Origin of the sequence: Corynebacterium sp. LaCa78 (assembly GCF_046717505.1) — a bacterium.
Classification (GTDB): domain Bacteria; phylum Actinomycetota; class Actinomycetes; order Mycobacteriales; family Mycobacteriaceae; genus Corynebacterium.
The window spans coordinates 1082707-1140377 of the sequence record NZ_CP177112.1 but is presented as its reverse complement, the minus strand read 5'-3'; the positions used below and the strand labels follow the sequence as shown (position 1 = coordinate 1140377).

Below are 57671 nucleotides of genomic sequence, written 5' to 3'. Positions count from 1 at the left end.
GGACTTGGCCAAGGCCTCAGCCGCTGCCCTCCAGCACCTCATCGATACCGGTGAGTACGCGGAGATCTTGGCCCGCTGGGGAATTGAAGATGGATTAGTAGACCAGGCGATGATTAATGAAAGGCCCATCAATGGTTAACGAGCACAAAGAGGCAGCCGGCCCCACGGCACAGCAGGAGGCACCCGCTAAGATCGAAGCCCGGCCACTGCGCCACCCCTGGCGGTGGCTCTGCGCGGTCGTGTTGCTCATTCTTGGTCTGTGGTTTGTCATTGCCTCCGCGCGCAATGAGGCCTTCGGGTGGGATACGTACTTCCAGTATCTCTTTGATCAGCGCATCGCTATCGCCTCCCTGCACACGATTGCGATCACCATCTTGTCCATGATCATTGGCGTGGTAGGCGGCGCCATCCTCGCCGTGATGCGCATGTCGCCCAATCCCATCCTGCGCGCCATTTCCTGGATCTTCCTGTGGATTTTTCGCGGCACCCCGATTTATGTCCAGCTTGTCTTCTGGGGCTTGCTATCTGCGATTTATCAATCCATCAACTTGGGCTTTGCAGAGGTCTCCTTGCAAAGTGTGTTGACCAATGCCTTCTTCTTGGCGGTCATGGGCTTGGGGCTCAATGAGGCCGCCTATATGGCCGAAATCGTGCGCTCGGGCATTTCCTCGGTTCCGGAAGGTCAAAAGGAAGCCTCCAAGGCCCTCGGCATGTCTTGGTGGATGACCATGCGGCGCACCGTATTGCCGCAGGCGATGCGCATTATCATCCCGCCAACAGGCAATGAGTTCATTTCCCTGCTCAAGACCTCGTCACTGGTGGTCGCCATCCCCTATACCCACGAGATCTTCGGCCGCGCCACGGACATTTCCGCAGCCCTCTTCCAGCCCATTCCGCTCTTGATGGTCGCCGCCTCGTGGTACTTGGTCATTACTTCCCTGCTCATGGTGGGCCAGTACTTCCTCGAGCGCCACTTTGAGCGCGGCGCCACCCGCGAGCTCACCGGGCGCCAGCTGGCCGCGCTTGCCGATGCCGAAGGTACTATCCCCCGCAACGTCTCCGTAATCCAGGAGGGTAAAAACTAATGAACACTCCCATGATCTCCGCACAGAATGTGCACAAATCCTTCGGCCAATTCGAGGTGCTCAAGGGCATCGACTTAGAGGTCCAACCCGGCGAGGTTGCCTGCCTATTGGGCCCTTCCGGATCCGGTAAATCAACCTTCCTGCGCTGCGTCAACCACCTGGATAAGGCCACGGCGGGCCGCCTTTATGTCGATGGTGAGCTCATTGGCTACCGCGAAAAGAACGGAATCCTGTACGAAATCAGCGAGAAGCAAGCTGCACAGCAGCGCTCCGATATCGGCATGGTATTCCAATCTTTCAATCTCTTTCCCCACCGCACGGTGATTGAAAACATCATTGAAGCACCAATGCAGGTCAAGAAGGTGCCGGAGGATAAGGCGCGGAAGCGTGCCATGGAGCTTTTAGAGGAGGTGGGACTTGCTTCCAAGGCCGATAACTTCCCGGTTCAGTTATCCGGCGGCCAGCAGCAGCGCGTTGCCATCGCCCGCGCCGTGGCGATGGATCCCAAGCTCATGCTTTTCGATGAACCCACTTCCGCCCTCGATCCCGAGCTCGTTGGCGAGGTCCTTCGCGTCATGAAGGATCTCGCGGCCCAGGGCATGACCATGCTCGTGGTTACCCACGAGATGGGTTTTGCGCGCGAGGTGGCCGATAAAATCTTCTTCATGGACGGCGGCGTAGTCCTAGAATCCGGTACCCCGGCTGAAGTGCTCGAAAACCCCCAACAGCCGCGCACCAAGGAGTTCTTATCCTCCCTGCTTTAAGCGGGTATAGCGCGGTGCCAGTCGCCGCCTAGGCACCGTAGGTGACGACGCCACGAATCAGCGCACTGAGAGCGCCGAGGCTAGCTACCGATAGCGACAATGCTCGCGCAATATCCCTGGAGACTACATGCGCGATGCGCGAGCCCAGCCAGATGCCGATAAACATGCCGGCAATGCCTGCGGGCCAAATGATCCAGGGCAAGCCATCAAATGTCGCTGCACCGAGCGCCGTCTTGGTGATAACGGAAAAGAGCCCGCCCACCACAAAAATCGGCTGCAAGGTCGCTGTATACATGGCTTGCGGCCATTTGGCTGCCTGGGCGTAGACGGTAATGACCGGGCCTGCCACTCCCGCCAAAGTATTGGTAAATCCGCCAAGAATGCCCGCAGAAATGGCCGGGCCCTTGCCCTCCATCGGCGGGACGAACCTAGCGCCGTAGGTCACCACCGCCAAGGCGATAAGAAGCGCTGCACCCACCACTATCAATAGCCCTGCGGTATCGATCTTGCTAATCAACGCTGCGGCCGCCAGAGAACCGATAATCATGACGGGCGCGATGAGCCCAAACATTCTCCAGCTGACATTGCGGCGAACAGTCACCGTGGTCAGCAGCGCATTGACCGCCGCCAAGACGTTGATCACGAGGATGCCTTCTACCGGGCCCATGACCAGCATCAGAATTGGCCCGCCAATAAGGCCAAGCCCCATGCCAGAGACGCGTTGCAGGGTGGATCCCGCGACAACGACGGCAAAAATAATCAGCGCCAATATCATCGGCGGTATTTTTCTTTCACCGCTTGTACTACCGGATCAGGAAGCATGCCGGTGACCTCACCGCCGAATTGCGCGACCTGCTTGCACAGCGAGGAGCTGATGTAGCCGTACTTTTCATCGGTAAGCAAAAAGACCGTATCGATGCCGGACAAGCGCCGGTTCATCTGCGCCATCGGCAGTTCGTATTCATAGTCCAAGGAAGAACGCAGTCCCTTGACCAAAACGTCAACGCCGTGCTGCGAGGTATAGTCCACGAGCAGGCCGGACCAATAGTCCACGTTAATGCGCGAATCCACGCTCTGGCAGATGAGGTCCATGCGCTCGTGCACACTAAATAAACCGGAAGGCTTTTCTGGGTTGCCAGTAACAAGCACCGTAACCTCATCAAACATCTGGCTGGCGCGCTCAAAAATATTGACGTGGCCAAGAGTGATGGGATCAAAAGACCCGGGGCACACGGCTGTGGTCATAAAATATCGCTTTCTCTAGTTATCTAAGGTGTCCCCGGCATCGTCGGTACCGGGACGGGTATAGACTGCCATATCCATACGCGCGATGCCGAAGGTACGCTTCTTTAATTTCTGCCCCGTCGGCACAAACCCTTCTGGCCAGTCGGTCTCGGGCGATTCGACGTGGCGTTCGATGACCACCATCGCGCTATCTGTCAGCACTGGCTCTATTGCGGCGATGAGCCCCGCGACATCGTCAAACGCATAAGGCGGATCCGCTAAAACCATGTCGAAGTAGCCGCGCGGGGCGCTGGCCAGGTATGTAGATACTTTCTTTTCCTCCACGCGAGCACCGGGATGTTTCACCACGCCTATGTTGTGCTTGATGATGGACACCGCCGCAGGGTTGGACTCCACCAGCACTGCCTCGTCTGCCCCACGGCTTAATGCTTCCAACCCCAAGGCGCCGGATCCAGCGAATAGGTCAAGCACCTTGGAGCCTGGGAATCCCCAACGGGCATTCAACGAAGAAAACAGGCCTTCCCTTGCGCGATCGGCGGTCGGGCGCGTTCCCTCCGCTGGAACTTTGATAGTCCGCCCCCGCGCTTCGCCTGCAATAATCCGCGTCATTTACGCTTCTCCAATCTCCATAATTAAGTCCCCGCCAATAACATCGCTAAAGTCTGCCACCGCTATGCGAGAAATCGTCCCCGGGCCTGGGGACACGACGGGCGATTCCAGCTTCGTCGCCTCAACGGTAGCTAGCTCTTGACCAGTGTTAATTTTCTCGCCTACGTCGACATGGCAGCGAACGATGCCCGCGAAGGGGGCGTAGATTTTCATACCTATAGCCTATCCCCTCTTAGTTTTTCTCCAAGTATTCCTGCTCGCTTTGGCTCAAATTGCGCGTCAGCTCTTCGGCCAACTGGGGATTGCGCTGGACCATGGCATACGCATCCGCGTGAGTGCGCTCGACAATATCTTGGTCATCTGCAAGGTTGAGCAACCGCAGCGTCCGGTGCGTGCCAGATTGCACCGCACCCAGGATATCGCCCTCGTGGCGTTGCCGAAGGTCTAATTCCGCAAGGTCAAACCCAGATGAAGTCTGGGCAATCTGGGTTATGCGCCGATACGAGGCCGAATTATCCTCCGCTTTCGTATGCATCAGGCAAATCGATGCGTTCCCACCGCGCCCTACGCGCCCGCGCAATTGGTGTAGCTGGGAGACACCGAAATTCTCTGCCTCTCGGATGAGCATGACCGTGGCGTTGGGAACATCGACGCCCACCTCGATGACCGTGGTCGATACCAAGATATCGATCTCACCCCGGGCAAATGAGGTCATCACCTCATCCTTATTCGGCATCTTGCCGTGCAAGATATCTACCCGCAGTCCCTTAAACGGGCCGGCGGCAAGCTGTTCTGCCAATTCAAGCACGCCGCCCTCGCCTTCTATGCGCGGGCAGACGATATAGGCCTGGTGGCCATGCGCCACTTCCTCGCGGATGCGCTCGAGCGCCCGCGCCACCCATATGGGCCGCCATTCCGCCACCACTGCGGACTGGATCGGCTTTCTCCCGCCGGGCAGCTCAGCGAGCGTCGATACCGCGAGATCACCGAAAATCGTCATGGCGATGGTACGCGGGATGGGGGTTGCCGTCATGACCAAGACGTGGGGACTTATCCCCTCGCGCGTCTTAGAGCGCAGGCTATCGCGTTGCTCGACGCCAAAGCGGTGCTGCTCGTCCACGATCACCAACCCCAAATCGAAGAACTCAACCGATTCTTGAATGATGGCATGCGTGCCGATGACGATATTCGCCTCACCCGAGACGATATCCAGGAGGGCCTGGCGCTTCTCGGCGGTCCGCATGGAGCCGGTTAAGAGCACAACCTTGACACCTTCTGGAACCGACGTGCCAATAGAGGCCGCGTGCTGGGAAGCCAAAACCTCGGTGGGAGCAAGCAGCGCCGCTTGGTTCCCGGCATCGATGGCCTGCAGCATGGCGCAGGTGGCGACCATCGTTTTTCCCGAGCCCACCTCGCCCTGCAACAGGCGCATCATGGGTAAGGAGCCAGACAGGTCATCGTCGATCTCAGTGATGACCCTGCGCTGGCCTTGCGTGAGCTCAAAGGGCAGGTGGGTCAATAACTCTTCGCGGAAGCCGCCCAAAATAGCGGGCATCGTCGGCGCCGTGTGCGCGTGCGCATCGCGTTGGCGCAGCGCCATGACCAAGCCAATGGAGAGCGCCTCGTTGTACTTGAGGCGCTGGATCGCGCGCTGTGGGCCAGCCGCGCCGGGCTCATGGATTTCGCGCACCGCTTGGTCCAGGCTGATAATCATCTGCTGATCTAAAGGTTCCCGGATGGTTGGGGTGTGCGAGAGCACGTAGTGGATGGCCCCCATGAGGTACCACGAGGTGATCTTTGCCGTGGCGGGGTATACCGGTATCCATTCCCTCTCGAGCAATAATTTATCGAGTCGGCCGAATTGGGATAGGTTGCGCAGGGATCCGGTTGCCTTCTGCGGCTTTTTCTTTCCCGTCGCTGGCGCCTGTTCGCGGTAGGCGGCGAGTTCCCCGTCTGGGCGCCCGAAGGCATCGATTTCTACGAAATCCGGCTGCTGTAGCTGGGGCTGTTGACGGAAGTATTTTAATTTCCCGCTCATCATCACCCGCTGCCCGCGGTGGAGCATGCGCAAGACGTACATGGCGTTAAAGAACGTGGCGATGATATGGCCATCGAGTTGGACGTTGATGATAGTCGTCTTGCCCGTATCGCGGGTTGTTATTCCCGTTACGGTTCCGGTGACGGTGACGATATCGCCCTCGGCGGCATCGCCAAGCCCCACGTCTTGATTATGGCGAATGTAATCGCGCGGATAGTGCGCTAAGAGTTCCCCGCAGGTCTTATATCCCAACGCTTTGGTGATCTTCGTGGCGTCTTTTTTATCCAGTACCTCGGTCAGAGGGCGGTCATCCTGCCAGCCAAGCATCGCTATTCCACCCCAATCTCGGTGGGAATATCCGGCACCTGCAAGGCCACCACATCGACGCCGAGCTCTGCCGCCAATTCTTCTTGCGAGATGTTAAGCGGGCTAATGACCGTGACCTGTTCCCCGCCCGCAGCAAGCAGCTGGCGGCACATCTGCGCGATGGCTAATTCAGATTCTTCTGCTGGGTGCGCCACCCGCATCGACTGCGCCGCATCACGCATGGATTCTACGACCGCGGCGGTATCCGCATTATCCGGCTCATAGACGGAGATGGCGGCTAGCCCCGCCGCAAGGGAAGAAATCTCCACGGTATGCGCTGCAGTTGCGTGTTCTTCTAGCCCGCTGGATAAAACGATGTCCTCGCCCGCCGCGTGGATGGTTTCTCCTGGTTCGACCACCGTAACCCCGGCGGACTGCACAAGCTCGGCCATGGGGCCGGCGGGCGCCGCAGCGTAGACGGTGCGCGTATGACCTTCGTCAGTGTTTTCTCGCTGAGCAGGGGCTTCCGGAAGGGCCTCTAGGCGCAGGTTGCTGACCGATCCAGCGGCAAAGGCGGTTTCGATGACCGCACCGGCCTGGGTGGAATGGATGTGGATGGAGGCGCTATCTTCGCCTGCCTGCGCGATGACCAAGCTCGTGCCCAAGGGAGCAATCTTCTCCTTCAGTACCGCGCTATCGCCTTCGAAAAAGAAGACCACCTCAAGTTCGGTGACTGTCTCCGGCATGGATTCGGGCGAGTGGCTGGTCGTGCCCTCGATTTCTGCAAGGAGGGTTTCTAAAAGGATGACCAGGCCGGCACCGCCAGCATCTACCACCCCAGCCGCGCGCAACTCTGGCAGCTGCGAGGGTGTTTCCGCTAGCGCTGTGCGGGCGGCGGAAATAGTATCCGCTACGACGCCGTGAAAACTGGAATTAGGTTGCCGCGCGGTGCTTTCCGCTGTTTCTGCGGCGCATCGCAGTACGGTAATAACCGTTCCTTCCACCGGTTCCGCAATCGCGCGGTCCACGAGCTCTACCGCATGCATAAGCGAAGCTGCAAAGATGGCGCCATCGATGGTGGAATCCACGGTGGCCTCCGCTACTCCGCGCAGGACCTGCGAGAGCACCATCCCGGAATTTCCCCGTGCCCCGCGCACGGCCCCCATGGCTAGCGCAGCCGCAATGTCGCCGTCGGCCTTTTCCACCTCGGCGACGGCGGCTTCCATGGTGTGCGCCATATTCGAGCCGGTATCTGAATCCGGCACTGGGAAGACGTTGAGCGCGTTAATTTCGGCGCGCCGATGGGAAAGCTCGCCTACAGCGCGGTGCGCCCAATTGCGCAATCCGTGAGCGTCCAGCGTGCTGGGATATGACATGCGCAATAGTTTACAAGTCCCACGCTATCTCCCGCGCGCCTTGGTCCCGCAAATGGGCGTTTGCCCGGGAAAATGGGCGGGAGCCAAAGAACCCGCGGCTGGCTGAAAGCGGCGAAGGGTGCGGGGAGGTAATGCAGGGAACATCGGGAAGGAAGCGCTCGCAGGATTGGGCATCGCGGCCCCATAAAATCGCGACCATCGGGGTGCGGTTGAGGGCGCGGATGGCGGCCTCGGTCACCTCTTCCCAGCCAATACGCCGGTGCGAACCCGCCTGGCCCGGTGCCACGGTCAGCACCCTGTTAAGGAGCAAGACTCCCTGGTCGGCCCAGGCGCTTAGATCGCCGTCCTCACGCCCGCGAACGCCCACATCGTCATACAGCTCGCGGTAAATATTGACCAGGGACCGCGGGGGTTTAACCCCCTGCTTGGTGGAAAAGGCCATCCCCATCGCGTGGCCCGGGGTGGGATAGGGGTCTTGGCCAACGATGAGCACGCGGACATCGTCAAGCGGCATCTGCAATGCCCTGCACACGTCTTCTGCCGGCGGCAGGTAATCCTGATTGTCCAGCGCCTGAGATATCCGTGGCCACTGCTGCTCCAGCACCGGCGCGAGGACCGGTTCCCACGAGGGATGGTAAGTCGGGTGCATATCTAAAATCCTGCCCACCCTTCTGCATAACGGGGTTGTTTACCATCCACTGTAACGCCGCTGCCGCGCGAGACGGTGCCAATTTCCCGGAACCCCGAAGGCGCCTGCTTTGCGGTGGTTCCAATTAAGGTATGGTCCTCGCCGCCGGCCAGGACCCACTGCCAAGGATCGCAATCGAGGACGGTGGCCGCGGCGTGCAGGAGTGGATCGGGCTGGATGGCATCGGCCTCCAAATCGATGTGGACCCCAGAGCGCTCCGCCATGGTTCCGCAGTCTTGAATCAGTCCATCGGAATTATCGGTCATGGCGGTGACCTCGGCGGCGCGGGCGATAACGCCGCGGCCGGGGCTGAGCCAGGGGGCGCAGTGGGCATCAATAAGTGGGTACAAATCCGCATGCTCTGCCGGCAGGTCGCGGCCAAAGCGCTGCAGCAAAGATAAGCCTGCCGCCGCGTGGCCAATCGCGCCATGGGCTACGACCTTCTGGCCCGCGCGCGCCGCATCAAGGGTCAACGCTGCCCGGCTACCGCCCAAAAAGCCGACGGCGGTGATGTTGATAACCAGCAGGTCCGATTTCGTAATATCTCCGCCCACCAGCTCGGCGTTGTAAAAAGAGCAATGCTCGGCGATGCCCTTAGCCACGCCCCTGACAAAACTCACCGGCGTATCACCCGGTGCGGCGATGGCTAAAAGGGCCGCCACTGGGCGCGCTCCCATGGCCTCGATATCGGCGAAGTTGCGCAGGATGGCCTTTTTGCCTATTTCGCGCGGGGTGGACCATTCCCGCAGGAAGTGCCGGCCATCTACCATCAGATCGGTAGACGCTACCGTGCGCGAATTGGGCGGTGCCGCGAAAAGTACCGCGGCATCATCCCCATTCAAGCTGCTGGGAGCGGCCGCTGTGATTTCTTGAATCACCGCCTGCTCCCCCACGTCCGCGAGAGTCTGACTTAAGTTCACCGGCATCCTTTCGATAAAATGAACCCCTATGACATCCCAATTTAACCGCACCGCGATCCTCATTTCACTTGGGTTGTCCATAGTGATGGTTCTAGCGGTCCTTTTCGGCGCGAAATACGTATTCACAAACACAGCCAAGGCCCCCGTGGCGGTTTCCCCGGTGGATTCCCAGGAGGCCGATTCGCAGGCGTGCACGGACTTTGTGCAGGCGCTTCCCGATGAAGCCATGGGTCAACCGCGCGCCGATATTGCAGAACCCGTCCCCGCCGGCGTTGCCGCTTGGGCCGCTAATTCCCAGGAAAAGGTGACGGCGCGCTGCGGTGTTGCCATGCCCGTCCAGTACACCGATTACTCCACGACGCAAGACGTCGACGGTGAGCAGTGGTTCAAGGTCAAGGATGCGACATCTGGTTCTAGCCTCTCTACCTGGTATTCGACCCAGCGCTTTCCCGTCGTGGCGGTAACGACCTTTAATGATGAAAAGCCGCAGGACCTCAATGAGGCCGTTGCCACCCTGGAGAAAAAGCCAGCCGAGACCCATCCAGCCCCGTTGCGCGATCTTAAGGCGGCAAAAAATGACCGCTGCGCCGCGGTAGAAAAGGCGCTACCGGATGAGATTGCGGATGGCTACCACCGCCGTGAGGTTGACGATAAAGACACCTACGTGTGGAGCTCTGAAGGGCACGAGGACATCGTCGCGCGCTGTGGCGTCGCCCAGCCGGAAAATTACGAGGCTGGCGTGCAGCTCCAGCAGGTCAACGATATTGCCTGGTTTGAGGATACGACCTTGGCCCAAGGCACGACCGCAGGAACCTGGTTTGCGCTCGGCCGCGAGAACTACTTGGCGCTGCACGCCCCGCAGGATTCCGCACAGGCAGCACTGGTAGCCCTAAGCGATATCACCGCGAAGCACGTCCCAGAAAGGTAAAGGAAGCCGCAGACCTACGCGGTCCGGGCCTCTGCGCGTGCGATGAGTACCTCAAGCAGCGTGGGGTACTCCACGCCAGAGGCCGCCAGCACCTGGGGGTACATGGAAATCGGGGTAAATCCCGGCAGGGTATTGACCTCATTGATGTACAGGCCTTCTTCAGTGACGAAGAAATCCACGCGGGAAAGGCCTGCGCAGTTGAGCGCTTTGAAGGCCCGAATCGCCATATCGCGCAATTGCGCCGTGAGTTCTTCTGGGAAAGGCGCGGGAATCTGGGCCGTGACCACGTTATCTAGGTATTTGGTCTCAAAGCCATAGAAGCCCTCATCGGAGTCATCGATGCCCTTGAGCAGCGCCGGCACCGAGGCAATAAGCTCGCCATCCGGGTATTGCAGGACGCCGACCTCTACCTCGCGGCCGACGATTTCTGGCTCGACCAAAATCTTGTCATCGTCTTCCAAGGCAATGCGCACTGCTTCTGGGAAATCCGCCCAGTCGCTTACCTTGGAGACTCCAATCGAGGAGCCCCCGCGGGCAGGCTTGACGAAGACCGGCAGGCCAAGGCGGTCTTTTTCTTCCGCGGTTAATTCCGTGCGGCCCTGCACAATGACCTCTGGTGCCACCGGCAGGCCCGCGGCGGATAAAATCTTTTTGGTAAATTCCTTGTCCATTCCCACCGAGGACGCTAATACGCCTGGGCCCACATAAGGGATTCCGGAGAGCTCGAAAAGCCCCTGCATGGTGCCGTCTTCACCATAAGACCCATGGAGAATGGGAAAGATAACGTCAACGTGGGCATACAGCGAACCGTCACTAATCGTGCGGATTTCACCCTTACGCGATGGATCCGCAGAAAGCGCCAATTCCGTGCCGCGCTTGACCTCAGGCATGACGCCATCGACGATTTCTAAGCCCTCGGTATCGCCCGGCGTCCACGTACCCTCGCGCGTAATGCCGATGGGCACCACCTCGAATTTTTCCGGATCAAGGTGCTTCATGATTGCGCCTGCGGATACGCAGGACACGGAGTGCTCGGTACTGCGGCCACCGTAAAGGACGGCCACGCGGGTCTTTTCAGTCATGGGCGATGATTTTACCTTTCTGCTACTCCGACTTCTTGGAGCGACCCATAAGGGCGATAATCATATCGTCTACAGCCATGCCCTGATGGCACACTCCGTAGACGGCTTCCGTTATTGGCATCTCTACCCCAGCCTGCTGGGCTAGGCGGAAGATGGAATCAGAGGAAAACACGCCCTCTGCTACCTGGCCATTGGTGGCCGCCTTCGCTTCTTCTAGGCTGCCGCCTTGACCGAGGCGGTAACCGAAGGTCCTATTACGCGAGAGCGTGGAGTTACACGTAGCCACCAAATCGCCCAACCCCGCCAAGCCGGAAAAGGTAAACGGCTCCGCGCCCAAGGCCGTGCCCAGGCGGGTAATCTCCGCTAAGCCGCGGGTAATCATCGTGGCCATAGTGTTATTGCCCAAGCCCTTGCCCGAGGCCATGCCGCAGGCCAAGGCGATGACGTTTTTGCAAGCACCACCGATCTCCGCGCCGATAACATCGGTATTTGTATAGGGCCGCAAGTAGGGCGCGGCGATGGCCGCCTGCACCGCCTTGGCACGCTCTTTGTCAGTGCAGGCGATGACCGTGGCCGTAACCTGCCCCTGCGCCACTTCTTTGGCTAGGTTGGGTCCAGATAGCACCGCCACGCGCTGCGGATCTACGTCGGCGGCATCCACGATGACTTCGCTCATGCGCTTGAGCGTGCTGGTTTCTACGCCCTTGGAAATGGAGACCAGCGTGGAATCCTCGGGCAATACGGGCGCCCAGCGCTCCACGTTGGCGCGCAAGGACTGGGATGGCACGCCGAAGACCACGATATCCGCGCCGGAAAGCACCTCTTCCTCATCGTGCGTGGCGCGCAGTGCCTCCGGAAGGTGGATATCCGGCAGGTAATCAGGGTTTGTATGCGTTTCGTTGATCGCTTCCGCCAATTCGGCCCGTCGCGCCCACAGGGTGACATCGTTTCCTGCGTCCGCAAATACCTTGGCCAAGGTGGTGCCCCAGGAACCGGCACCCATTACCGCTACTTTTACCATGGCTTCCTCCAAACGTTTTCCTATTAGTTCCACCTTAAGGCATTTATCGCTCTGGGCGTGGCAAGGATGCGGCAGGGATCTCCCCCGTGGAACAATGATTATGAGGTTAACGCCAATTTTTCAGTCACCGAAGAAAGGCACGAAAAGCTATGCCGAGCGCGAAGAAGATGCACGAGACCGATAAAGATAAAAAGTCCGAAAAATTCATTTCCGGCCGGCATCAAGAAATTCCGGTGGATCCTGCCAAAGAATTTCCCCGCACTACCCTTGCCGCCGGCGCTGTAGTCTGGCGCGGCGACCCCGCGAACCCTGAAATCGCGCTCATTCACCGCCCGCATTACGACGATTGGTCCCTGCCCAAGGGAAAGGTGGATCCAGGCGAATCCCTGCCCACCACCGCGGCGCGCGAAATTGAGGAAGAAACCGGCTTCCAAGTGCGCTTGGGCAAGTTGATTGGCAAGGTCACCTACCCCGTACAGGGGCGCACCAAGGTGGTCTATTACTGGGCGGCGTTCTACCTCAGCGGCACCTATACCCCTAATGATGAGACCGATGAGCTGCGTTGGGTGCCCATTGACCAAGCACAGCAGCTCTTGTCCTATGACGTGGACAACGACGTCGTCGCCAAGGCACAAAAGCGTCTGCAGCTCGCCCCCACAACGCGCGTCTTGTACGTCCGCCACGCCCACGCCCACGACCGCAAGAAGTGGGAGGGCGATGACAACCTGCGGCCTCTGGATAAGAAGGGGCGCCGCCAAGCAGAAATGCTCGTGCCCATGCTGGCGGCCTACCACCCCACCGCGATCTATTCCGCTCGCCCGCATCGGTGCCAGCAAACTGCTGCGCCGCTTGCCGATGAGCTGGGTAAAGACATTGCCATTAATAAGGACTTTGGCGACGAGGTGTGGGAAAAGAATCCGGCGGCTGCCAAGAAGGCTTTCCGTCGCGTCGTAAACGACGGCGGGGTGCCGGTCATTATTAGCCAGGGACAGACCATCCCCGGCATCATCGAGGACTTAGCCCCGCAATTCCTCAAGAAGCCACAGGAGGAATTGAAGTTTAAAAAGGCCTCGGTGTGGGTTTTGTCCTTCAACAATGGTGAATTAACCGGTGCTGATTGCCTTCCCAGCCCCCTGCCTGTGCGCTAAATAGCTCGGGCCGCGCGAGCCCCTAGCCCTTAGCCGCGCATGCCAAGGTTGCGGCGCACGAAGAGGGTGGGGGCTAAGGCCATGAGCCCCGGCAGCACGACAACACCCACCACGGTTGAGCCCAGCGCCATGTAGAGGATGATGAGCGCGATACCGACCAGCAAGGTGGTACCGATGTTCCTCTTTGCGATATCCGCGGAAAGCTTAAAGCAGTCACCCAAGCCTAGGTCTGGGCGCGCTGCCTTGACGGCTGGGACCCACCACCAGAAGAACAGGGCGAAAAGTCCGGGGATTATGAGCAAGACAAAGCCGATGCCGATGACCACGCTAGTGACGAGGTAGGCCAACATGATGCCGCCCATGCCTTTGAACGTGAAGAAATCCCCGAACATCAAATCCTGGCCATTGACCTGCTTATTAGCGGCTTGGTACCAGATTGCATTTGCCCACAGATAGACAATTAACAGGGCTATTACCGCGATGGCGAGTAATAGCACGCCCAGTACGCCGAGGGAACCGTCCAAGGCGGTTCCCTCGGTCGACGCCTCGATGGAAAGGGAGCCGCCGCCGGCGGCAAAGACTACGGCGATGATGAGGTATGCGACGAAAAGGACGACCATTTGCACTAGTGGGGCAAAAAGCCACTGCACCCAATTGCGACCGAAATAGCGGAAACTATCGCCAATAATGTTGACGGCATCGATGTCGCCTGGAGCGGTCGACTCACGAAAATATCCCGGCTGCCCACCTGAGTAGGGCTGTTGGGAGCGGTGATTGTATCCATCATGGTCGCGTGATCCGGAATAAGGCGAAGTCATACCACAGAGAATAATAGATAAACCCAGCTGCACGCTTGCGAAGTCAGTTTTGTTACTCGACCGTTACCCCACCACTGCCCCGGATCATGACGACGGTGGTGTGCGCCCCGGCAAAGCGTGGGGCGCACCTGCTGGATTAGTCCGCGTGAACCGCGGGCTTGAAGCTGGTGCGAGAGTTCTCGAAGCTCGTGATCGCCTCTTCATCGCGCAGCGTGATGCCAATGTCATCGAGGCCTTCCATCAGGCGCCAGCGCGTGTAGTCATCGATGTCGAATGAGTAGGTGTTTTCGCCAATCCGAAAGGTGCGCGCCTCCAGATAGACCGTGACTTGGGTTTCCCCGGCCTCCAACTGCTTCCAAATAAGCTCGATGTCTTCTTGTTCCATCAGCCCAGTAAGCAGACCAGACTTTCCCGAGTTACCTCGGAAGATATCCGCAAATCGGGAGGAGAATACTGCTTTGAAACCGTATTCGCGCAAGGCCCATACTGCGTGCTCTCGGGAGGAACCGGTGCCGAAGTCGCGGCCGGCAAAGAGTACGGAGCCGTCCTTAAACTGCTCTTGGTTAAGTACGAAGGTGGAATCAGAGCGCCAGTTGGAAAATAGCCCCTCCGCAAAGCCCGTGCGCTTGACCGATTTGAGGTAGCGCGCGGGGATGATTTGATCCGTATCCACGTTGGACGCCCGCAGCGGGACTCCCGTGCCGGTATGGGTGATAAATTTCTCCATTATTTCAACCTTTCTCGCGTGCTTATTTCAGGTCAGCCGGGCTGGACAGGTATCCGGTGACGGCGGTAGCGGCAGCAACCTGTGGGGAAACGAGGTGGGTTCGCCCGCCAGGGCCCTGCCGGCCTTCAAAGTTGCGGTTGGACGTGGATGCTGAGCGCTCCCCTGGTTTCAGCTGGTCGGGGTTCATGCCCAAACACATGGAGCATCCCGCCGTGCGCCACTCTGCGCCGAAGTCTTGGAAAATCCGGTCAAGGCCTTCCTTTTCCGCATCGGCCTTGACCACCGCGGAGGAAGGAACCACGATCATGCGCGTAGTGGAATCGATGGTGCGGCCCTTGACCACCTCAGCGGCGGCGCGCAGGTCCTCGATGCGCGCATTGGTGCACGATCCCACGAAGACGGTGTCGATCTTGATGTCGCGCAGTGGGGTGCCTGGTTGCAGGTCCATGTACTCCAAGGCCTTTTTCACGGTGGCCTTGGAATTGTCATCGCCGAAGTCTTCTGGGTCCGGTACGGTTTCGCCCAGCGGCAGGCCTTGGCCCGGGTTCGTTCCCCAGGTGACAAATGGGGTCAGGGATGATCCATCGATTTCTACGACGCGATCGAACTCGGCGCCATCGTCAGTAGGCAGCGTCTTCCAGTAATCCACCGCTTTATCCCAGTCGGCGCCCTTTGGGGCGAACTCACGGCCCTTGACGTACTCAAACGTCGTTTCATCGGGTGCGACCATACCGGCACGCGCACCGGCCTCAATGGACATATTGCAGATGGTCATGCGGGCTTCCATGGACATCTTGCGGATGGCTTCACCGCGGTATTCGATGATGAATCCTTGGCCACCGCCGGTGCCAATCTTGGCGATGATGGCCAGAATAAGGTCCTTTGCGGAGACGCCTTCCTGCAATTCGCCGGTGACTTCGATGGCCATCGTCTTAAAGGGCTTCAAAGAAAGCGTCTGGGTGGCCATGACGTGCTCTACCTCTGAGGTACCAATGCCCATGGCGATGGAGCCGAATGCACCGTGGGTCGAGGTATGCGAATCGCCGCATACAATAGTCATGCCGGGCTGGGTAATGCCCAACTGTGGGCCAACGGTGTGCACGATGCCTTGTTGCTCATCACCCATTGAGTGCAACCGCACGCCAAATTCTTCGCAGTTCTTGCGCAGGGTAGAAACCTGGGTGCGCGATACCTCGTCTTTAATCTCTAAGAGGTTGCCGGATTTAATACCCTCCGTCGGCACGTTGTGGTCCTCGGTGGCCAGGTGCAGTTCCGGGTGCCGCATTGTGCGACCTTGCAGGCGCAGCCCATCGAAGGCCTGCGGGCTGGTAACTTCGTGCAAAAGTTGAAAGTCAATATAGATAAGGTCTGGTGCGCCCGCGTCGCCCTGCTGGACAACGTGGTCACGCCATACTTTTTCTGCCAAGGTCAGCTTCTGGTTCATAAACATCACTCCACACTTGAAATCTCATAATTTGGGACGTAGATTTCATTATATGGGAGAGTATAGCGCAGTTTCCGGCATTAAGGTACTAGATCGTGCAATGGCCATCATGATGGCCGCCGCAAACAACCCATCGACCCTTAATGAGTTATGTGAAACCACGGGACTACCTCGGGCAACGACACACAGGCTAGCCACTGCGTTAGAAGCGCACCGCATCCTCGTACGCACCCCTGAAGGAAAGTGGAAAGCCGGTCCTGCGCTCCCCGGCAACCGCGACCACATTTTAGAAGTCGCAGGCCCCATCATGGACCAACTCCTCGACCGCACCGGTGAGTCCATTCAGCTCTATGAATTCACGGGAACCACCCGCACCTGCATCGCCACCCGCGAGCCCACGTCAGGGCTACACAACGTGGTCCCAGTAGGCCGCCAGCTGCCGCTGACCTCCGGTTCTGCAGCCCGCATCATCGCAGGCTACGTAGACTTCCCCCTTGACGCCGCACAATTCAGTGCCGCCGATGTAGAAACCGCCCGCCGCCAGGGCTATGCAGAATCCATCGAAGAGCGCGAGGCCGGCTTGGCTTCCATTTCCGCTCCCGTCTTTGATTCTTCCGGCGTTTTCCGCGCAGCACTGTCTATCTCCGGTTCCGCTGAGCGCTTCCGCCCCTCGCCCGCCAAGAAGTACGCCCGCCTGCTAACCTCCGCCGCCCAAGAGCTTTCAGAGCTTCTCTAGCCTCACCAACGCCCTGGACCTCCCACCGGCCCAGGGCGTTGCTGCGTTTTACCTCCACATACCCCACCCCGCCGTAGCCTATTGAAAAAATATCGAAAATCTCCCGCACGCTATTGAAACCGAACTGAAAACATGATTTAATGAAAACAGAGTGAAAACGAGAAGGACACTCCTTGACCCCAAAGGCAAAGAAAGGATTCATGATTATGACTCACGCTACCCACACTGAACACGAGCACACCCACGGCGAAGGCTGCGGCCACGTTGCTTTCCCGCACGAGGATCACACCGACTTCGTGCACGATGGTCACATCCACCGCGAGCACGAGGGCCACTGGGACGAGTGCGAGACCAACGAGCACATTGAGGCTGAACCTCACAGCGACCACACCCATGGTGAGGGCTGCGGCCACGTTGCTGTCCCTCACGGCGACCACGTTGACTACATCCACGACGGTCACCGCCACGCCGCTCACGGCGATCACTACGACGAGCACTAAGCTGCGCCGGCACGCGCCCTGCAGCACCCTAGCGCCGCGATGTTCCACCGCTTTGATGCATGGAGTATCGCGGCGTTTTTCTGCGCATTAGCCCAGCGTGAATTAACCTTTTATTAACCCTAGCCACAATTGCGTACGTCGCACGGTGGCCAAGAGGCAATCAAGCTGTCAATTTCGCCGAATCTGCCTGCTTGACTATTAGTTAACACCGTTTCGGTGCTACGGTCTTTCGAGTGATTACTAGTTGGAAGCTTTTTCTCCAAGACTTCGTCCGCCTGTGGCGGACGCCGCAAGTCTGGGTGATTCTCATCGGTTTGATGATTACCCCTGCCTTATATTCTTGGGTCAATGTCTCCGGTTTCTGGGACCCCTATGGCAATACCGAACACCTCAAGGTAGCCGTGGTGAACGAGGACAAGGGTGCCTCGTCAGATCTCACCGGCGATATTGACGTCGGCGGGCAGATGATGGAAAAGCTGCACAACAATGACAGGCTCGGCTGGCAGTTTATGGACCGCGGCGAAGCTGAACACGCCGTAAAATCCGGCGACGTTTTTGCATCCATCATCGTGCCGGAGGATTTTTCTTCCGACTTTGTCAGCCTGTTCCAAGGCACCTATTCTCAGCCCACCTTGGAGTATCAGGTCAATGAAAAAATCAATGCCATTGCCCCCAAGGTCACTGACTCTGGTTCTTCTACCCTAGAAACCACGATTAGCGCGACCTTTAATGAAAACGTCGCGAAATCGGTTTCCACCGAGTTGAGAAACTCCGGCGGCGACCTCAGCGATAGGATCAATAGAACCGCGGGTGATACCGCGAATTCTTTCTCAGAGACCGCCGATACCGTGGCCAATTCGCGCAATTCCTTGGCGGATGTCAACACCACTATCGACGATGCTCGACCCACCATCGCACAGGCTCGTCAGTCCCTCGGCTCTGTGCAGGCCACGATTGATGACGCGCAGCAGGCCTTAAACCAGGTCACCTCCTTGACCGACGAGGTGCAAAAGGAAGTTACTTCCTTCGCCGACGATGCCACTGCCGCTTATATCCAAGGCACGACTGCGCTTGCCGATGGCACCGCAAACGCCAATGCCAATATCGGTTCTGTCACCGGGCGGTTAAACGGCGCTCTCAACCGCGTCGATGCCGCGACAGACGGCGCCCAAGGCATCCTCGGTCAGGCTGATAAAGCCATCGACCAATTAGCCGGAGTCGCTTCCCTGCCAGCCCTTCCCCCAGAGGTATCGCAGCAGATCAACCAGTCGGTTTCTGATCTGCGTGACCGCAACGATCAAAACCGCGCGGTGCTAGGAGAGCTGGATTCCCTTAATAGCGATACTAATGCCACCCTTGATTCGCTGAATAAGACCTCGGAATTGCTCAATTCCATGGCATCCCAGGCCCGCGATGATTCCCACGGACTGCGCGATGACGTGGCCAACGGCTTACCTAAGCTCAATTCTGCGCTGTCTAATGTCTCCGCTACCGCTGGGCGGCTATCTGCCTCGCTCAACAGCCAAAAGGCTCTGGTTGGGCAAACGGACGGGCTTCTCGGGGGCGTCGACGAGCAGTTGACCCACGCCCAAGAAGTGGTAAAGCGCTTCTCGGTTGATCTGGATCGCGTTGAAGAAGGGCTTCGTTCCGCGCGCACCGATGTTATTGCCTTGAGCAACACGGCCAATAACAATACCGTGCTGAAGTCCGTCAACGGTCTTGATACGGACCACGTGTCTTCATTCCTTTCCTCGCCCGCAGAGATGGAAAGCCATGCAGTCTTCCCCGTCGCGCACTACGGCTCCGGCATGTCCTCGCTGTTTATCAACCTCACGCTGTGGATCGGTGCCTTTATGCTCCTAATCATTTTCCGTGCCGAGGTTGACCCACAGGGCCGCCGGGATCTGACCATCAATAAGGCGTACTTCTCGCGCTTCTTGCTCCTCGGCTTTTTCGCCATTGCCCAAGCGCTTATTGTTTCCATCGGTAACTTAGTCATCGGCGTTGAGCACGTCAGCGCCACCGCTTATATCCTTACCTCTGTATTTATCAGCCTGTGCTACCTCAGCATTACCTATGGCCTCGTCTCGACATTCGGTCACGTGGGCCGCGGCATAGCGGTGGTCTTGGCCTTTATTCAGATTCCCGGCGCATCAGGCCTGTACCCCATCGAAATGACGCCGGACTTCTTCCGCGCCGTCCACCCCTTCTTGCCCTTTACCTACGGCATCGATGCCATGCGCGAGACGGTAGGCGGGTTCTACGGCACCCATTACATCCGCGATATCGCCGCGCTGACCGGCATGGCAGTTGTCGCCTACCTCATGGGCACCTTCTTAAGGCGCGGGCTGTCCAACGTCACCATGCTGGTCAATGACGAGCTGGCCAAGGGCGGGCTCGTTATCAACGAGCAGGTCCACCTGATCGGCAGCCGCTACCGTTTTACCGACCTCCTGTATGCTTCCGCGGACCGCGAGGGATACCAAAAGAGCTTGGATACCAAGTGGATGACCGCCCGGAAGAATTATTCTCAGCTAATGAAGCTCACGATCGCCATCGGGATAGCCTTGGTGCTCGCACTCGTGATTTGCTCCCGGTTCATGCCGGAACAGAAAGCGATTCTTTTCGGCATTGCGTGCCTTGTGGCGCTGATTGCGGTCGCGGTCATTTGCTCGCTGGAATACGTGAAACAAAGCATCGCGCACGATAACCGCTTGGCGGATCTCAGCGATGAAGAAATTCAGCAGCACCTAGAACATCAACGCCAAAACCCCAATCAGTATCGGCTAGAAGATGTCCAGTCGGATAAACACCCCGAAATATCTTCTACCCCACAATCGCAGGGCGATACCACAGATAAGCCCGCCGACGACGGCGAAGAAACCGGAAAGGGAGATAAGTCATGAGCAATATTCTGACCATTCTCCGCGATGACCTCAAGGCCATCCGTGGCAACGTAATGACCGCCGTCATCATTTTCGGCCTCGCCATTATCCCGCTGCTTTTTACCACTTTTAACGTGCTGGCCAGCTGGGACCCTTTTGCCAATACCAAACAGCTCAAAATCGCCGTCGCCAGTGAGGACGAGGGCCACCAAAGCGACCTAGCTTCGCTCAAGCTTAACTTGGGAGATGAGGTTTTATCCCAGCTCAGCCGCAACGACGAAATCAATTGGGTTCTTACCAATAGCGATGATGCCGTAGAGGGCACCAAGTCCGGTGAGTACTACGCAGGCATCGTCTTGCCCAAGGATTTCAGCTCAAACCTCCTCACTTTCTACGTGGAAGGCACCGAGCCAAGCAAACTTAATCTCTATACCAATGAGAAGAAGAACGCGCTGTCGACCACGATTACCCAACGCAGCGCTACCGGTGTGATCGAGAAGATCGACGAGTCCTTTACCCGCGTTGTGTCCAATGTGGGTCTTGGCGTCATTTCCTCGTTGGACCAGTACCTTGATGAGGGCGATACCCAGGCCGCGCTCAACAACGTGCACAACCGAGTCAATACCGTACAGTCGCGCCTCGATGCAGCCTCTGGCACGGTCATGGCGCTGAGTAACCTGGTAGATTCCACCATTCCGCTCACCCAGGCGGCCAATAACATCCTGAATGAAGCGGGAAACCAGGCCTCCAGTACCACCAATGACAACGGCGAATCACCCATCGATATCTTAAAGTCCACGCTGGATGAGTCCACTGGTTCCTTGGATGCGTCCCTTGCCGCGACGACGCAGAGCTACGAGGTCCTATCCTCACAAATCGAGGAATTGCTGAACAATGCCAGCGCCACCTCCGCGCAGACCGCCCAAACCTTCCGCACTGCCGCGGACCGCGTGGGACAGCAGACCGCAGCCTTCCAAGGCGTGAAGGACAGCATCCAGAAAGAAGCCGATAAGGTCGATCTCCCAGGCCCGGTAGCGGCAGGCTATGCGGCCATGATGGGGCAGCTGGATGCCAGCATCGCCCAGAGCAATGCGCTGCACGATTCCTTGACCTCTACGGCCGATAACATCGAAAACGGCAGGAATTCCCAAGAGTCCAAGCAGCAAACGCAAGCTGCGATTGCCAGCGCCAAGCAGGCCGTCGAAAACGCCCGCAACTCCTATAACTCTAATCTGAAGCCACAGCTAGCGGCTCTGGGAGATAGTGTGGGTACGGTTGCCAACGATGTTGATGCGGTCAAACGCGATATCGCAGGCATCCGAAATACCATCTCTAATGACAACGATGCCCTCGTGCGGGTGCGCGATCTAACCGCAAGCCTATCCGGTACATTGCAGCAGCAGGCGAGCCGCTTTGGCGAGCTCAGCCAAAAGATCGATGAGATCCGCGACGGCGGTGACCTCAGCCAGCTCGCCGGTCTCATTGGCGATGATCCCGAGCTACTGGCCTCCCGAATCGCTTCGCCGGTCAACGTGGACCGCCAGCCCATCTACGATGTTGCTGCATTCGGTGTTGGTATGACGCCGTTCTACCTCACGCTTTCACTGTGGGTAGGTGCCCTGCTTGCCTGCGTGCTGGTGCACACCAACGCCGAACGCAAGTACTTGAAGAAGAACGAAGGCCTCGACAAGAAGGATCACTTCACCAGGAACCAAGTCTTCCTGGGCCGCTTCCTTACCTTTGGGCTCATCGGCATCGCTCAAGCCACCCTCGTCGTCCTCAGCCTGATTTTCTTCGTGGAGATCGAGCCCGAGCACCCATTCATGATGCTCTTTGCCTCGTGGATAATCTCACTGGTGTTTATGTTGATAATATATTCACTGGTTATCACATTCGATAGCGCGGGCAAGGCCCTCGCGGTTCTGCTTTTGGTCATCCAAGTCTCCGGTTCCGGCGGCGCCTATCCCCTGCCGCTTCTTCCAGAGTGGTTCCAAAATGTCAGCCCGTGGCTGCCGGCCACCTACGGCATCGACGCGTTCCGCAGCGCCATCGCCGGCATTTACGAGGCCGACATCCTCCGTGAGCTCGGCATGCTCCTTCTCTTCGCCATCCCGGCACTCATCCTCGGTCTGTTCTTGCGTCCCGCCATGGATAACTACCACAAGCGCCTCCAGAAGGCGATTAAGAAGACGAAGGTCATGGCATAGCCTTCCACCTACATTCAACGCCCAGTGCAGCCTGAGAGGCTCGCTGGGCGTTCTTTTTGCAGTGGCGGACCCATCCCCTCCCTTGGCGCTCACGGGCGCTGACCCGGCCCCAATTCCCGCTGACCCGGTGAGTGCGAAGGGATGGCTGCGGCTACAGCAGGCGCTTTCCGATGCCTTCTCGCCCACCGCACTCTCTCCAACGCAATGCTCCATGTGGCGCAGCGAGAGCCGTTTAAGCGCCGCTTAATCTACTTCTCAAGCCCTGGGAAACGCAGAAAGAAAATGGCAAAACAAAAGGCTGCGAGCGGTGGCGCTCGCAGCCTTTAAATTGTACCCCGTACGGGATTTGAACCCGTGTTACCGGCGTGAGAGGCCGGCGTCCTAGGCCGCTAGACGAACGGGGCTCGGTCGCGCGTAGCACGCAAATCAAAAGCGATGCTGCTTAAAGCTTGCTTGCTGCGGACTCGTTAAACAGTAAACGATGGGTAAACACATTACAAATCAGCAGATAGTAAGGGAATTCGTGCCAATAGATCCCCCGGGTTAAGACCCACTTAACCCCCGTTTAGACCGCAAGCGCACATACGAAAAATTGGCTTAAGGGACATTTTGTGTGGGATTTGAGGTGTCGATTCATTCCTTGAGCTGGGGCAAGGTGCGGATATTGAATTGGAATCAGTTCCAACCTGAGGTTTAGCCCTCAAATACGCCGGTCATTGCCCACCTGTGGTATTTGAACCTGCTACGGCAATTCTTATGACAGGTCGTAGGAATCGCCCAGCATGCGCGATCTGCGGAACAAGCATGCACAAGAACGGCACAACAACAGCAGGAACCCCACGCTGGCGTTGCCCCAACTGCAACGCTTCACAAACCGGCACCAGGGCCAACACCGCCAATATCCAGCACTTCAAAGTCTTTTTAGACTGGGTCCTTACCGGCGAACCAGCAGAACGCATAGCACACCGCCTTCACGTCACCCGACGCACACTCACCCGGTGGTTTACCTTCTTCTGGTTCATCGTGGTGCCCTCACATACCGACAAGTTCCGCGTCTACGACCAGTTGTTTATCGACGGCACCTACTTTCACAACAAATGCCTGCTTGTTGCGTGCACCGCCGAACACCCCGTGGCCTGGCTATGGTGCACCGGGGAATCAAAATACAACTACGCCAGACTCCTGGACATGCTCGCACCACCGCTGATCGTCACGATCGATGGCTCTGGCGGTGCCCGCGCAGTCATTAAAAAGCACTGGCCAGATACTAAAATCCAGCGATGTCTCGTTCATGTTCAGCGCAATATCCTCACCGACATCTCACGTCATCCCCGCTATCCAGCGCATAAAGCACTGCGCACGTTCGCGTATCAGCTCACACATATCGAAACTCAGGATGAAGCACGCGAGTTCATCACCAGAGTCCACAAGGCCAGCGTGACATTCGGCCCCTGGTTGAAAGAGAAAACATACCGCAGCCAGGTAAAAGCCGCAGATATACCGCGGTGGGTCAAGCCGAGTCAAAAATTCTGGTTCACGCACCGTGGCGCTAGGCGAAGCTTCAACAGGCTCAATGAACTTATCAACGACGGAACGCTATTTACCTACCTGAATCCGCCTGAAGGCGTGACCTGCGACGTGAAGTCCACAACGAACCTGCTTGAAGGCGGAATCAACAAGCAGCTCAAAGACCTTGCCAGAGCCCATCGTGGAACCTTCGATGAGCATCAACGCATCATCATGGATTGGTGGCTCTATGTCCGCACGGAAAACCCAGTGCCGCCGCTACAGCTAGCTCTTGAGCAAGATTTCGGACGCAAAGGCGAAGAGAAGGCACAGGCGGCCTGGGCCGAAGAAGAAATCAAGCGCCGAGGCCATGCTGATGGTCGACCAGCCGCCTATGACACGGGAATCGATTCCGAATGGAATCCCAGCCTTGGAGTGCGCAAAGGCTGGGCTGGACGCGGATAAATCCCACACAAAATGTCTCTTACCACGACACGCCACAGATCCCACACATTTTGTCCCTTAAGCCAAAATTCCTCCAACCACTGTGGCTGGAGGAATCTTTTTATTTGTACCCCGTACGGGATTCGAACCCGTGTTACCGGCGTGAGAGGCCGGCGTCCTAGGCCTCTAGACGAACGGGGCATAGAACTAGTGAGCCTGCTTCAAAAAAGCGTTTTCACTGCTGGCCTACCAGGACTCGAACCTAGAATGGCGGTACCAGAAACCGCTGTGTTGCCAATTACACCATAGGCCATTTGCTCACTCGCTTGGAATCGCATCCTTATCGGCTGCGCTCCCTTGCTCGCTGCAACGTGTTATAACTATAATCATCGTTTCCCAATGCGCCAAATCGCCAGCGCAACTGGAATTTTTAGGCGTTTTTCTTGAGCTAAAATAAAGCGGCGGATGACATCTGTGTAGTTCGATGTTCATCCGCCGCTTTAACGGGCTGCGCCCTCCACACTTCTGGTGGTGCCGATTTACTCCGCAGCTGGAACGTACGGAGTTACCTCGCGGGCAGCACGCAGGCGCGCCAAGGTGGACTCCTTACCCAGAAGCTCCATGGACTCAAAGAGCGGCGGCGACACCTGGGCGCCGGAAATGGCTACGCGCAGCGCGCCGTAGGCCTTGCGCGGCTTTAACTCTAGATCTTCAATGAGCGCCTTGGAGAGCGCGGCTTCAATAGCGTCGGTCTTCCACTCCTCTACCGCTTCAAGGGTGTCAATGCCCACCTCGAGCGGCTGGACGGCGTCGTCTTTCAGGTTCTTCTTGGCCGCCTTTTCATCCAAGGTGAGCTCAGCATCGGGGGTGATAAGGAAGCTGAGTAGCCCATAGGCATCGGCAAGCGTCTTAATGCGCGTTTGCACTAAGTCTGCGGCGAAGGCGAATTTCTCGCCATCATAATCGGCCGGGAAATCCGTGTACTCCGTCAGGTAATTGCGCAGGCGGAAGGCAAACTCTTGGGGCTCGAGCAGGCGAATGTGATCGGCATTGATGGCCTCGAGCTTCTTCTGGTCAAAGCGCGCGGGGTTGCCCAGAACATCGTTGACATCGAAGTTCTCAATCAGCTCGTCCATGCTGAAGATGTCCTGATCTGCAGACAGGGACCAACCCAACAGCGACAGGTAGTTGAGCATACCCTCCGGGATGATGCCGTTATCGCGGTGGTTGAAGAGGTTGGACTGCGGGTCGCGCTTGGACAGCTTCTTCTTCCCCTCACCCATCACGAAGGGAAGGTGGCCAAACTCCGGGGTAAATTCCGCGATGCCGATTTCCTTCAGCACGTCATACATGGCCAGCTGGCGCGGGGTGGACGAGAGCAGATCCTCACCGCGCAGCACGTGGGTAATGCGCATCAACGCGTCATCGACCGGGTTGACCAGGGTGTACAGCGGGGCGCCGTTGGAGCGCGCCACCACATAGTCAGGCTGCGTTTCGGATTTGAAGGACATCTCGCCGCGCACGAGGTCAGTCCAGGCCCAATCCTTGTCCGGCATGCGCAGGCGCCATACGGGCTTGCGACCTTCAGCCTCAAAAGCATCAATCTGTTCCTGCGTCAGGTCGCGGTCGTAGTTGTCATAGCCCAACTTGGGGTCGCGCCCTGCGGCCTTGTGCCGCTCTTCTACCTCCTCAGCGGTGGAGTAGGCGGGGTAGACATGTCCGGCATCGATAAGCTTATTGAGCACATCCTTATAAATGTCCATGCGCTGGGACTGCCGGTACGGTTCATGCGGGCCACCCACGTTGACACCTTCATCCCAGCCCAATCCGAGCCAGGTCAAGGAGTCAATGATGGCCTGATAGGACTCTTCCGAGTCACGGGCAGCATCGGTATCTTCGATACGGAATATCAACTTTCCGCCTGTGTGGCGGGCATAGGCCCAGTTAAACAGGGCCGTGCGCACCATGCCAACGTGCGGGGTACCGGTGGGAGAAGGGCAAAATCTAACGCGAACTTCAGTCATGGCCACCATCGTAGTGGAGTCACAGGACACAGTCCGCACCAGCCCAAACCAGCGCCTCACCCTACCACCCAAAAGTGCGCCCCCATGTACTTTATTACACGCAAAAAGGGGTAGATGATAACGGGTTTCATTATAAACACACAGGTAAACGGGAACAGTTTCCAAAAGATTATCCAGTATTGGGAATCATTTTCTATAGTTTCGAGGTGAACTACTGACAACTGCAGAAAGGTAACGCGCTGGTGGCTTCTCCTCGTATTCGCTTCATGGCCGCATTCAGCACGATCGCGCTGATTGCCCCGGCTACCGCCTACGCCGGCCCCGACGATGGCAAACACATCGCAACCCAAACCCACGTCGATTCCCCCAAGAGCTTTTGGGAAGGAGACAACTTCCTACTGCGATCCGAATTTTCCGGCCAAACTCCGCTTATCGATGACACCGTTGCCTGGATAGGCAAAGGCTATAACCGCGAAGACGAGGACGGTAAGCGCCGCCAGAACTTTATGTATTCCCTGCCAGAAAACGGCACGCAGGACTACATCGGTCCTACAGGCACCACCTACTACACGGCCCCGTACCAAGCCTCCGCCAATCAAGAACCCATCTGGATCGGTTTCGGCGCAGACACTGGGCTTCCCGTGAAAGATTTCCGCGATAACATCGCCTTCCTCGACCTCTTAAGCGTGGATGGCCCAGGCGACGTGGAGCTTTTTACCAACAAGGACGATAAAGACGGCGCCGAGCTCCATCGCATGCTGGGCTCCTTCCAAGACTCACCGCACTCTACATACCTCAATGCCGGTACCCATACCCATAACGCCACTCTCTTTACCAAGCCCGGCCGTTATCGATTGACCTATCGCACCACCGCTCGCACGGCGGATGGGCAGCTCGTGGCTAGTGAGCCGCAAACCACCAGCTACCAAGTGGGCGGGCAAAAGCCAAAGGATGACAAGACCCCAAGCCTCAAGGAACGCTTCGATAGCTCCTCCTCCGGCGATGCCGCCGCTGCTGGTTACAGCCTGAGCATGGACAAAAAGCAGAACCCGGAAAAGGACGGTGACGATAAGCTCACCACCATTTCCTTCGATGCGGAAAATAAGGCATCCGGCACGCTTACGCTGCTTATCGATGGCTACTTCCTCACCGATCTGCCTGTCGCCGACGGCCACGCCGAGTGGGATGAGTACATGGGCCCAGACTCGTCTAATATCCAGGCGGTATTTACCCCAGAAGGCGATGCGCCGCGCTGGATCTCGCAGCAGGTGGAATTTACCCCAGGCTCTTCTGTCCACACCGACTCTTCTGATGCCGCAGAGGCATGGGAAGAAGCCGAAAATCCGCGCCAGCTGGCCCCCACCGAAGAGGTAACGCTGCAAGAAACCGGCTATACGGTGCGGATGCGCAAACAGGGCGAAGAAGGAACCAAAATCATCATCGACATGGAGGACAATAACTTCAGCGGCGTGATGACTGGTGGTCTCTATGACGACAAGAACGACGCGGAACCCACGGCACCAGTGGAAGCCCCAATTACCAACGGGCACGGAGAGGCAACTTTTACCAATGGCGAACTCTTTAAGAACACGATTGCCAAAGTAAACGTCTTCCCTCACTCCACTGTCAAGGCAGGACATGGCAGCACGGTGCTAGCTGAGCCCTTTGAATTCGGCGAAAACTACGAAGCGACAGGCGAGCTTTCTACCAGCGCGGATGACAACGCCGCTACCCCAGGCGAAAAACCTGGGTCCGGCGATTCACCCGCACCCGGCGATACGCCTGCACCATCTCAACCGTCACAGGACGAGGAAGCTCAGCGCTGCAGCGAAAAGCAGGTACTTGACCGCGGGCACGTCGATATCAAGGCACTGCCTACTGACGATGGTTTCCGCACCGTCCTACGCGATGACACAGGACAAATTGATAAGAACTCGGTAGACCGCTCGTTGGATGACGTCGTACTTGGCGTGCACAAAAACGCGCTTACTCCCCGCTCCCGACAGCTGGGTGATAAGGAGTTCGATTTCCTTGGCAACATCGGTGACCGTTTCTACCACCTGCCGCAGACGCAGAACCAAGCCATCATCTGGCCGGGGTATAACACCGAAAAATTGGATTACTCCAAGATGAAAGATGGCCAAGTCAATTTGAACCTCAAGCCCAAGCACACGCCAGAGGGCGCTGAGTGGGGCGTATATATCGATAAAACCAGGGGCGTTGGATATGACATCCTTGCCAATTCCGCCGAAGACGATCACACGATCGAGACCACCTTCGCATCGCATAGGCATACCCACTGGGCTTTTACTAAGCCGGGCATCTACACGTTTGAGGCAACCTATACGGCAACTACTACCGACGGCAAAGAACTTGCATCCAAGCCACAGACGTTGACCTTTGCCATTGGTGATGACGCGGTGAAGTCCTGTTCTACGGCTGCGCCATCCGATGCCCCATCGGAAAAGCCTTCCGAGACGCCGTCCGAAAAGCCTTCGGACTCGGCAAAGCCATCTAAGCCCTCGAAACCGTCTAAGCCTTCGAAGCCGTCCGAGCCATCTAAGCCGTCTACTCCTGCGGGGCCATCGTTTAATCCTTGGGCTCTGGTCTTGCCTGCGGTTCTTGGCATCACCTTCAAGGCCTTCTACAACTTCTTCCGCGACAACCAAGATCTCATTCGTGAGCGCTTTGGCTGGCGCATCTAACTACTAATCCACAGCTAATGGGAACCCCAGCCCAAACGCTCTAAAGGAATAACAACCATGGATACCAACACCATTTCACGCACCAGAGCTCACCGGCCTGGCAGCCGCATCATCGCGGCGGTAATTACCGCCCTCATCGCGTTTTTCGTTCCGGTCACACCGGCCTTGGCCTTCGATGAGGTCTTTGATTCCGGACATATCGACGCGTTCTACGTCACGGCACCTGATGGCCAGCTACACCTATCCATGCAGGAAGATGTCACCGGCTCGCACGTCCAGCGCCCTGGCGATGACGTGCTGCTCCAGGTCGTGGAATCGGCATGGTCCGATGCCACCGAGGCCGTTCCCGAGATTGGAGAATCGACCTACTTCCTGCCCCAAACCCAAGACCCAAATATCATCTGGCCGGGCTGGGATACTCAGCCGGCACGCGATGGCGGATTCACCAGCGTTGACTTCGAATTCACCAATATCTCTGGGCCGGGCTCAGTCTATGTTTTTGAAACCTCTGGGTTCGGCAACGTCGGTGCCGTGACCAATTCCGGTTCGATGGAGCTGACCAGCGGCGAGGTTATTAACCAGCCGAGTCCTGCACACCGGCACGTCAACTGGGCCTTTAGTGAGGCAGGTACCTATGAGATGACTGTTCAGGCCTCCTCTAATGGCCAAACCAGTAACGCAGTGACCTATACCTGGCAGGTAGGCGAAGGCGGAGAGACAGTCTCCGGTCACCGTTCTGCGGGCGGTTCTGGCGAGGCAGATAACTCCGGCAATGACGCTGGACACAGCAATTCCGAGGGTGGCCAAGGCGGCAACGCTGCAAGCGGCGGACAGTCCACGGATCCAGAGTGCCGTCCGGGTATTATCCCGCAGATTAAAGACGATACGGTCTCGCCGCCGCAGTGGCGCGATGCCGATGGCGCAACTTTTTACCTCTCCGATAATTCCAGCGTCGAGCTGCCAGAAGATGTTGGACCTGTTTCGGCCGGCCAAGCCTGGATGATTGGTTCTACGCAGGTCGATGGCGTGCCGTGGCTCGGTGCGAATACCCAGAGCCCCTCCATGCGCGAACACATTCCAGGTGATGTTACTTGGGAGCTCGTCGATATGAAGGGCCCTGGTGCCATGATGGTCTACAGCCAGGGTGGCCTGGGCAAAATCGTCGGCGATGAATGGTTCCGCGGCGCGAACGGCGCTGTGGAAGGCAGCTACAATATCGCCCCCAATACCCACGTGCACCCTAACTGGGTCTTCGAAAAGCAGGGCACCTATGACGTGACGATCCGCCAGGTGGCCCAGACCTCTGCCGGCAAGCAAGTAGCAGGCCAAGCAACGCTGCACTTTGTCGTCGGCGGTGGCAGGCCAGATGGCTCCTTCGATAATGGCCACTTCGACCTGGGCGCGGAAGTGAACCCGGATGGCGGCGACTGTGGTGTTGGCGCCGCAGCCGGCGCGGGCTCTAATGGTTCCGGTGCTGGCCAGGATGGCGCTGGCGGTTCCGGTGCGAATACGTCCGGTAAGGGCAGCAACGCGGCTCTTGCCAATACTGGGACCCCCACCATGCCTCTCGGAATCGGTGTGCTCGGCCTGGGCATGCTGTTCCTTGGCCTGGGTATTGCACGACTCGCTGTCGCGAGGGCAAAGAATTAATGCCAGTGCCCCACTACCGTTTCGTACCGCGCGGGCTGCAGGCCGTAGGGGCGCTCTGTAGCGTCTCCCTCCTCGCGGCAGGCTGCACGACCTCGGCAGCGGTGGATACCTCTGATCGCTTCAGCGTGGTTGCGACGACGCCGATTCTGGCGGATATGGCCCGCCACGTCGCAGGCGAGGATGCCTCGGTCACCGGCCTTATCCCAAGCGGAAAGGACCCGCACACCTTTGAGCCGACGCTGCGCACGGTGCGCAACGTGGCCAATGCGGATCTTGCCTTGAGCAATGGATACCTCTTGGAACCGCAGTCCCTGATAGATACCTTGCACGAGTCCACGGATGCGCCCGTGGTAGAGGTCGCTGACTCCGCCTCCACCCGCGGCGCTACCCTCGTGCCGCTGGTAGAAGATGTCTCCCTGGATGCCATCTGGTTGGGCCTGCGCATTAGCGGTGCCGAGCAGCGCAACTCCGGCGTGGATTTCCGCATGGTCTCTGCCGAGGGGCCAGGCGATGTCGCAGCCTACGTGGTCTCCACCTTCGGCACGCCGGAAGTGCTGTTTAATAGCGCCGATGGCATCGACTCAGGCGAAGATGCGGTCACCCTCCCGGCCAACGCGCACACGCACGTCTCGTGGGGTTTTTCGGAGCCGGGCATCTATAAGCTGGGCTTTCAGGCAGATGGCACTGAGGTAGAGCATCTAACCGTCGCGGTAGGCGTGAACCCGCCGGAAGATGTGGATGTCATTGATTCCGGCCACGTGGATATTGCCGCTGATGTGGCTAAGGGATCTATTGATCTGCGCGATCAAGACCAGCATTTTGATCCCGCTGATACCGCGGTGGCGGTCCCCTCCTCGGTATTGCAGCCCATTCCGCCGGATCCCGCCTACCGCTTCTTGGGAACCCCCGGTGCGGATACCTACCTGCTCCCCCAAGCGGTCTTAGGTAAACACATCCACGGCGAAGTGGACCCGCACCTATGGCACAACGTGGACAATGCCATTGCCTATGTCGATGTCATCGCTGAAGAAATGGCGAATGCGGATCCGTCGCACGGCGCCGATTACCGCGCCCGTGCCGAGTCCTATATCGCAGAACTGCGCGAGCTTGACGGGTATGTGGACCGCGCGATCTCTCCCATCCCGCAGAGCAACCGGCACTTGGTCACCACCCACCACGGCTATGCCTACTTAGAGCAAGGCTATGGCCTGTCGGTGGCTGGGTTCGTGACGCCCAATCCCGCTATTGAGCCTTCGCCACGGGAGGTCATTGCCCTGCGCCGGACGCTGGAGAACCTGCACCTTCCCGCGGTCTTTGTGGAGCCGGTGGAACAGGCTAGTGCCAGCACGCTGAAGGAGGCCGCCGCGCAGCAAAACGTGGAGCTGTGCCCCATTTACGGCGACACGCTTGATGATGCCGTGCCTACTTATATCGATCTCATGAAATTCAATGCTGACTCGCTGCAGCGTTGCCTACATCCTTCGAATGGAGATAACCATGCTTAACCTTGCCTCTCGAACCGTTACCCGCGCGGCCACTCGCACGGCAGCCTGCATCGTCACCGCCGGCTTAGCCGTATCCGCAACGCCTGCTTGGGCCGACGACCTCGCGCAGGTGGTCGGCGCGGATGAAACCGTGGCGCCCGAGGGCGAAGAAAAGGTCATCGATGCGGGCCACGTTGACATCGGCACGCTGCTGGATGGCTCCGATGCCGAGCTATTGGCCCGCGATGATGCAGGCGATTCCCCGGTGTGGCGCCACCTTGATGACCTGGTGTTCTCAGTAGGCGACGCGGCCCAGCAAACGCTGCCGGATACCGATGAGTTCAGCTTCGTCGGTGCACAATCTGGCGAGGATGTCTGGGTTGTCCCGCAGACTGAGCAGGCCGGCGTCCCGTGGCTGGGGTGGAATACCCAGGCGCCTTCGCTTGTCGATAACGCTGATCGCGGCGTCACCATGGAATTCCTCGGCCACTCCGGCCCAGGGGATTTTTCCCTCTTCTTGCAAAACGGCGGCTTTGAGGCACCCCAGCTGCTGTGGTCTACGGCAGAAAAAGGCGAGTCTGAGTTCTGGGTAGACCTCAATACGCACACCCACGCCAACTGGACTTTTACGGAGCCGGGCACCCACCAGGTGGGTATCCGGATCAAGGGTGAAACCACAAACGGCGAGGAGTTTAGTACCGATGGCGTGCTGACCTTCGCCGTGGGCGATGGCGCAGCCATCCAGGCCGCCCAGGATGCGGAGTGGAGCCCAGCAGACGCCACGACCGAGGATTCTTCCCTACCGGTATGGGTGTATGTCTTGGTCGGCGGCGGAATTATCGTGCTGATCGCCGGTGTTGCCGTGCTCGTGAAATCTCGTAAGCGAGGCGATGGCCATGTCTAAGCCGTGCATTCAGGTGCGCGGATTGCAGGTAGCGCTATCTGGCCGCACCGTGATTGAGGACGCCAACCTCGAGGTAGGTACCGGTGAATTCATTGGGCTTCTAGGCCCCAACGGCGCGGGCAAGACCACGCTGATGCGCGCCATTTTGGGCCTAATCCCCTCCTCCGGCACGTGCACCGTCACCGGCTCTGTGGGCTATGTTCCCCAGCGCCACGAGGTGGAATGGGGCTTTCCCATCAACGTGTACCGCACCGTGCTCAGCGGGCGGACCGGACTCATCGGGTGGTTCAAGCGCCCTAAGAAAAAGGATCATGCCGCCGCTGCAGAAGCGCTGCGCTTGGTGCATATGGAGGAATTTGCCTCCCGGCCCATCGAGGAGCTTTCCGGCGGCCAGCGCCAGCGCGTACTGATCGCCCGCGCCCTCGCCATTCAGCCGGAGGTCTTGCTACTCGATGAACCTTTTACCGGGCTCGACGCCCCGAATACCGAGGCCCTTTTGGAGCTTTTCGCCGAGCTTGCGGCGCAAGGAAAATCCATCGTGATGTCTACCCATAACCTGTCTGAGGCGGCGCACACGTGCAAGCGCCTCGTGCTATTTAATCGCACGGTCATTGCAGACGGCCCCGCCGAGGAGCTTTTGGCCGAGAAAGATCCGTGGACCCACGCGTTTGGCGTCAGTGCCTCGTCCCCGTTGCTCGCTGCGATTGGAGTGGCTGCATGATTGATATCTCATTTATCGATTTCCTGCGGGATTTAACCAATCCCCACCTCGATTTCCTAGCCCGGGCAGTGGGCATTTCGCTCATCGCCGCCATCGTGTGCGGAATCATCGGCTGCTATGTGGTGCTGCGTGGCATGGCCTTTATTGGTGATGCCGTCTCACACGCCGTGTTCCCAGGCCTGGCCATCGCCTTTGCGCTGCAGACCTCAGTCCTCTTGGGCGGGGCGGTTGCCGGCGCGGTCGTCGCGGTGCTTATCGCCGCGTTTTCGCAACGCAACCACGTGCGCGCGGATTCCATTATCGGCATCTTTTTTGCCGCCGCCTTCGCCTTAGGCATGGTGATCATCTCGCGCACGGATGGCTATAGCGCATCGCTCACCAGCTTCCTCTTCGGTTCGCTCACCGGCGTTTCGCGCACAGATATCACCGTCGCCGCGAGCGTCTGCCTCGTGGTCCTAGCCGTGGTCGTGGCCTTTGGCCCGCAGCTCAATGCCACCTGCTTGGACCGGGAGACCGCCCGCGCCATGGGCCTGCCGGTCTTTGCCCTGGATATCATCCTCTACCTGTGTGTGACCGCCGCGGTGGTCATTTCCGTAAGCACGATCGGCAATATCTTGGTCCTCGCCCTGCTGATTACCCCAGCCGCCACGGCGCGCCTGCTGACGGCCAACCTCACCACGATGATGTTCCTCTCGGCCATCATCGGTGCCGTCTGCAGCTTCTTCGGCATCTATTTGGCGTGGGCCATCGATCTTCCCGCGGGCGCGACCATCGTGCTCACGCTCACGGTCCTCTTCCTCATTGTCTGGGCCCTGCATCCCTTCCTGCGCTCTCGCCGCAAACCGGGCCACTCTTCTCCTCGCGTGCCAGCTAACGCCTCCGAGAACACCCCACGAAAGGAAACCATCGAATCATGAAACCCTTGTGCCGTACCGCTCTTGCCCTAGGCACCGCCGGATTCCTCAGCGTGGGAACCCTCACCGGTGTGGGTCTACCCTCTTCCGTTATGGCCACCGCGCATGCCGCAGAGACCTGCAGCGCAGAGGACTTTATCCGCATCACCGAAGGCCACCAAGACATGGCGCTCAAGGATGAAGGCGGGGATATCAGCTTTGTGGTCAAAGACGACCAAAAAGAAAAGGAATACCAGTCCGAAGAATTCGCGGTAGAGGTAGCGGAGAAGAACAAGCAGCGTATTTCTGATCTCAACATCCCTTCCCTGCCTGACGAGGGATGGGTGCTCCCGCAAACCCAGATTGAGGATGTTCCGTGGCTGGGCTTTAATACCCAGGAACTCTCGGAGGAATACCTCGGCTCGAAGCAGACCGCGACCTTGAGCATGGCCATCGCGTCTGGCCCAGAGGATGGGCGCATCGTGGCCTTCCAAAACGAGGGCATCGGCGATCTCAAGGTCCGTATGGATACCGAGGACGGCACCGCTTGGGACTATCCGGGCAGGTCCCACTCCCACCCTGCCTTCGCTTTTACCAAGCCGGGCACCTACGCCGTGAGCTTTACCTTTGAGCTTCCCGATGGCTCCCGCCACCACCTGCACGCCGGATTCCTCGTGGGAGATGACGCGGATCCAGCAGAGCTGTGTGGTGTGGACTACGACGAGTCCGATGATGCCGAGGGAAGCGTCCCTTCCGATGGAACCTCCCGCCCGAAACAGCTGGCCAAGGACATCAGGGGAGTAGATAAAGCCATCGCGGGCCTGGATAAGGAGCTGGAAAATACTTTGAAGGAAGGCCAAAAATTCCTCGAGGGCGATAAAAAGAAGGAGAAAGATTCCAAGGATAAATCCGGCGATAAGCCGTCTAAGCAGGGCCAGTCCGGTGGATCCGGCGGCTCCGGTGGGAAGGCCGCAGAGAAAAATTCTGGTTCGAAGCAGGGATCCAACCAAGGCTCCAAGTCTGGGTCGAAGTCCGGTTCCACCAAGGGCTCTGCTCGCGGTTCTGGCCAGAGCAAGACTAACCAAGCCCACGGTTCTGGGGCAGGCTCTGGTGCTGCGTCGCGCAATTCGGGTGGGGACTCATCGAAGGGATCATCGGCAAGCAGCGGCTCTCGCTCCGGTTCTAAGGCTGCGCACTCCAAGTCCGGCGGAAGTTCTGGCCAGAAATCCGCGGGCAAGTCCTCCCCGCAATCCAAGAGCAACAAGTCTAAGGACAGCAAATCAAAAGGAACGAAGTCTGGAAAGCACAGTTCAGCTCCTGCGCCCAACGCGTCTGCAGGTGGCAAGAACCAGAACAATGAAGCGCTTGCCGGTGCCGCCTACACCGCCTCACTGACCAAGAGCAGCTTTTGGGCGGGCATCTTGGCGGGGCTCGGCGCATTCGCCCTCGTGCTAGGAATTGGCCTGTTGGTCTATGTCCAATTCTTCCGCAAGAAGAAGCAAGCTGGAGAACAGTCTGAGCAGCCAGAACAGCCTGGGCCGCCGCAAGCAGATGATGCCACGACGCAGATCCCGCGCGTCGACTAGAAGCTCTAAAAGTACTGCCTAGGGCTACACACGTGTCTTGGTGGAAAGGAAGTCCCACACAACATTCGGGGTATCCGGTTGCCAAAACCACGTGTGTTCAGCAGGCACCTTGATCAATTCCACGTCCTTGTGGCAACCGTTGAAGTTCAGGCGCTCGGCTCCTCCAACCTCCGCCTGGGTTTGGAAGGTCATTTCGCAGCGATTGCGGTTAAGATAGCCTCCCAAGACTGTGCGCACGGGAAGATAGCCAGCTTCGTGCCGGTCGCCGCCTTCATAGGTCATCATCTGATCGTGGGTGCCATGCATGATGAGTGTATGCATTGGCGCGTCGCCGCAATTGGTTTCAACGGGGTTATAAAAAGCTCCGGAGACCATGGCAACCGCAGCAAACGTATCTTGCGCGTGACAGCCCAAGACGGAGGTGAAACCGCCTCCATTGGACATTCCCGTGGCGTAGACGCGATTGCGATCCACATGATAGTCCGCATCCACCGCATCCAAGATGTGCTTGATGAAGCGGATATCTTCGCCATCATGGGTTTTGGCATATGGAGCTGCTTCCCAAGCGCGTTCGTAGCCCTCCGGGTAAATGATGATGGCCTCATCGGTGGCTGACGTATTTCCCATTCGTGCGTAACTAGAGAAATTTTCCGGGGAATCTCCCCAACCGCCAAATCCAAAAAGCACCGGGGATGGCTTCTCGGGAGAGTAGTGATCCGGGATACGCACGAGGTAGCGACGCTGTTTTCCCTCGTGTTCCATTTCAAGCGACTCCATAGTTCCCGGTGCAATGGCCGGATCAGGATTAATGCCGGGATCAGCAGAAGGCATGGGTGGAGTCGGCTCCGAATTGCCCGGATGTGGTGACTCACCGGGAGCGGACGTATGCTCCTCAGGATTGCGGGGAGTCGATTCAGTGACACCTTCTGGGAGCAAATGCGAGCCATCTGGTTTTGGAATCACGGGCTCGCCGGAGTGGTGGTCTTGTTCTGGCACAGGTTCCGGGTGCGTCGGTTGTACCGGCGATCCGGCGCCTTCTTGTTCCTGCGCCGTCGCCGGCACACTTATGGCGGCGCCTATCACTAGGAGCGAGGTCAAGAGATAGGTAAATCGAAGAAAAACTTTAGTCACAGTAGCCACTTTGGTAACAATAGTTACATCGGTTGTGTCACAGGGTGCCCACACGCTTGGCGAGGGCAATTTCTACCAACTTTTAACGAGGCACTAAGCTAGATCCCCATGCACGAAGACAGACCAAGCACCGCCCCCGATTTCTTGCTCTCCCGGGCAACGGGGTCTGTCCGTACCCAAGGTGCGCGGAAAACCTTTACCAGTGCCGAAACCGCGGTTGACGCCTTGCACCGAGGCGAGGCCGAGATGGTCGTTGGCGCCATCCCCTTTGACTCCGATACCCCCGCCGCCCTGACTGTTCCAGAATCGATCATCCGCGAAGACGGCCCGCTAGAACCACATGCGTTCTACCGCAATCAAACCCTCAATTCCCGCGTCGTGGGCTTTGACCCTGAGCCCGAAGAACACCTGCGCCGCGTGGAGGCGGCCATCGGCACCATCGAAACCTCGAAGCTAGAAAAGGTGGTTCTCGCCCGCGCGGTCGATATCGAATTTGCCTCCCCCATCGATCCCAGGCTGGTGGCCGCGCGCCTTATCGATCTCTCCGTCAACCGCGATGGCTTCATTGCGGATCTCTCGCCCGCAGGCCGCCCAGGGGCCATGCTGGTCGGTTCCTCTCCGGAGGTGCTCATCAAACGGCAAGGCTCGACCGTGTCTGCATTCCCGCTCGCCGGCTCCACCCCGCGCCGGGCCAATAAGGCGGCAGACCACATTGCCAGCCAAGACCTCTTGCACTCCGCCAAGGATTTGCTGGAGCATTCCTTTGTAGTAGAACACCTGCGCACTGTATTAGAACCGCTGTGCAGCAGCCTCGATATCCCCGAGACCCCGCAGCTCATACACACCAATGAGATGTGGCACTTGGGCACGCCGGTCACCGGCACGTTGCGGGATAAAGACCTCACCGCCCTGGAACTGGCAGAAGTAGTCCACCCCACCCCCGCAATCTGCGGCACGCCGACGGAAGCGGCGCAGGCGCTTATCGAGACCGCTGAGACCGACCGCGGCTTCTATGCCGGCACCGTCGGCTGGTGCGATAGCTCCGGCGATGGCGAATACATGGTAGCCATCCGTTGCGCGGAAGTTGCCGGCGATGGCCTCTCCGCCCGCGCGTGGGCCGGCGGCGGCGTGGTCGGTGCTTCCAATGCCCAAGCCGAGCTGGAAGAAACAACCGCCAAGCTCCAAACAATCCTCCGCGCGCTCAGCCTTTAAACGGTGCGGCTTAGAGCCGTTTCGCCACGAGGACCACGTCGCTTGTGTGGTGGGATCCGGCACCGCTAGTAACATGGCGCGACGATCGCCGCAGGGTCTGCACCGTCAATTCGGTAAGATTATCCGCCAGCCATTCCGGCATGGCAATCTCTTCTGACTCCATATCATGGTGAACATAGAGCAAGGTTCCACCCGGGGCGACGAGTCTTTCTAACAGCGCCACTTCCCCTGCGGTGGCACGGACGCTGCCGTAGTGAACGGTAACCAGGTCAAAAGAATCGTGGCTAAATTCATCAAAGGTAGCAACCTCGGCGGCAACTCCACGTGCCCTAGTCCGCGCTACGGCAGTAGGAGCAAAATCGATGCCGAGCACCTGCCAGCCACGATCCTGTAGCCACTGCGCATCAGCGCCTTCCCCACAGCCGATATCGAGTGCGGTACCTGCCGGAAGGTCGCTGACATAGTCCACCAGCGTGGCATTCGGGCTCCCTGACCACACCTGCGCGGTGGCACGGTAGCGCTCCTCCATCTCCTGCGCGCTCGGCGCGGACCCGCGGTGGCCTTGATGTGAATGATCCGGCACGCCGTTCTCCTTCTACCAATACCTCACCAGCGGCAGCTGACGCGAGATGAAACTATTGCGCCCTAGAGATGGTATTGCGCAAAGTACCAACCCCTGGGATCTCAATTTCAATGGTATCGCCCGGCACCATCGGTGCGGTTCCTGCTGGCGAACCGGTAGTGATGACATCGCCAGGCAGCAAGGTATAGGCGGCAGAGATTTCTTCCAAGATGCCGCCCATCTTGACGATCATCTGATCCGTATTGGAATCCTGCTTGTGCTCACGGGAACCATCGTGGGTCAGGTAAGCATTGATCTTCTGATCATCAAGATCCAAGCTATCCAGGTCCGTTTCAATCCACGGGCCCAGCGGGCAGAAGGTATCAATACCCTTGGCGCGCGCCCACTGGCCGTCCTTGAACTGCAGGTCGCGGGAGGAAACGTCGTTGCAGATGGTATAGCCCAGCACGTGGTCTTTCCAGTTTTCAGCCTGGATATTCTTCGATGGCTTGGAAATAACCACGGCCAGCTCACCCTCAAATTCCACGTTGGTGGCATAATCGGGAATCTTGATGGCCTCATTCGGGCCGATAACCGCAGTCGATGGCTTCAAGAAGATGGTTGGTGGCAGCTTATCGGAGGACTTCTTGAATACCTCCGCGACGTGGTCGGCATAGTTGCGGCCGAGCGCCACTACCTTGGTGGGCAAGGTCGGCGCCAACAGTCGCACCTCGCCCAGCTTCCATTCCCGGCCGGTGGGCTCCGGCGGGGTAAATGGAGTGCCGGAGATTTCTTTAGCTACGAGCTCCTCCATCGGGGCATCTTGTGGCCCTTCAATGATGGCAAAGCAAATTCCTTCTGGGTGTGCAATTCGTCCTAAACGCATAACGGCCATCCTACTAAAAGGTAGCCTTTACATGTGTGCAAAGTTTGCGGTGTTAATTTGCAAAGATTATTCAGTTCCCTGACAACACCGCATTCATGCGAAGGACTTCTTACGCTTAAGCCTGCAGGCTCTCCGCGATGCGGTCCCCCACCTCAACGGTCTTGATTGGGGCATCGCCGCGCTTGGCGATGTCCTCCGCCACCGCCTTTTCAATCCTCTGCGCATTGCCTTCATCGCCCAGCTGCCGCAAGAGCATCGCTGCCGACAAGATGGCCGCGGTCGGATCCGCGATGCCTTGTCCGGCGATATCGGGCGCCGAACCGTGCACCGGTTCAAACATGGAGGGGTTTACACCCGAAGCATCGATATTGCCCGAAGCAGCCAGCCCAATCCCGCCGGTAATAGCGCCTGCTAAGTCCGTTAAGATATCGCCGAAGAGGTTATCGGTAACGATGACATCGTAGCGGGACGGCTCCGTCACCATGTAGATCGTCGCGGCATCGATGTGGTTATAGTCCACTTCCACCTGCGGATACTCTGCCGAGACTTCTTCTACCGTGCGGTGCCACAGATCGCCGGCGTTGACGAGGACATTCGTCTTGTGCACCAGGGTGAGGTGATTGCGGCGCTGCGATGCCCGCTCAAAGGCGTCCCGCACCACGCGCTCCACCCCGAAGCGGGTATTTTGCGAAACCTCGCTGGCTACCTCGTGCGGCGTTCCTTCCCGCAGCGTTCCGCCATTGCCGCAGTACAGACCCTCGGTGCCTTCTCGCACCACGACGAAGTCAATCTCGCCCGGGTTATCCAGGGGCGAGTGGGCCGTGGGATACAAGATGGAGGGGCGCAGGTTCACGTGCTGATCGAGCGCAAAGCGCATCTTCAATAACAGGCCACGCTCCAGGACGCCCGGGGGGACCTCGCCGGGTGCGCCGATGGCGCCCAGCAAAATGGCATCGTGTTCGCGCAGGCTAGCCAGGTCCGCGTCTGTTAAAAGCTCGCCATTGCGCAGGTAGCGCCGCGCGCCCAGGTCATAATCGGTGGTTTCAATATCGCTGCGCACCGCCCGCAGCGCCTTCAGGGCTTCCGCCGTTACTTCTGGCCCAATGCCGTCGCCGCCAATAACCGCTAATTTCATTAGATAGGATTCCTTTCTCACATAGTGGATTAGGCTTTAGCTTACCAAAGGAAACCCGCCCATCGCAGCAGAAATCTACGCGATGGGCGGGCACGAGTACGCGGTTAGGCCACTCTCCTAACCTGCGCTGAGGTTATTCATCCATGTCGAATTGCTGGCACGTAGCGCCAAGGGCCGAGTTGATCTCCTCGATGAGAGAATCTGGTACCTCGGACTCCACGCGCAAGATGAGCACGGCATCCGTTTCCTGCTTGCCCTGCGTCAAGGCTGCAGCGATGATGTTGATGCCCGCCGCGCCCAGCTTGGTACCCACGGTACCAAGCGCACCTGGGGCATCGGCATAGCGGAAGAACAAGTTGCGGCCCTCGGCCCGCATATCCACGCCGCGGCCATTGATGCGCACAAACTTTTCGGTGCCATCGATGCCAATGAGAGCACCGGTGAGCGAAGAGGTCACGCCTTCCGCGCTAATGACCTTGACCTGCAAGGAAGAACGGTGCCCCCTGGATTCTGGGTTGGTGGATACCGAAACTTCGACCCCACGGCTCTCAGCAATCTGCATCGCGTTGACGAAGGTAACCGGCTCCGAGGTCACACCGCTAAACAGGCCGCGGACGGCGGAAAGGCCCAGCACATCCACATCCTCAGTGGACAGCTCGCCGCAGGCTTCGATCTCCACGGCGACGGGAGCCTGATCAAGCAGGCGCCCGGCGGTAAGGCCCAGCTTGCGGGCGAGGTCGAGCCAACCGGCAACCTCTTCGCCCACCGTGCCGCCGGAGACGTTGACCGCATCGGGAACAAACTCGCCGGCCAGAGCCTTGAGCACAGATGCGGCGACATCGGTACCCGCGCGATCCTGTGCCTCCACGGTGGACGCGCCCAGGTGCGGCGACACCGTGACCTGCGGCAGCTTAAACAACGGGGAATCCGTGCACGGCTCCGTGGAGTAGACGTCAAAGCCCGCACCGCGGTGGTGGCCGGAAGTAATAGAATCCGCCAAGGCCTGCTCATCTACGAGGCCGCCGCGGGCGGCGTTGATCAGAATCTGGCCTTCCTTTGCCTTGGCCAAAAGCTCCGCATCGAACATTCCGGCAGTCTCGGGCGTCTTGGGCAGGTGAATGGTGACAAAGTCTGCCTGCGCCATCAGCTCTTCAAGCTCGACCAATTCCACGCCAAGCGCTGCCGCACGCGCCGGATTGGCATAAGGATCGTAGGCAATAATCTTCGTTTCAAAGGCGCTCAACCGCTGTGCAAAAAGCTGACCGATGTGGCCGAAGCCGACGATACCAATAGTCTTGCCGTAGACCTCCACGCCCTTGAAGGAAGAGCGCTTCCACTCGCCCTCGCGCAAGGACTGATCCGCCGCTGGAATCTGGCGGGCAGTGGCCAAAAGCAAGGCAATCGCCTGCTCGCACGCAGAGTGGATATTGGAGGTAGGAGCGTTGACCACCATGACGCCTTTGTTGGTGGCGGTGTCAATATCCACGTTATCGAGTCCCACGCCCGCGCGACCCACAATCTTAAGCTTGGGCGCGGCTTCTAGAACTTCAGCGTCGACCGTGGTGGCAGAGCGCACGAGCAGCGCATCTGCTTCTGGAACCGCAGCAAGCAATTCCTCGCGGTTCGGGCCATCTACCCAGCGCACCTCGACAGAATCCCCCAAAGCCGTCACTGTGGATTGGGCCAATTTATCGGCGATAAGAACTACCGGCTTCGACATATCATCCTTCGTTTCAATTCGTTGTGCATTACGCGAAAATCACCGCGTGTGAAGGAAGTGTAGTTCAGTTTGGGGTGCCCTGCCTTATTTTTTCCTTAAATTCTTTCACTTGACCGAATTCCGGGCCCAAAGCAATCAGTGAACCCTCGTCCAGCCCCGCCACCATGGCCATACTCCGCTTATCTTCCAGCGGATCTGCCGTCGGCATCACCAATACCGAGCCACCATAGGCCGCGGCCGTAATGACATTGGCTACCGGGCTATCCGCCGTGGCCACAATATTGGGCGCCATCTGGCCATCGCGCCGCGACTGTGCCGGAACGGGCGATAACTTTTTACCATCGTCGTCGGGCTCACCCTCATAAGGAATCCAGGCAGGGCGCAACTCAACGTAAGGTGTTTTATCCAGCCGCGCGATGTCCTTGACCATTTGTTTCGGCGAGGCGACCACCTTGGACTCATATTGGAATGCCGTGAAATCTCCCAACGCTTCGTGCGTTCCCGGGTCCTTGATGACAGTGAAATCACCGCTGGATTGTGTCCATGGAATATCGCCAATGATGACGAGTCGTTTTACTTCCAAGTCACCTACCAGGTTGAGGATGTCACCGCGGCGCGAGCGATCGTATTCCACGGCCGGCAGGTGCTGGTTAATAGCCAACGTCGCCGCGCGCAGTTCGGATTTAGCATCGGGTGCAAAGAGCACCATCGAGTCAGAATCCTCGAAAAAAGTCCGCGCAGCGTCAATGCCGCTAGGATCATCGATGATTTCAAACTTGCCAGCGAATTTGGGATCGATAAGGCGGTTTTGATTCTCTGACTTGGCGCGCTCAAGCTCAACGTCGGACTCGGAGAGATCCGACAGCCCACGCTTTACCAGTTTGGGCTCCTGCAAGGCATCGCCGCAGCCGACAAGTACAAGGGAGGCTGCGATAACCGCTGCAGCCGCCCGGAACCTCTTAGCGGCCAAATGCATGTGGCCCCTCTTCACCGCCGGCCAGGTTTGCTTCATCGACATCTCGAATGACGGGAATGCCCAAGGTTTCTTCCACCAGGTTCACAAAACGATGGCGCCGATCCGCCAAGAATTCCTGAATCTTCGATTCCCTTAAGTTAGCGACATCGAGGTCGTGCGACGCCAAGACGGTATCAAATTCCTCGTCTTCCATGATGGACTTGGATTGCACGCGTGGCAGGTAGCGATTCGGTGCGAATCCATCGAGGACGACCTCTGTGCGTTTGCCCATCGGGGTAAAGTTCATAACCGACTGCGCCAAGACCGAATCCACCCCGTGGCGCTGGCACCAATTCAGTGGGAATACTGGGAAAAATCCAGGCTTGAGCTCTTCAAAGGTATGGCGAGTAAACTCGCTGCCCGTCCGCCAGTCCTTCGCGCCACGAGCCATGAGTAAGGCGTAGATTCCGTGCCAAACGCCATCGTTTTCATCGACCGAGAGCAGGCGGGATTCCCGGAATCCTGCATCTGCGACCGTTTTGGGAACGTCATCGGTGGCCCCGGCCACCCACTCGGTCACTTCATCCACGTCGCGGGCGGCGCGCAGCGGCACCGCGGAAGAGCCATAGAGCTCACCAAAGACGCCACACCAGAACCACTGGTCGATGCGATCCCATGCCTGCTGGCTAGAAAGCGCCCCAGGCCGCTTGGCCAAGCGCGCGATGATAACCGCCAGCGGCACGATCTGTTCCGTATAAGGAACCTGATCCAGGCTTAAAATACGGCGCTGCGCCAAGAATTCGGCGACCTCGTGGAAGGTGATGCGCAGGTCGTGCGCGGCCGCCTTGTACTCGCATAGGGACAGCTTCAAAATATCTTCGCGCTGGCCGCCGGCATTGCCCTTCTCCCCTGTGACCAAGAGGGATACTGCGGAGAGGAATTCATTGCGTCCGATGCCATCGAGCGCGGGAGAATCCCGCAGGTCCTTTTCCACCTGCTGCCAATCGTTGGCAAGGTGGAAGGTGGGATCTTCAGAAGCAAAGACGGCGGTTAAGAGATCGAAGACATCCATCTGCAGGCCGGCGGAATTCGCCTGGGCAAAGATGGAACCGATTCCGGCCCGCTCCGTTTCGCGGGATAGCCGGATCATCGGGATGTCATAGCCTGCCAAGGGACGCACGATGCGGTTATTGAACGCAGCGAGCTCGGCGCTGTACCGCTCGTGTGTGGCGGCGAGCTCGAAAAGCATGCTGGTGCCTTCCTCGCTGAGTAGCGAGGCCACAGGGATGCACATATTATCCAGGCCATCCTGGCGGCAGGTGATAGCCCCATCAATATCGGGGCCGAAGTGCGAACAGATCTCGCCGTTCTGGTCGACGGCGAAAATGGCGTCATCGGCAAGCAAGTCCCCGCTTACCGCGGCCCGGACGTCAATGAAAAAGCGGCGGCGAACCTTCTTTTTCCGGAAGTCGGTGGTCTTGACAAAACCCTCGCCGTTAAAGCAGTGATAAAGGGAGGTAAGGCGCTGTTGGCCGTCCAAAAGGAGCAGCCCAGGCTCGACGCCAGCCTCGGGCGCACCCGCCAACACTCGGGGGCGGAAACGCATCTTTTCATTGCGGATATCCAGGGCCATCAGTGCGCCGATGGGATAACCACGCAGGACCGTAACGATAAGTGAGCGGATGCGGTCTTCATCCCAGGCATAGCTGCGCTGGAAATCTGGAAGCTGGATATCGCCCCGGTCAATCCGCGAAAAAAGATCCTTGAGATCATAGCTTGGCGTCGTAAAACCCATAGGGCCAATACTACCCGCAACACCTCTGCGATACCTCACGGACTTAAGTGCTGGGATAGCACGTAGCCAAACCGCAAAAGCGGCCCGCCGGGAACCTCCCGCGGGCCGCACTGGCTTCAGCTATTGCCTAGGCAGTAGCGTCCAAAGGATTCTTTACCCAGCTCATGAGATCGCGCAGCTTGGTGCCGGTCTTTTCGATCTCGTGCTGTGCAAATTCCTCGCGCAGGTCTTCCAGTTCCTTGTTGCCGCCTTCAACGTTGGCGAGCAGCCGCTTGGTGAAGGTGCCGTCCTGGATATCGGACAGGACATCCTTCATGCGCTGCTTGGTATCAGCGTTGATGATGCGCGGGCCGGAGATGTAGCCACCGAACTCGGCGGTATCAGAAACCGAGTAGTTCATGTTGGCAATGCCGCCCTCGAACATCAGGTCCACGATGAGCTTCATCTCGTGCAGGACCTCGAAATAAGCCATCTCTGGCTCGTAGCCGGCCTCGGTGAGGACCTCAAAGCCATTGCGGATGAGCAACTCGACGCCACCACACAGGACGGCCTGCTCACCAAAGAGGTCGGTGACCGTCTCTGCCTCGAAGGTGGTGGGGATAACGCCGGCGCGGGCGCCACCGATCGCAGCGGCATAGGACAAGGTCAGGTCATGGCCCTCGTTCTTCGGGTCCTGCTCGGTGGCAATCAAGCAAGGAACGCCCTTGCCGTCAACGAACTGGCGGCGGACCAAGTGGCCCGGACCCTTTGGCGCAACCATACCGACGGTGACGGACGCAGCCGGCTCAATCAGCTTGAAGTGGATATTCAGTCCGTGACCGAATAGCAGTGCATTGCCGTCTTCCAGGTTCGGGGCAATGTGCTCTTCGAAGATCTCCTTCTGGGAGGTATCCGGCGCCAAGAGCATAACGACGTCGGCCCACTTGGATGCCTCCGCGACGGACTTGACTTCGAAGCCAGCCTCTTCCGCCTTGGCTGCGGACTTAGAGCCCTCGCGCAGACCGATAACAACCTCAACGCCGGAATCGCGCAGGTTCTGGGAGTGGGCGTGACCCTGGGAGCCGTAGCCGATAACAGCTACCTTGCGGCCCTGGATGATCGACAGGTCAGCATCGTCGTCGTAGTAGGTATCAATAGCCATTTCAAATCCTCAATTCTTTGGTAGGAGAAGCTGTAATGAAGCGTCCTAACGCAGAGTATATACCACTGCGCGAGACATTGTGTTCACATCGTGAGATTTTATTTACTTTTTGGGAGCTGTCGCCTTCGGGCCGCGCCCCAAGGCTACGTGGCCCGATTGCACGAGTTCACGAATCCCGAAGGGCTCGAGAACTTCAAGCAGCGCCGCGAGCTTGCCCGGCGTACCGGTAGCCTCCACGACAACCGATTCCTTTGCCACGTCCACCACGCGGGCGCGGAAGATATTTACCGCATCCACCACCTGCGCGCGGTTGGAATTATCGGCCGATACCTTCACCAGCATGATGGCGCGAGCAACGGTGGAATCTTCTTTAAGTTCCACGACCTTGATGACCGGAATGAGCTTATTGAGCTGCTTCGTTACCTGCTCAATGATCACCTCAGAGGCATCCACAACGATGGTCAGCCGGTTAATTCCGGGGGTTTCCGTGTGCGCGGAGACCAAGGACACCAGGCTGTAGCCACGGCGGCTAAACATTCCCACCACGCGGGCGATGATGCTTTCTACATCCTCAACTAATACCGATAAGGTATGCCGAGTTACCTCGTTTTGCGTCATGGTTTATGCCTCCTGGATGGTTTCGTCAATCTCAGCCGGGGTTTCCGCGGCGGATTCAGCTTCATCAAAAAGCGGGCGCAGGCCGCGGGCGTATTGGATTTCCTCATTGGAGGCACCTCCACCGATCATCGGCCACACCTGCGCATCTTGGCCGACGATGAAGTCAATGACAACTGGCTTATCGTTAATTTCCTGCGCGCGCTTAATGGCCGGAACGACTTCTTCTTCGCTCGTGACCCGGATGGCTTCACAACCGAGTGCCTCGGCCAAACGGACGAAGTCCGGGGTGAAGGCGTTTTCTTCGCGCAGCTTGGTGTGCGAATAGTGCTGGTCATAAAACAGCGTCTGCCATTGCCGGACCATTCCAAGGTTTCCGTTATTAATGACGGCAACCTTAAACGGGAAGCCTTCCACGGCGGCGGTGGTAAGTTCCTGGTTGGTCATTTGGAAGCAGCCATCACCATCGATGGCCCAGACTTCCTTATCTGGGCGCGCTGCCTTTGCACCCAAGGCAGCGGGAACGGCATAGCCCATGGTTCCAGCACCACCGGAGTTGATCCACGAACGCGGGTGTTCAAAGTCCAAGAACTGCGCGGACCACATCTGGTGCTGGCCCACGCCCGCACAGTAGATAGCTTCCGGCCCCACGGTCTCACTGAGCTTTTCCAAGACGAATTGCGGGTTCAGCAGGCCATCATCGGTGGGCTCATAACCGCGCGGGAAACGCTGCTGCATGCCGCGCAGGTAATCATGCCACTGTTTCACCTCGGCGGCCGGCTGTACATCCTTCTTGCGGTACTCCTTACTCAACGCGGTCAAGCACTTTTTGGCATCGCCGACGATGGGGACCGTAACTTCCCGGATCTTGCCAATCTCAGCTGGGTCAATATCGGCGTGGACGACCTTCGCATTGGGTGCGAATGTTGAGGTATCGCCGGTCACGCGATCATCGAAGCGGGCACCGATGGCAATGATGAGATCGGCGCGCTGCATCGCCGCGACGGCTGGGACCGTGCCGTGCATGCCCGGCATTCCCAGGTGCAGCGGGTGGGAGTCCGGAAAGGTCCCCAGCGCCATCAAGGTGGTAACCACAGGGATATTCGTGAGTTCCGCAAACTCCAGCAACTCTTGGGAGGCATTAGCTTTAACGACTCCGCCGCCGACGTAGAGCACGGGCTTTTCCGCTTGCGACATCAATTCCACGGCCTGGGCCACCTGCCGGTGGTGTGGCTTGGTGACTGGCTTGTATCCCTGCAGGTCAAGCGTTTCCGGGAAGCGATAATCTACAAAGCCGTTTTGCACGTCCTTCGGGATATCCACGAGCACCGGACCGGGGCGGCCGGTGGAAGCCAAGTGGAAGGCAGCCGAAATTGCAGAAGGGATCTCGGCGGGATCCGTCACGATGTAGTTGTGCTTGGTAATGGGCATGGTGACACCGCGGATATCGGCCTCTTGGAAGGCATCGGTGCCCAAAAGGTTGCTGCCCACCTGGCCGGTGATGGCGACGATGGGAACGGAGTCCAGGTTGGCATCGGCAAGCGCGGTAACCAGGTTGGTCGCACCAGGACCGGAGGTAGCGATGCACACGCCCACCTTTCCGGAAGCCTGCGCATAGCCCTCGGCGGCGTGGCCGGCGCCTTGTTCATGGCGGGTTAGCACATGGCGAAGCTTCGTTGAACCATGCAGTGCATCGTAGAGCGGAAGCACGGCACCGCCGGGAATACCGAATACGAGATCGGTGCCCAGATCTTCCAGCGTGCGGACAATAGCATGAGCCCCACTCATTCGCTCCGCAGACGCAGCAGAAGTTGCAGCGGCCGCGGAAGCAGGCGTGGGCGAGGATGTCGTTACCACGGTGTATGTGCTCCTTGGTTTGGTCTGTCATGGAAACTGATCATCGAAAACGCCCTAGTTACAACTAAAGCCCCCGCGGGCCGGTGGTCTGCGGGGGCGAAAGCGTCGACGTTCAGGAAACGTCGCGGTCACCGCCGCGCTCGTACCACCTGAAGTCGAATAATGATCATATTTCCAACTATATACCGATAGAATTATATCTGGAAGCGATTACCCCCTTTTGGGAAAACTTTCCCATATGTTGAAACGCGGTGGAAAAATGGTTCGCTTCCCCACCACATGGTCAATTAGGCTGGCTGACTATGACCCCACCAGCACAGGACAAACAACCTCGTCAGTCCACCACCCAGGCAGAGGTCTTCACCCCTTCCCGCGACCACATCTTGGGCATTTTAATTCTGTCCACGATCGCCTTATTAAGCATTGGCTGGGCGCCCAAATACCTGGGGTGGCTGCTGATTATCCCCGTTATCGGCCTCTGGTGGGTCCTCAAGGCCCGCACACGGGTCTCTGAGAAAGGCATTTCCATTTCGTATGCGTTCCGGAAGAACGTTTCTATCGCATGGGATGATTTCGCCGGGATTGGCTTCCAGCGCGCCCGGGCCTTCGCGCAGACTAAAAATGGTGCGAAACACAACCTGCCTGGCGTAACCTTCAACTCACTGCCCCGCCTGGCGCAGGCATCCCGCGGGCGCATTCCCGATGCCCTCACTCAAGGCCGCGAGGCAGCCGATGACAAGGTCGTCATCGTGCACCGCGACGGTCAGCAGATCCTCCTAAGCAAAGAGGAATATGCTGCATACCTAGAAAAACACCCCGAGCTTAAAGATTCGGCAGAAAACTAAATCTACTTTCTCCTCCCCCCATTGACCAATCTAAAAGGAATGGTGACTTAAACCATGTTCCCACTGCGCTCTAAAGTAACCACCGTCGGACGTCAAGCCTCCGGTGCGCGTGCCTTGTGGCGCGCTACCGGTACCAAAGAAAATGACTTTGGCAAGCCGATTGTCGCCATCGCCAACTCTTATACGCAGTTCGTCCCCGGCCACGTGCACCTGAAAAATGTCGGTGATATCGTCGCCGATGCCGTCCGCGAAGCCGGTGGCGTGCCCAAGGAGTTCAATACCATTGCCGTGGACGACGGCATTGCCATGGGGCATAGCGGCATGCTGTACTCTTTGCCCTCGCGCGAAATCATCTCCGATTCCATCGAGTACATGGCCAATGCGCATACTGCCGATGCCCTCGTCTGCATCTCCAACTGCGATAAGATCACCCCGGGCATGCTCAATGCCGCAATGCGGTTGAATATCCCCACGATCTTCGTCTCCGGCGGACCTATGGAGGCCGGCAAGGCCGTCGTGGTCGATGGCGTTGCTCATGCTCCGACCGACCTGATTACCGCAATCACCGCATCCGCAAACGATAGCGTGAGCGATTCCGGCTTGGCCCAGGTCGAAGAATCCGCCTGCCCCACCTGCGGTTCCTGCTCCGGCATGTTTACGGCCAACTCCATGAACTGCTTGACCGAGGCTCTCGGTTTGGCGCTTCCTGGCAATGGCACCACCCTAGCCACCCACAGCGCGCGCCGTGAGCTCTTTGAAAAGGCCGGCTCCACCATCGTGGATATGTGCCGCCGCTACTACGGCGAGGAAGACAAGTCCGTCCTGCCGCGCAATATCGCCACCAAGGAAGCCTTTACTAATGCCATGGCCCTCGATATGGCCATGGGCGGATCCACCAACACCATCCTGCACACCCTCGCCGCAGCGCAGGAGGGCGAAGTGGACTTCACGCTGGATGATATTAATGACATCTCCTACCGCGTGCCTTGCCTGTCCAAGGTTGCGCCCAACGGCACCTATCACATCGAGGATGTGCACCGCGCCGGCGGCATTCCGGCCATTTTGGGCGAGCTGCGCCGCGCGGGCCACCTCAACCTCAAGGTGCACACCGCCCTCTATGACAATGCGGAGCAGTGGCTCGATGATTGGGATATCCGCAATCCCCGCGTAACCGATCAGGCCCGCGAGCTGTACTACGCCGCTCCCGGTGGCGTGCGCACGACGGAGCCATTCTCCCAGTCCAACCGGTGGGATGAACTAGATACTGACGCGGTCAATGGCTGCATTCATGATGCCGACCACGCCTTTTCTTCCGACGGCGGCCTGGTGGTCCTGCGCGGCAACCTGGCGCCAGACGGGGCCATCGTCAAGGCAGCCGGCGTGGAAGAAGAGCTGTGGACCTTCTCTGGCCCAGCCCGCGTGGTGGAGTCCCAAGAGCAGGCCGTGTCCATCATCTTGAATAAAGAAGTCCAGCCAGGCGATGTCGTCGTCATTCGCTACGAGGGCCCCTCCGGTGGCCCCGGCATGCAGGAGATGCTCCACCCGACGTCCTTCCTCAAGGGCGCAGGTTTAGGCAAGGCCTGCGCCTTGATTACCGACGGCCGCTTCTCCGGCGGCACCTCCGGGCTCTCCATCGGCCACATTTCTCCTGAGGCCGCCCACCAGGGGCTTATCGGGCTCATTGAGAACGGCGATACCATTTCCATCAATATCCACGAGCGCGAGCTCACGCTCGACGTGGACGATGATGTTCTGGAGCGCCGCCGCGCCGCGCAAGAACAACGCGAAAAGCCATGGACGCCGGTGGACCGCAACCGCCCGATTACCAAGGCGCTGCGCGCCTATGCCGCGATGGCGACCTCCGCGGACCGCGGCGCGGTGCGCGTGGTAGACGGCTTTGTGAACTAGCACAATTGGCTGCTAAATCACTGTGACCTCGGTGGGGTGCGAGCTCTGTAGTTAAAAATCGCGTAACTTGTACCGCGATGAAATTCGCTCGTACCCCGTTATTCCGATATACCGTGGCCCTGCTGGGGTTCCTTTTCGGCGCTCGGAAGGTCGTTGAAGACACCCGCATCACAGACTTCCCCATCGATATGGTGGTCTACCGCGAGGGAGTCAAGGCCTTCCTCGAGCACCGCTCCGTCTATAGCGCGCCGATGCCCGCCGGCGATATTCAGCTGCCCTTCATTTATCCGCCCTTTGGCGCCTTAGCGATGGTGCCGTTGACGGCCTTTGACGCCATCGACCACACCCTGGCCGGCAATATCATGGTGATCCTTTCGGATCTCCTAGTGCTCGTGTGCCTCTACTTCGTTTTCAGGGCGGTGCTCAAAAAGCCAGAATTCCTCTTGCCCGTAACCGCCATTACCTGGGCCATTGTCTTACACTTTGAGCCGGTCGACCTCAATAACAACTATGCCCAAATCAATATAGTGGTCATGGCGCTTGTTATCTTCGACCTCGTTCCGCGCAAGCGATTCCTGCCGCAGGGAATCCTCGTCGGCGTGGCGGCCGCCATCAAGATAACCCCTCTGGCGATGCTGCTCTACTTCCTTGTGCGCAAGGAATGGAAGCAGATTGCGACCGCACTTTTCTCCGCCGTAGCGGCCACCCTTCTTGCCGCCGCCTTCCGCTGGGAGGCTTTCGTGGAGTTCTTCAGCTCCACACTGCTCGACATGGGCTCCGGCCGCGACTTCGGCGTGGGAACCGAGTACCAGTCCAATAGCTCCATCAAGGGCGCCATTCAGCGCATGTATCCATCCATCGAACCCATGGAGGCGAATGGCCTGACGATAGGCTTCGCGTGGATCGCGGCCTCCCTTATTGTCATCGTCGTTGCAGCGTGGCTCATCAAGCGCCTGTGTGAGGAGCATTTGCTTGTCGATGCCCAATTGGTCACCGCCCTCACCGTCCTGCTCATCTCCCCTGTTTCTTGGTCCCATCACTGGGTCTGGCTCACGCTTATCATCCCGGTCTTCGCCTACTGACGCGGGCTTGTTTTAGGGACCGGTAAGGCGGTACCAGGTACCGGGGTGGCGGTAGCCGCCCGGTAGCCGGTTTTACCCCCGCTTATCGTTTGGACCGTTGACGTTGCTTGAGCTGTTTGCTAAGTGTTCCCCTTTCTTCTTGGAAGTCGTCACGGGTGCGCATGTCTTCACCGATGAGGGTGAGTTTGCTGCCGTTGTTTGCAAGTCGGGATAGGACAGCGTCGGCGATCGCGTTTTCACTAAAGACGCTGTACCAGTATTCCGGCTCGTGCTGGCTGACGATGACGGTTGAGGAATGCTCCCGCTTGACCAGGAGGTTGAATACCTGGGCTAAGGCGAAGGCAGATACGTCCGTGGCCAGGAAGTCGTCGATGACCAACACAGCCGGCTTTGTCAGTTCCTCAAGGAGGGCTTTGCGCTCATAGGCAGCGTCGGCTGTGGCGTCGAACTCGTCGGCTAAGTCGGCGAGTCTAAAGTAGCGTGCGGTTAGTTTATGCCGGCACGCAGCCACGGCTAGGCCTTGGGCGAGGAAGCTTTTGCCGGTGCCGGTAGCTCCCACGATGGTTAGATCTCTGCCGTAGGTAATCCAGTCGCAGGTAGCTAACCGCTCAATACGGTCTGGAGTGATCCCTCGGTTGCTGTGTGCTTCAAAGCGTTCCAAAGCCGCAAGCGCGTTGGGTAGCTTGGCGGCTTTGACGAGTTTTTCGATTACTTTCGAATCACGTGCAGCTACCTGAGCATCGAGAGCTTCTTTGATCTTGTCTTCAAAGGAGTCCAAGTCACGACTGGGATCGTTGACGATCTCCTGCAGCGTCGTGGCAAACACACGCATCCCGCGAAGAGAACCGAGCAGTTCGAAGTCTTCATCGGTAAGAGCCATGGCTATACCTTCCATTCTTTATCAGTGAAGGCAAACGCCCCGGCCCCGCGTACATGCGACACAGAGTCCGGCGTGTCCGCCGTGGGCTGTTGGCGGTGCGCACGCGTAGTGTCGATGGCCGTCGACAGTGGTACATCGGTGGGCAAATACGCCTGTGCTGCGGCCTGTTTTAGATCCTTGAGCTCTTGGGCTACTTTGTTGACGCTGGGGACTGCTTTGCGCGATAACAGCTGACCACAGGCTTGTTCGAGTTCGATTCGGGAGTAATCCTTCGATAGGTTCAGTACGCCCAGAACGCTAGAATATGCTTGGGCTTCGACTTTACGAGCGTTAAACATCTGGCCGATGAGCTGTGCTGTCGCGGTCCCAATACTTTTCGCCCAGTCTTCCAAGCGTTGCCGGTTCCACTGGGTGTTTAAGTCCTTATGGTTGTCGGGGACATGCTCATCCAAGGTGGAGTAGCCATAATTAGCAGGGGCAATACGATGTGAAGCAACAATCTCACCGTCGTAGAAGACATCCAGATAGTCATCAAAAAGTTGCACGTCGACGAACTTGCCCGCTAGCTTCCACGGCACTGAATACCAGTGATTGGCGATCCGGATGTGGTAGTTCATTGCGACCTTGGACTTCTTCCACCGCGACCACGACCACCGCCGGTCGGGCAATGGGCGCAGCAGCTGTTGCTCATGGTCTTCAAACAACTGGCGACGAGAGATATCCTGCCCGCGGAAGGGACGGCGATCGTTGATGAAATCGCTTTGGTCCTCGAGGGCCTTATTGAGCATGTCGAAACTGTAGAACTCCTGGTCGTCGAGGTATTCCACGCACCATTGCTGGGCAATATCCACGGCCTTTTCAACATTCGCCTTATACCGCGGCCGGTAGCCTTTCGCCGCAGTAATACCTATCTGATAGAAATCGGCAAATGTAGAATACTCCGCAACCGGGATACGCCCCCGCAGCCCACAGGAAATCTGTTGCGTGGCTGTGAGCGCGTTATCCGGGATCAACCGCAGCGGACAACCACCGAAATACTCCAAAGCCGCACGGTGGGCTAAAAGCCACGACCGCATTTTTTGATCCGGCCACGCCGATACATGCATCATCCCTGAGTGCGGCAATGAAGCTACAAACAAGTGCGCGGTAACCCGCTGGCCTGAGACAGGATCCACAACGACCATTCCATCGCCCGACCAGTCCACCATGAGCTCGTCACCGGGATCGTGATTCAGTTGCGCTGACAGCTGATGAACATCGACATAATGCTCAAACAGCGAACAGTACTGTCGATACGAATAATGACGCTGACCAGTACCAACAGGGAACTCCAGGTACTTGGCGTGCGCGACTTTCAACGTCACGCGCTTGCCAGAGACCATCCGCTCAGCAACCTTTTTGAAATCCGGTGCGAGGAACTCCGCATCGTTGCGACGCCGGTTATCCGGAAATAGCTCCTCTAACTGGGCATTCGACAATCCAGCAATCCCACGAGCATCGAGTCGATGGTCCCTTACAACGCGACTGGCCTTATCAATCGTCGACTTCGAGACCCCTAAATCGGCTCGAATCTGGTTCCAGGAACGATTCCCGGCAACCAAGGCAAACATGATGGCACGGTAATCCGTCACCACCATCACTCCTTCCACGTGAACGCGACCCACGCGTACACACTGCGTGGGCCGTCCACTAAAGAGTGCCTAAAAACTACCCCCGGTACCCGATATCCGCACCGGTCGGTACTCGATACCGCTCTACCGGTACTAAATAGCGTCGCGCGTCAGCCTACCGCGCGTGGAGCTGGCTTTCTACCGGATGGGCTGCCCGCAACCTCCTGGCCGTCCTCATCGCCTGGGCAGCCCTGTTGCTCACCGTTCCACCGAAGTGGTGGTGGGGAGATCAAGTCGATGTCCATGCCATGAACCACTTCCAGAAATTCTGGGTGGATGACTTCGTCTGGCTCACCGTGCTTACCGTAGCGCTGTATGCGGCCGCATTCTGTGCCGCCCAGCGCAAGCAGACCACACGTAGCGCTACTCCTGCTCCGCTAGCGACTTAAGCGCGGCGAGGTGGGCATCGAATGCGGACTTGCCGGTAGCAGTGAGCATAACCCACACGGTGTCCTTATCGCGGGAAGACCCGTACTCGCGGAATCGGCTGATATAGCCTTCGTTTTCCAAGGCGGTTAATTGTTTAGATAAAGTAGCGGCCGATTGCCCCACTTCTTCCCGCAGCGCCGCGAAGCGCATTTCGCGGCGCACCTGTCCCTCCACCGCACCCCGCGCGTTTAATACCGCGCAGATCTTGAAGCGATTGAGAGGATAGATAACCGGGTCAATATCACTGAGCACTACGGCCTTCTCCTTGCCGCGCTGCAAGGTCCAAGGCACGAGATTGCAGCACCCAGACCATTGCCACTGCCCACACCGCGATGAAGATCACCAAGGCCCACATGTGCTCACGCAGCATGTTGGTGATAAAGATCGGGATAAGTATTACTGCCATCCCCGCGTAGTATTTCTTATCGGCCTTGGGCTGTGAATGTGGGTCCTGGCGATAGCTGGTCCGCACCTTGCTCTGATGATGAAGCAGCGCCCACACGATGAGGCCTATAAGGACAAAGTAGAAAATGAGAAACGCGACGGGGTGTATTATCTCCGCGAATACTGTTATTCCCACATAGAACACAGCGAATGCGATCACTAGGAGGATATTTTGCATAAGCCGCTTTCGCTCAGCGCCTTGATCCTGCAGGCTGTCATTAAACTCGAGCGACTTCTTTAGCTCATCTTCCATTTTCTACCACCATCCCCAAAATCCAGATTCCATACTTTCCGTTATGGCAATTCTTTCACTTTCCATGATGGAAAGCAAGGGTGAAAAGAAAATCCCCACCGCATTAACTGCGGCGGGGTTCCACTTACGCGGTAGCGAGTAACAGGCTAAGCGATGGGGTTTACGGCTGCGCCAAAGAACCACACGGCAACCAAGATGGCGATACCGACCACCACAAAGACCCACGACGTACCCAGCGGGCGCCGCGCCCAAGAGCGACCAAAGTCCAAGGAAATGAAACCAGGACCGGTAAATTGCAGGCCAATCGCGATAACGAAAAGGACCAGCGATAGCCATACCGAGTCCGGCCAGTCAAAGACCTGCAGACCAGCGCCCGATTCCGCCAGTTCGTGCAAGGCGGTGAAACCGGTAACGACCAAACCGAGCATGGCCGCAAGAGGGCTAATCAGGCCCAAAAGGAGGAATGCTCCGGCGATCAGCTGCACGGTTGGTACCGCCAAGGCAAAGGAATTAGCCCAAGCGTACTGCGAGTAATCGCTTTCCAGTCCGGAGACTCCGGCGCCATCGCCCAGCGAGAAGAACGTGGACACGCCAGCGATGATGAGGTAGGCGCTCATAGCCAAGCGGACAAAGAAGAGGCCAAAGTCAATGGTGCCGCGGCGCCCATAACGCTTGTAGCCTTCCTTATCCTCCTGTTCCTGCTGAAG

General features: G+C 58.2%; 50 protein-coding genes, 3 tRNA genes and 1 pseudogene (2 of these 54 only partly in view). 22 read left to right on the top strand and 32 right to left on the bottom strand.

The annotated features are described in order from the left end of the window. The 3 genes in view from ACLI1O_RS05535 to ACLI1O_RS05525 are tightly spaced (each overlapping or abutting the next) and all read left to right on the top strand, a layout consistent with a single transcriptional unit that may run on beyond the window. Positions 1–139: the final stretch of an ABC transporter substrate-binding protein gene (locus tag ACLI1O_RS05535; protein WP_284782980.1), read on the top strand. It extends 749 nt beyond the left edge of the window; the window shows 139 of its 888 coding nt (coding positions 750–888); the start codon falls outside the window, past its left edge; its stop codon occupies positions 137–139. Then, positions 132–1085, top strand: coding sequence for an amino acid ABC transporter permease (locus tag ACLI1O_RS05530; RefSeq protein WP_284783040.1), 954 nt, complete (start codon positions 132–134; stop codon positions 1083–1085). The genes ACLI1O_RS05535 and ACLI1O_RS05530 overlap by 8 nt, the downstream gene beginning before the upstream one ends. Continuing rightward, positions 1085–1849, top strand: a complete 765-nt coding sequence (locus tag ACLI1O_RS05525) for an amino acid ABC transporter ATP-binding protein (RefSeq protein WP_284770511.1) — start codon at positions 1085–1087, stop codon at positions 1847–1849. The genes ACLI1O_RS05530 and ACLI1O_RS05525 overlap by 1 nt, the downstream gene beginning before the upstream one ends. A 28-nt stretch (positions 1850–1877) precedes the next feature. Here ACLI1O_RS05525 and ACLI1O_RS05520 read toward each other — a convergent pair whose 3' ends face one another. From ACLI1O_RS05520 to ACLI1O_RS05485, 8 genes are read right to left on the bottom strand one after another with little or no spacing between them, the layout of a single operon-like run. Continuing rightward, positions 1878–2624, bottom strand: coding sequence for a sulfite exporter TauE/SafE family protein (locus tag ACLI1O_RS05520; protein ID WP_005282637.1), 747 nt, complete (start codon positions 2622–2624; stop codon positions 1878–1880). Further along, the gene (coaD, locus tag ACLI1O_RS05515) at positions 2621–3094 is read right to left on the bottom strand and encodes a pantetheine-phosphate adenylyltransferase (RefSeq protein ID WP_411707019.1); all 474 of its coding nucleotides are present in this window, start codon (positions 3092–3094) and stop codon (positions 2621–2623) included. Before coaD ends, ACLI1O_RS05520 begins: the two co-directional genes overlap by 4 nt. Positions 3095–3109: 15 nt before the next feature. Further along, on the bottom strand, positions 3110–3703 hold the full coding sequence (gene rsmD / locus ACLI1O_RS05510; RefSeq protein WP_411707018.1) for a 16S rRNA (guanine(966)-N(2))-methyltransferase RsmD: 594 nt from the start codon (positions 3701–3703) through the stop codon (positions 3110–3112). Next, complete coding sequence (locus ACLI1O_RS05505) at positions 3704–3916, bottom strand: biotin/lipoyl-containing protein (protein WP_284628432.1); 213 nt, start codon at positions 3914–3916, stop codon at positions 3704–3706. 19 nt (positions 3917–3935) lie between these two features. After that, positions 3936–6068: an ATP-dependent DNA helicase RecG gene (locus tag ACLI1O_RS05500; RefSeq protein ID WP_411707017.1), complete on the bottom strand. Its 2133-nt coding sequence runs from the start codon at positions 6066–6068 to the stop codon at positions 3936–3938. 2 nt (positions 6069–6070) lie between these two features. After that, on the bottom strand, positions 6071–7423 hold the full coding sequence (locus tag ACLI1O_RS05495) for a DAK2 domain-containing protein (protein WP_284770516.1): 1353 nt from the start codon (positions 7421–7423) through the stop codon (positions 6071–6073). Positions 7424–7433: 10 nt separating this feature from the next. Beyond that, complete coding sequence (locus tag ACLI1O_RS05490; protein ID WP_411707016.1) at positions 7434–8072, bottom strand: uracil-DNA glycosylase; 639 nt, start codon at positions 8070–8072, stop codon at positions 7434–7436. A 2-nt stretch (positions 8073–8074) separates the two neighbouring features. Beyond that, complete coding sequence (locus tag ACLI1O_RS05485) at positions 8075–9112, bottom strand: thiamine-phosphate kinase (RefSeq protein ID WP_239267630.1); 1038 nt, start codon at positions 9110–9112, stop codon at positions 8075–8077. Between ACLI1O_RS05485 and ACLI1O_RS05480 the strand changes: the two genes are divergently transcribed. Further along, complete coding sequence (locus tag ACLI1O_RS05480; protein WP_239267633.1) at positions 9060–9959, top strand: DUF3515 domain-containing protein; 900 nt, start codon at positions 9060–9062, stop codon at positions 9957–9959. The genes ACLI1O_RS05485 and ACLI1O_RS05480 overlap by 53 nt on opposite strands. Positions 9960–9973: 14 nt before the next feature. Here the strand turns inward: ACLI1O_RS05480 and ACLI1O_RS05475 are convergent, their stop codons facing one another. Next, entirely contained in the window at positions 9974–11041 is a 1068-nt protein-coding gene (locus ACLI1O_RS05475) for a D-alanine--D-alanine ligase family protein (protein WP_411707015.1), read from the bottom strand. 22 nt (positions 11042–11063) lie between these two features. Continuing rightward, positions 11064–12062, bottom strand: coding sequence for an NAD(P)H-dependent glycerol-3-phosphate dehydrogenase (locus ACLI1O_RS05470; protein ID WP_239275843.1), 999 nt, complete (start codon positions 12060–12062; stop codon positions 11064–11066). Between the two features lie 149 nt (positions 12063–12211). On the opposite strand from ACLI1O_RS05470, the gene ACLI1O_RS05465 reads away from it, so the two are divergent. Beyond that, on the top strand, positions 12212–13210 hold the full coding sequence (locus tag ACLI1O_RS05465; protein ID WP_239267639.1) for an NUDIX hydrolase: 999 nt from the start codon (positions 12212–12214) through the stop codon (positions 13208–13210). A 29-nt stretch (positions 13211–13239) separates the two neighbouring features. On the opposite strand, the gene ACLI1O_RS05460 is transcribed toward ACLI1O_RS05465, so the two are convergent. From ACLI1O_RS05460 to leuC, 3 genes are all read right to left on the bottom strand, one after another. Continuing rightward, positions 13240–14028, bottom strand: a complete 789-nt coding sequence (locus tag ACLI1O_RS05460; protein WP_239267641.1) for a hypothetical protein — start codon at positions 14026–14028, stop codon at positions 13240–13242. Positions 14029–14164: 136 nt separating this feature from the next. Beyond that, on the bottom strand, positions 14165–14755 hold the full coding sequence (leuD, locus tag ACLI1O_RS05455) for a 3-isopropylmalate dehydratase small subunit (protein ID WP_411707014.1): 591 nt from the start codon (positions 14753–14755) through the stop codon (positions 14165–14167). 22 nt (positions 14756–14777) lie between these two features. After that, positions 14778–16199 carry a 3-isopropylmalate dehydratase large subunit gene (gene leuC / locus ACLI1O_RS05450; RefSeq protein WP_239267645.1) on the bottom strand — a complete coding sequence of 474 codons (1422 nt, stop codon included), beginning with the start codon at positions 16197–16199 and terminating at the stop codon, positions 14778–14780. Positions 16200–16251: 52 nt separating this feature from the next. Here leuC and ACLI1O_RS05445 point away from each other — a divergent pair, with 52 nt between their 5' ends. The 4 genes from ACLI1O_RS05445 to ACLI1O_RS05430 all read left to right on the top strand — a co-directional run bounded on the left by ACLI1O_RS05445 (position 16252) and on the right by ACLI1O_RS05430 (position 22527). Then, positions 16252–16935, top strand: coding sequence for an IclR family transcriptional regulator (locus ACLI1O_RS05445; protein ID WP_239267647.1), 684 nt, complete (start codon positions 16252–16254; stop codon positions 16933–16935). Positions 16936–17141: 206 nt separating this feature from the next. After that, the gene (locus tag ACLI1O_RS05440) at positions 17142–17435 is read left to right on the top strand and encodes a hypothetical protein (RefSeq protein WP_239267650.1); all 294 of its coding nucleotides are present in this window, start codon (positions 17142–17144) and stop codon (positions 17433–17435) included. Positions 17436–17668: 233 nt separating this feature from the next. After that, positions 17669–20341 (top strand): YhgE/Pip domain-containing protein, encoded by a 2673-nt coding sequence (locus ACLI1O_RS05435; protein ID WP_284849485.1) that lies wholly within the window; start codon positions 17669–17671, stop codon positions 20339–20341. Then, positions 20338–22527 (top strand): YhgE/Pip domain-containing protein, encoded by a 2190-nt coding sequence (locus ACLI1O_RS05430; RefSeq protein WP_239267654.1) that lies wholly within the window; start codon positions 20338–20340, stop codon positions 22525–22527. Before ACLI1O_RS05435 ends, ACLI1O_RS05430 begins: the two co-directional genes overlap by 4 nt. A gap of 331 nt (positions 22528–22858) precedes the next feature. Here ACLI1O_RS05430 and ACLI1O_RS05425 read toward each other — a convergent pair. Then, positions 22859–22931: transfer RNA gene (locus tag ACLI1O_RS05425), tRNA-Glu, on the bottom strand. 352 nt (positions 22932–23283) lie between these two features. Between ACLI1O_RS05425 and ACLI1O_RS05420 the strand changes: the two genes are divergently transcribed. Then, complete coding sequence (locus ACLI1O_RS05420; protein WP_239267656.1) at positions 23284–24498, top strand: IS1249 family transposase; 1215 nt, start codon at positions 23284–23286, stop codon at positions 24496–24498. 107 nt (positions 24499–24605) lie between these two features. Here the strand turns inward: ACLI1O_RS05420 and ACLI1O_RS05415 are convergent. The 3 genes from ACLI1O_RS05415 to gltX form a co-directional block, all read right to left on the bottom strand. Then, positions 24606–24678 (bottom strand) — tRNA-Glu (locus ACLI1O_RS05415). A 40-nt stretch (positions 24679–24718) separates the two neighbouring features. Continuing rightward, positions 24719–24790, bottom strand: a tRNA-Gln gene (locus ACLI1O_RS05410). A gap of 226 nt (positions 24791–25016) precedes the next feature. Next, the gene (gene gltX, locus ACLI1O_RS05405) at positions 25017–26510 is read right to left on the bottom strand and encodes a glutamate--tRNA ligase (RefSeq protein WP_239267982.1); all 1494 of its coding nucleotides are present in this window, start codon (positions 26508–26510) and stop codon (positions 25017–25019) included. 233 nt (positions 26511–26743) lie between these two features. Here gltX and ACLI1O_RS05400 point away from each other — a divergent pair, with 233 nt between their 5' ends. Genes ACLI1O_RS05400 through ACLI1O_RS05370 form a run of 7 tightly spaced genes read left to right on the top strand, consistent with a single transcriptional unit; the run spans position 26744 to position 36444 of the window. Further along, positions 26744–29206 (top strand): choice-of-anchor M domain-containing protein, encoded by a 2463-nt coding sequence (locus ACLI1O_RS05400; protein ID WP_239267658.1) that lies wholly within the window; start codon positions 26744–26746, stop codon positions 29204–29206. A gap of 57 nt (positions 29207–29263) precedes the next feature. Next, on the top strand, positions 29264–30856 hold the full coding sequence (locus ACLI1O_RS05395) for a choice-of-anchor M domain-containing protein (RefSeq protein ID WP_239267660.1): 1593 nt from the start codon (positions 29264–29266) through the stop codon (positions 30854–30856). Next, positions 30856–32361 (top strand): anchored repeat ABC transporter, substrate-binding protein, encoded by a 1506-nt coding sequence (locus ACLI1O_RS05390; RefSeq protein ID WP_411707013.1) that lies wholly within the window; start codon positions 30856–30858, stop codon positions 32359–32361. The genes ACLI1O_RS05395 and ACLI1O_RS05390 overlap by 1 nt, the downstream gene beginning before the upstream one ends. Then, positions 32354–33244, top strand: a complete 891-nt coding sequence (locus ACLI1O_RS05385) for a choice-of-anchor M domain-containing protein (protein ID WP_239267664.1) — start codon at positions 32354–32356, stop codon at positions 33242–33244. Before ACLI1O_RS05390 ends, ACLI1O_RS05385 begins: the two co-directional genes overlap by 8 nt. Then, the gene (locus tag ACLI1O_RS05380) at positions 33231–33965 is read left to right on the top strand and encodes an anchored repeat-type ABC transporter ATP-binding subunit (protein WP_370657774.1); all 735 of its coding nucleotides are present in this window, start codon (positions 33231–33233) and stop codon (positions 33963–33965) included. Before ACLI1O_RS05385 ends, ACLI1O_RS05380 begins: the two co-directional genes overlap by 14 nt. Then, complete coding sequence (locus ACLI1O_RS05375) at positions 33962–34882, top strand: anchored repeat-type ABC transporter permease subunit (RefSeq protein ID WP_239267668.1); 921 nt, start codon at positions 33962–33964, stop codon at positions 34880–34882. The genes ACLI1O_RS05380 and ACLI1O_RS05375 overlap by 4 nt, the downstream gene beginning before the upstream one ends. Then, complete coding sequence (locus ACLI1O_RS05370) at positions 34879–36444, top strand: choice-of-anchor M domain-containing protein (RefSeq protein ID WP_411707012.1); 1566 nt, start codon at positions 34879–34881, stop codon at positions 36442–36444. Before ACLI1O_RS05375 ends, ACLI1O_RS05370 begins: the two co-directional genes overlap by 4 nt. Positions 36445–36468: 24 nt before the next feature. On the opposite strand, the gene ACLI1O_RS05365 is transcribed toward ACLI1O_RS05370, so the two are convergent. Further along, a complete protein-coding gene (locus tag ACLI1O_RS05365) occupies positions 36469–37575 on the bottom strand; it encodes an alpha/beta hydrolase family esterase (protein WP_239267672.1) in 1107 nt (368 codons plus the stop codon). A 108-nt stretch (positions 37576–37683) separates the two neighbouring features. On the opposite strand from ACLI1O_RS05365, the gene ACLI1O_RS05360 reads away from it, so the two are divergent. Next, a complete protein-coding gene (locus tag ACLI1O_RS05360; protein WP_239267674.1) occupies positions 37684–38787 on the top strand; it encodes an isochorismate synthase MenF in 1104 nt (367 codons plus the stop codon). Between the two features lie 10 nt (positions 38788–38797). Here the strand turns inward: ACLI1O_RS05360 and ACLI1O_RS05355 are convergent, their stop codons facing one another. The 9 genes from ACLI1O_RS05355 to ACLI1O_RS05315 all read right to left on the bottom strand — a co-directional run bounded on the left by ACLI1O_RS05355 (position 38798) and on the right by ACLI1O_RS05315 (position 49453). Beyond that, positions 38798–39316 carry a class I SAM-dependent methyltransferase gene (locus ACLI1O_RS05355; RefSeq protein ID WP_255716810.1) on the bottom strand — a complete coding sequence of 173 codons (519 nt, stop codon included), beginning with the start codon at positions 39314–39316 and terminating at the stop codon, positions 38798–38800. A gap of 106 nt (positions 39317–39422) precedes the next feature. Next, positions 39423–40235, bottom strand: coding sequence for a fumarylacetoacetate hydrolase family protein (locus ACLI1O_RS05350; protein WP_411707011.1), 813 nt, complete (start codon positions 40233–40235; stop codon positions 39423–39425). Positions 40236–40350: 115 nt separating this feature from the next. Next, entirely contained in the window at positions 40351–41370 is a 1020-nt protein-coding gene (locus ACLI1O_RS05345; RefSeq protein WP_411707010.1) for a 3-isopropylmalate dehydrogenase, read from the bottom strand. A 133-nt stretch (positions 41371–41503) separates the two neighbouring features. Beyond that, positions 41504–43090: a phosphoglycerate dehydrogenase gene (serA, locus tag ACLI1O_RS05340; RefSeq protein ID WP_023026408.1), complete on the bottom strand. Its 1587-nt coding sequence runs from the start codon at positions 43088–43090 to the stop codon at positions 41504–41506. Positions 43091–43154: 64 nt separating this feature from the next. Further along, complete coding sequence (locus tag ACLI1O_RS05335; RefSeq protein ID WP_023026406.1) at positions 43155–44066, bottom strand: hypothetical protein; 912 nt, start codon at positions 44064–44066, stop codon at positions 43155–43157. After that, positions 44050–45840, bottom strand: a complete 1791-nt coding sequence (locus ACLI1O_RS05330; RefSeq protein WP_411707009.1) for a DUF262 domain-containing protein — start codon at positions 45838–45840, stop codon at positions 44050–44052. The genes ACLI1O_RS05335 and ACLI1O_RS05330 overlap by 17 nt, the downstream gene beginning before the upstream one ends. Positions 45841–45967: 127 nt before the next feature. Next, entirely contained in the window at positions 45968–46981 is a 1014-nt protein-coding gene (ilvC, locus tag ACLI1O_RS05325; RefSeq protein WP_411707008.1) for a ketol-acid reductoisomerase, read from the bottom strand. Between the two features lie 102 nt (positions 46982–47083). Next, positions 47084–47599: an acetolactate synthase small subunit gene (gene ilvN, locus ACLI1O_RS05320; protein WP_023026400.1), complete on the bottom strand. Its 516-nt coding sequence runs from the start codon at positions 47597–47599 to the stop codon at positions 47084–47086. 3 nt (positions 47600–47602) lie between these two features. After that, a complete protein-coding gene (locus ACLI1O_RS05315) occupies positions 47603–49453 on the bottom strand; it encodes an acetolactate synthase large subunit (RefSeq protein WP_239267684.1) in 1851 nt (616 codons plus the stop codon). Positions 49454–49755: 302 nt separating this feature from the next. Between ACLI1O_RS05315 and ACLI1O_RS05310 the strand changes: the two genes are divergently transcribed. The 3 genes and pseudogenes from ACLI1O_RS05310 to ACLI1O_RS05300 all read left to right on the top strand — a co-directional run. Further along, the gene (locus ACLI1O_RS05310; protein ID WP_023026397.1) at positions 49756–50298 is read left to right on the top strand and encodes a PH domain-containing protein; all 543 of its coding nucleotides are present in this window, start codon (positions 49756–49758) and stop codon (positions 50296–50298) included. Positions 50299–50352: 54 nt separating this feature from the next. Then, on the top strand, positions 50353–52206 hold the full coding sequence (gene ilvD, locus ACLI1O_RS05305) for a dihydroxy-acid dehydratase (RefSeq protein WP_239267686.1): 1854 nt from the start codon (positions 50353–50355) through the stop codon (positions 52204–52206). Between the two features lie 77 nt (positions 52207–52283). Continuing rightward, positions 52284–53285, top strand: a pseudogene (locus ACLI1O_RS05300) (glycosyltransferase family 87 protein); the annotation flags it as partial. 85 nt (positions 53286–53370) lie between these two features. Here ACLI1O_RS05300 and ACLI1O_RS05295 read toward each other — a convergent pair. Together ACLI1O_RS05295 and istA are read right to left on the bottom strand one after the other, a co-directional pair. Continuing rightward, the gene (locus ACLI1O_RS05295; RefSeq protein ID WP_349837246.1) at positions 53371–54168 is read right to left on the bottom strand and encodes an ATP-binding protein; all 798 of its coding nucleotides are present in this window, start codon (positions 54166–54168) and stop codon (positions 53371–53373) included. A gap of 2 nt (positions 54169–54170) precedes the next feature. Then, positions 54171–55805 carry an IS21 family transposase gene (istA, locus tag ACLI1O_RS05290; RefSeq protein ID WP_239275901.1) on the bottom strand — a complete coding sequence of 545 codons (1635 nt, stop codon included), beginning with the start codon at positions 55803–55805 and terminating at the stop codon, positions 54171–54173. Positions 55806–56032: 227 nt separating this feature from the next. Here istA and ACLI1O_RS05285 point away from each other — a divergent pair, with 227 nt between their 5' ends. Continuing rightward, positions 56033–56227 (top strand): hypothetical protein, encoded by a 195-nt coding sequence (locus ACLI1O_RS05285; RefSeq protein WP_411707007.1) that lies wholly within the window; start codon positions 56033–56035, stop codon positions 56225–56227. On the opposite strand, the gene ACLI1O_RS05280 is transcribed toward ACLI1O_RS05285, so the two are convergent. The 3 genes from ACLI1O_RS05280 to ACLI1O_RS05270 all read right to left on the bottom strand — a co-directional run. Then, positions 56202–56519 (bottom strand): transcriptional regulator, encoded by a 318-nt coding sequence (locus ACLI1O_RS05280; protein ID WP_239267690.1) that lies wholly within the window; start codon positions 56517–56519, stop codon positions 56202–56204. The two genes, ACLI1O_RS05285 and ACLI1O_RS05280, sit on opposite strands and share 26 nt — an antisense overlap. Next, a complete protein-coding gene (locus tag ACLI1O_RS05275; protein ID WP_239267692.1) occupies positions 56509–56964 on the bottom strand; it encodes a cb-type cytochrome C oxidase subunit IV in 456 nt (151 codons plus the stop codon). Before ACLI1O_RS05275 ends, ACLI1O_RS05280 begins: the two co-directional genes overlap by 11 nt. Positions 56965–57110: 146 nt before the next feature. Then, a protein-coding gene (locus ACLI1O_RS05270; protein WP_239267694.1) for a DoxX family protein crosses the window boundary here: on the bottom strand, positions 57111–57671 show its 3' portion. Its footprint extends 327 nt past the window's final position; 561 of the gene's 888 nt are visible here — the last part of the coding sequence; its start codon lies beyond the right edge, outside the window; the stop codon is at positions 57111–57113.

What these genes read in the sequence shown, in the direction of transcription:
- ACLI1O_RS05360 (WP_239267674.1), top strand. Translation starts at nt 37,684, where the DNA reads ATGCACGAAGACAGACCAAGCACCGCCCCCGATTTCTTGCTCTCCCGG.
- ACLI1O_RS05370 (WP_411707012.1), top strand. Translation starts at nt 34,879, where the DNA reads ATGAAACCCTTGTGCCGTACCGCTCTTGCCCTAGGCACCGCCGGATTC.
- ACLI1O_RS05350 (WP_411707011.1), bottom strand. Translation starts at nt 40,235, where the DNA reads ATGCGTTTAGGACGAATTGCACACCCAGAAGGAATTTGCTTTGCCATC.
- ACLI1O_RS05485 (WP_239267630.1), bottom strand. Translation starts at nt 9,112, where the DNA reads ATGGACAACCCAAGTGAAATGAGGATCGCGGTGCGGTTAAATTGGGAT.
- ACLI1O_RS05355 (WP_255716810.1), bottom strand. Translation starts at nt 39,316, where the DNA reads ATGGAGGAGCGCTACCGTGCCACCGCGCAGGTGTGGTCAGGGAGCCCG.
- ACLI1O_RS05395 (WP_239267660.1), top strand. Translation starts at nt 29,264, where the DNA reads ATGGATACCAACACCATTTCACGCACCAGAGCTCACCGGCCTGGCAGC.
- serA (WP_023026408.1), bottom strand. Translation starts at nt 43,090, where the DNA reads ATGTCGAAGCCGGTAGTTCTTATCGCCGATAAATTGGCCCAATCCACA.
- gltX (WP_239267982.1), bottom strand. Translation starts at nt 26,510, where the DNA reads ATGGTGGCCATGACTGAAGTTCGCGTTAGATTTTGCCCTTCTCCCACC.
- ACLI1O_RS05430 (WP_239267654.1), top strand. Translation starts at nt 20,338, where the DNA reads ATGAGCAATATTCTGACCATTCTCCGCGATGACCTCAAGGCCATCCGT.
- ACLI1O_RS05490 (WP_411707016.1), bottom strand. Translation starts at nt 8,072, where the DNA reads ATGCACCCGACTTACCATCCCTCGTGGGAACCGGTCCTCGCGCCGGTG.
- ACLI1O_RS05525 (WP_284770511.1), top strand. Translation starts at nt 1,085, where the DNA reads ATGAACACTCCCATGATCTCCGCACAGAATGTGCACAAATCCTTCGGC.
- ACLI1O_RS05445 (WP_239267647.1), top strand. Translation starts at nt 16,252, where the DNA reads ATGGGAGAGTATAGCGCAGTTTCCGGCATTAAGGTACTAGATCGTGCA.
- istA (WP_239275901.1), bottom strand. Translation starts at nt 55,805, where the DNA reads ATGGTGGTGACGGATTACCGTGCCATCATGTTTGCCTTGGTTGCCGGG.
- ACLI1O_RS05335 (WP_023026406.1), bottom strand. Translation starts at nt 44,066, where the DNA reads ATGCATTTGGCCGCTAAGAGGTTCCGGGCGGCTGCAGCGGTTATCGCA.
- ACLI1O_RS05480 (WP_239267633.1), top strand. Translation starts at nt 9,060, where the DNA reads ATGACATCCCAATTTAACCGCACCGCGATCCTCATTTCACTTGGGTTG.
- ACLI1O_RS05345 (WP_411707010.1), bottom strand. Translation starts at nt 41,370, where the DNA reads ATGAAATTAGCGGTTATTGGCGGCGACGGCATTGGGCCAGAAGTAACG.
- ilvC (WP_411707008.1), bottom strand. Translation starts at nt 46,981, where the DNA reads ATGGCTATTGATACCTACTACGACGACGATGCTGACCTGTCGATCATC.
- ACLI1O_RS05530 (WP_284783040.1), top strand. Translation starts at nt 132, where the DNA reads ATGGTTAACGAGCACAAAGAGGCAGCCGGCCCCACGGCACAGCAGGAG.
- ACLI1O_RS05440 (WP_239267650.1), top strand. Translation starts at nt 17,142, where the DNA reads ATGACTCACGCTACCCACACTGAACACGAGCACACCCACGGCGAAGGC.
- ilvN (WP_023026400.1), bottom strand. Translation starts at nt 47,599, where the DNA reads ATGACGCAAAACGAGGTAACTCGGCATACCTTATCGGTATTAGTTGAG.
- ACLI1O_RS05295 (WP_349837246.1), bottom strand. Translation starts at nt 54,168, where the DNA reads ATGGCTCTTACCGATGAAGACTTCGAACTGCTCGGTTCTCTTCGCGGG.
- coaD (WP_411707019.1), bottom strand. Translation starts at nt 3,094, where the DNA reads ATGACCACAGCCGTGTGCCCCGGGTCTTTTGATCCCATCACTCTTGGC.
- ACLI1O_RS05275 (WP_239267692.1), bottom strand. Translation starts at nt 56,964, where the DNA reads ATGGAAGATGAGCTAAAGAAGTCGCTCGAGTTTAATGACAGCCTGCAG.
- ACLI1O_RS05375 (WP_239267668.1), top strand. Translation starts at nt 33,962, where the DNA reads ATGATTGATATCTCATTTATCGATTTCCTGCGGGATTTAACCAATCCC.
- leuD (WP_411707014.1), bottom strand. Translation starts at nt 14,755, where the DNA reads ATGGAGAAATTTATCACCCATACCGGCACGGGAGTCCCGCTGCGGGCG.
- ACLI1O_RS05475 (WP_411707015.1), bottom strand. Translation starts at nt 11,041, where the DNA reads ATGACTGAAAAGACCCGCGTGGCCGTCCTTTACGGTGGCCGCAGTACC.
- ACLI1O_RS05505 (WP_284628432.1), bottom strand. Translation starts at nt 3,916, where the DNA reads ATGAAAATCTACGCCCCCTTCGCGGGCATCGTTCGCTGCCATGTCGAC.
- ACLI1O_RS05380 (WP_370657774.1), top strand. Translation starts at nt 33,231, where the DNA reads ATGGCCATGTCTAAGCCGTGCATTCAGGTGCGCGGATTGCAGGTAGCG.
- ACLI1O_RS05470 (WP_239275843.1), bottom strand. Translation starts at nt 12,062, where the DNA reads ATGGTAAAAGTAGCGGTAATGGGTGCCGGTTCCTGGGGCACCACCTTG.
- ACLI1O_RS05495 (WP_284770516.1), bottom strand. Translation starts at nt 7,423, where the DNA reads ATGTCATATCCCAGCACGCTGGACGCTCACGGATTGCGCAATTGGGCG.
- ACLI1O_RS05390 (WP_411707013.1), top strand. Translation starts at nt 30,856, where the DNA reads ATGCCAGTGCCCCACTACCGTTTCGTACCGCGCGGGCTGCAGGCCGTA.
- ilvD (WP_239267686.1), top strand. Translation starts at nt 50,353, where the DNA reads ATGTTCCCACTGCGCTCTAAAGTAACCACCGTCGGACGTCAAGCCTCC.
- ACLI1O_RS05500 (WP_411707017.1), bottom strand. Translation starts at nt 6,068, where the DNA reads ATGCTTGGCTGGCAGGATGACCGCCCTCTGACCGAGGTACTGGATAAA.
- ACLI1O_RS05520 (WP_005282637.1), bottom strand. Translation starts at nt 2,624, where the DNA reads ATGATATTGGCGCTGATTATTTTTGCCGTCGTTGTCGCGGGATCCACC.
- ACLI1O_RS05420 (WP_239267656.1), top strand. Translation starts at nt 23,284, where the DNA reads ATGACAGGTCGTAGGAATCGCCCAGCATGCGCGATCTGCGGAACAAGC.
- ACLI1O_RS05385 (WP_239267664.1), top strand. Translation starts at nt 32,354, where the DNA reads ATGCTTAACCTTGCCTCTCGAACCGTTACCCGCGCGGCCACTCGCACG.
- leuC (WP_239267645.1), bottom strand. Translation starts at nt 16,199, where the DNA reads ATGAACCAGAAGCTGACCTTGGCAGAAAAAGTATGGCGTGACCACGTT.
- ACLI1O_RS05330 (WP_411707009.1), bottom strand. Translation starts at nt 45,840, where the DNA reads ATGGGTTTTACGACGCCAAGCTATGATCTCAAGGATCTTTTTTCGCGG.
- rsmD (WP_411707018.1), bottom strand. Translation starts at nt 3,703, where the DNA reads ATGACGCGGATTATTGCAGGCGAAGCGCGGGGGCGGACTATCAAAGTT.
- ACLI1O_RS05465 (WP_239267639.1), top strand. Translation starts at nt 12,212, where the DNA reads ATGCCGAGCGCGAAGAAGATGCACGAGACCGATAAAGATAAAAAGTCC.
- ACLI1O_RS05460 (WP_239267641.1), bottom strand. Translation starts at nt 14,028, where the DNA reads ATGACTTCGCCTTATTCCGGATCACGCGACCATGATGGATACAATCAC.
- ACLI1O_RS05310 (WP_023026397.1), top strand. Translation starts at nt 49,756, where the DNA reads ATGACCCCACCAGCACAGGACAAACAACCTCGTCAGTCCACCACCCAG.